Origin of the sequence: Streptomyces sichuanensis (assembly GCF_020328095.1) — a bacterium.
Lineage (GTDB): Bacteria > Actinomycetota > Actinomycetes > Streptomycetales > Streptomycetaceae > Streptomyces > Streptomyces cinnamoneus.
The window spans coordinates 57,313-112,489 of record NZ_JAIXMK010000032.1 but is presented as its reverse complement, the minus strand read 5'-3'; the positions used below and the strand labels follow the sequence as shown (position 1 = coordinate 112,489).

Annotated in this window: 48 protein-coding genes, 3 pseudogenes and 1 riboswitch; of the genes and pseudogenes, 24 read left to right on the top strand and 27 right to left on the bottom strand. The window is 72.9% G+C overall.

Annotated features, from left to right (window positions below; all coding sequences use genetic code 11):
* The coding region (locus tag LE181_RS13555) for an acyl-CoA dehydrogenase family protein (protein ID WP_225661503.1) at nucleotides 1–1,042 on the bottom strand (1,042 nt) is incomplete at its 3' end.
* A gap of 318 nt (nucleotides 1,043–1,360) precedes the next feature.
* Between LE181_RS13555 and LE181_RS13550 the strand changes: the two genes are divergently transcribed.
* The 4 genes and pseudogenes from LE181_RS13550 (at nucleotide 1,361) to LE181_RS13535 (ending at nucleotide 5,151) form a co-directional block, all read left to right on the top strand.
* Complete coding sequence (locus tag LE181_RS13550; protein ID WP_225661502.1) at nucleotides 1,361–2,590, top strand: glycoside hydrolase family 18 protein; 1,230 nt, start codon at nucleotides 1,361–1,363, stop codon at nucleotides 2,588–2,590.
* A gap of 153 nt (nucleotides 2,591–2,743) precedes the next feature.
* Nucleotides 2,744–3,367, top strand: a pseudogene (gene dhaL, locus LE181_RS13545) (dihydroxyacetone kinase subunit DhaL); the annotation flags it as partial.
* A gap of 57 nt (nucleotides 3,368–3,424) precedes the next feature.
* Nucleotides 3,425–3,838: a dihydroxyacetone kinase phosphoryl donor subunit DhaM gene (dhaM, locus tag LE181_RS13540; protein ID WP_225661509.1), complete on the top strand. Its 414-nt coding sequence runs from the start codon at nucleotides 3,425–3,427 to the stop codon at nucleotides 3,836–3,838.
* 164 nt (nucleotides 3,839–4,002) lie between these two features.
* A complete protein-coding gene (locus LE181_RS13535) occupies nucleotides 4,003–5,151 on the top strand; it encodes a PP2C family protein-serine/threonine phosphatase (RefSeq protein WP_225661501.1) in 1,149 nt (382 codons plus the stop codon).
* Here LE181_RS13535 and LE181_RS13530 read toward each other — a convergent pair.
* Entirely contained in the window at nucleotides 5,141–5,881 is a 741-nt protein-coding gene (locus tag LE181_RS13530; RefSeq protein WP_225661500.1) for a PIG-L deacetylase family protein, read from the bottom strand. The two genes, LE181_RS13535 and LE181_RS13530, sit on opposite strands and share 11 nt — an antisense overlap.
* Before the next feature lie 236 nt (nucleotides 5,882–6,117).
* On the opposite strand from LE181_RS13530, the gene LE181_RS13525 reads away from it, so the two are divergent.
* The 3 genes from LE181_RS13525 to LE181_RS13515 are packed head-to-tail and all read left to right on the top strand — an operon-like array spanning nucleotide 6,118 to nucleotide 9,059.
* Nucleotides 6,118–7,185, top strand: a complete 1,068-nt coding sequence (locus LE181_RS13525) for an ABC transporter substrate-binding protein (RefSeq protein ID WP_225661499.1) — start codon at nucleotides 6,118–6,120, stop codon at nucleotides 7,183–7,185.
* Nucleotides 7,186–8,262, top strand: a complete 1,077-nt coding sequence (locus LE181_RS13520; protein ID WP_225661498.1) for a FecCD family ABC transporter permease — start codon at nucleotides 7,186–7,188, stop codon at nucleotides 8,260–8,262.
* Nucleotides 8,259–9,059 (top strand): ABC transporter ATP-binding protein, encoded by an 801-nt coding sequence (locus LE181_RS13515; protein WP_225661497.1) that lies wholly within the window; start codon nucleotides 8,259–8,261, stop codon nucleotides 9,057–9,059. Before LE181_RS13520 ends, LE181_RS13515 begins: the two co-directional genes overlap by 4 nt.
* Here the strand turns inward: LE181_RS13515 and LE181_RS13510 are convergent.
* Together LE181_RS13510 and LE181_RS13505 are read right to left on the bottom strand one after the other, a co-directional pair.
* The gene (locus tag LE181_RS13510) at nucleotides 9,052–10,032 is read right to left on the bottom strand and encodes an L-tyrosine/L-tryptophan isonitrile synthase family protein (RefSeq protein WP_372458341.1); all 981 of its coding nucleotides are present in this window, start codon (nucleotides 10,030–10,032) and stop codon (nucleotides 9,052–9,054) included. The genes LE181_RS13515 and LE181_RS13510 overlap by 8 nt on opposite strands.
* Complete coding sequence (locus tag LE181_RS13505) at nucleotides 10,032–11,288, bottom strand: cytochrome P450 family protein (RefSeq protein WP_225661495.1); 1,257 nt, start codon at nucleotides 11,286–11,288, stop codon at nucleotides 10,032–10,034. Before LE181_RS13505 ends, LE181_RS13510 begins: the two co-directional genes overlap by 1 nt.
* 297 nt (nucleotides 11,289–11,585) lie before the next feature.
* Here LE181_RS13505 and LE181_RS13500 point away from each other — a divergent pair, with 297 nt between their 5' ends.
* The 3 genes from LE181_RS13500 to LE181_RS13490 all read left to right on the top strand — a co-directional run bounded on the left by LE181_RS13500 (nucleotide 11,586) and on the right by LE181_RS13490 (nucleotide 14,892).
* Nucleotides 11,586–11,804 carry a hypothetical protein gene (locus tag LE181_RS13500; RefSeq protein WP_225661494.1) on the top strand — a complete coding sequence of 73 codons (219 nt, stop codon included), beginning with the start codon at nucleotides 11,586–11,588 and terminating at the stop codon, nucleotides 11,802–11,804.
* Between the two features lie 92 nt (nucleotides 11,805–11,896).
* Entirely contained in the window at nucleotides 11,897–14,401 is a 2,505-nt protein-coding gene (locus tag LE181_RS13495) for a heavy metal translocating P-type ATPase (RefSeq protein ID WP_225661508.1), read from the top strand.
* Nucleotides 14,398–14,892 carry a copper chaperone PCu(A)C gene (locus LE181_RS13490; protein WP_225661493.1) on the top strand — a complete coding sequence of 165 codons (495 nt, stop codon included), beginning with the start codon at nucleotides 14,398–14,400 and terminating at the stop codon, nucleotides 14,890–14,892. The genes LE181_RS13495 and LE181_RS13490 overlap by 4 nt, the downstream gene beginning before the upstream one ends.
* 322 nt (nucleotides 14,893–15,214) lie before the next feature.
* Here LE181_RS13490 and LE181_RS13485 read toward each other — a convergent pair.
* Nucleotides 15,215–15,760: pseudogene (locus LE181_RS13485) on the bottom strand (sigma-70 family RNA polymerase sigma factor); the annotation flags it as partial.
* A 61-nt stretch (nucleotides 15,761–15,821) separates the two neighbouring features.
* Between LE181_RS13485 and LE181_RS32455 the strand changes: the two are divergent.
* Nucleotides 15,822–16,016, top strand: a complete 195-nt coding sequence (locus LE181_RS32455; RefSeq protein ID WP_225661491.1) for a zf-HC2 domain-containing protein — start codon at nucleotides 15,822–15,824, stop codon at nucleotides 16,014–16,016.
* Nucleotides 16,017–16,181: 165 nt separating this feature from the next.
* Here LE181_RS32455 and LE181_RS13475 read toward each other — a convergent pair whose 3' ends face one another.
* Together LE181_RS13475 and LE181_RS13470 are read right to left on the bottom strand one after the other, a co-directional pair.
* Entirely contained in the window at nucleotides 16,182–16,976 is a 795-nt protein-coding gene (locus tag LE181_RS13475; protein WP_225661490.1) for a hypothetical protein, read from the bottom strand.
* 396 nt (nucleotides 16,977–17,372) lie between these two features.
* Nucleotides 17,373–17,636: a holin gene (locus LE181_RS13470; RefSeq protein ID WP_225661489.1), complete on the bottom strand. Its 264-nt coding sequence runs from the start codon at nucleotides 17,634–17,636 to the stop codon at nucleotides 17,373–17,375.
* Between the two features lie 321 nt (nucleotides 17,637–17,957).
* On the opposite strand from LE181_RS13470, the gene LE181_RS13465 reads away from it, so the two are divergent.
* The 4 genes from LE181_RS13465 (at nucleotide 17,958) to LE181_RS13450 (ending at nucleotide 21,915) form a co-directional block, all read left to right on the top strand.
* Nucleotides 17,958–19,205, top strand: a complete 1,248-nt coding sequence (locus LE181_RS13465; protein WP_225661507.1) for a sigma-54-dependent transcriptional regulator family protein — start codon at nucleotides 17,958–17,960, stop codon at nucleotides 19,203–19,205.
* Nucleotides 19,206–19,308: 103 nt separating this feature from the next.
* Nucleotides 19,309–20,832: an acetaldehyde dehydrogenase ExaC gene (exaC, locus tag LE181_RS13460; protein WP_225661488.1), complete on the top strand. Its 1,524-nt coding sequence runs from the start codon at nucleotides 19,309–19,311 to the stop codon at nucleotides 20,830–20,832.
* Nucleotides 20,833–20,962: 130 nt separating this feature from the next.
* Nucleotides 20,963–21,376: an FKBP-type peptidyl-prolyl cis-trans isomerase gene (locus LE181_RS13455; RefSeq protein WP_225661487.1), complete on the top strand. Its 414-nt coding sequence runs from the start codon at nucleotides 20,963–20,965 to the stop codon at nucleotides 21,374–21,376.
* A gap of 137 nt (nucleotides 21,377–21,513) precedes the next feature.
* On the top strand, nucleotides 21,514–21,915 hold the full coding sequence (locus LE181_RS13450; protein WP_225661486.1) for a hypothetical protein: 402 nt from the start codon (nucleotides 21,514–21,516) through the stop codon (nucleotides 21,913–21,915).
* A 109-nt stretch (nucleotides 21,916–22,024) separates the two neighbouring features.
* Here the strand turns inward: LE181_RS13450 and LE181_RS13445 are convergent, their stop codons facing one another.
* The 3 genes from LE181_RS13445 to LE181_RS13435 all read right to left on the bottom strand — a co-directional run bounded on the left by LE181_RS13445 (nucleotide 22,025) and on the right by LE181_RS13435 (nucleotide 24,857).
* Entirely contained in the window at nucleotides 22,025–22,657 is a 633-nt protein-coding gene (locus LE181_RS13445) for a pyridoxamine 5'-phosphate oxidase family protein (RefSeq protein ID WP_225661485.1), read from the bottom strand.
* Between the two features lie 38 nt (nucleotides 22,658–22,695).
* Complete coding sequence (locus LE181_RS13440; RefSeq protein WP_225661484.1) at nucleotides 22,696–23,937, bottom strand: globin domain-containing protein; 1,242 nt, start codon at nucleotides 23,935–23,937, stop codon at nucleotides 22,696–22,698.
* 335 nt (nucleotides 23,938–24,272) lie between these two features.
* Nucleotides 24,273–24,857, bottom strand: a complete 585-nt coding sequence (locus tag LE181_RS13435; protein WP_225661483.1) for a 50S ribosomal protein L25/general stress protein Ctc — start codon at nucleotides 24,855–24,857, stop codon at nucleotides 24,273–24,275.
* Nucleotides 24,858–25,243: 386 nt separating this feature from the next.
* On the opposite strand from LE181_RS13435, the gene LE181_RS13430 reads away from it, so the two are divergent.
* Both LE181_RS13430 and LE181_RS13425 read left to right on the top strand, forming a co-directional pair.
* Nucleotides 25,244–26,095 carry a hypothetical protein gene (locus LE181_RS13430; protein ID WP_225661482.1) on the top strand — a complete coding sequence of 284 codons (852 nt, stop codon included), beginning with the start codon at nucleotides 25,244–25,246 and terminating at the stop codon, nucleotides 26,093–26,095.
* 19 nt (nucleotides 26,096–26,114) lie between these two features.
* Nucleotides 26,115–26,771, top strand: a pseudogene (locus LE181_RS13425) (class F sortase); the annotation flags it as partial.
* A gap of 154 nt (nucleotides 26,772–26,925) precedes the next feature.
* Here LE181_RS13425 and LE181_RS13420 read toward each other — a convergent pair.
* Both LE181_RS13420 and LE181_RS13415 read right to left on the bottom strand, forming a co-directional pair.
* The gene (locus LE181_RS13420) at nucleotides 26,926–27,516 is read right to left on the bottom strand and encodes a DUF4291 domain-containing protein (protein WP_225661481.1); all 591 of its coding nucleotides are present in this window, start codon (nucleotides 27,514–27,516) and stop codon (nucleotides 26,926–26,928) included.
* A 75-nt stretch (nucleotides 27,517–27,591) separates the two neighbouring features.
* Nucleotides 27,592–28,272 (bottom strand): nucleotidyltransferase domain-containing protein, encoded by a 681-nt coding sequence (locus LE181_RS13415; protein ID WP_225661480.1) that lies wholly within the window; start codon nucleotides 28,270–28,272, stop codon nucleotides 27,592–27,594.
* A 116-nt stretch (nucleotides 28,273–28,388) separates the two neighbouring features.
* On the opposite strand from LE181_RS13415, the gene LE181_RS13410 reads away from it, so the two are divergent.
* Nucleotides 28,389–28,775, top strand: coding sequence for a DUF779 domain-containing protein (locus tag LE181_RS13410; protein WP_225661479.1), 387 nt, complete (start codon nucleotides 28,389–28,391; stop codon nucleotides 28,773–28,775).
* A gap of 16 nt (nucleotides 28,776–28,791) precedes the next feature.
* Here LE181_RS13410 and LE181_RS13405 read toward each other — a convergent pair whose 3' ends face one another.
* A complete protein-coding gene (locus LE181_RS13405; protein ID WP_225661506.1) occupies nucleotides 28,792–30,972 on the bottom strand; it encodes a putative bifunctional diguanylate cyclase/phosphodiesterase in 2,181 nt (726 codons plus the stop codon).
* Nucleotides 30,973–31,479: 507 nt separating this feature from the next.
* Nucleotides 31,480–32,850, bottom strand: coding sequence for a C39 family peptidase (locus LE181_RS13400; protein ID WP_225661478.1), 1,371 nt, complete (start codon nucleotides 32,848–32,850; stop codon nucleotides 31,480–31,482).
* Nucleotides 32,851–33,005: 155 nt separating this feature from the next.
* On the opposite strand from LE181_RS13400, the gene LE181_RS13395 reads away from it, so the two are divergent.
* On the top strand, nucleotides 33,006–33,632 hold the full coding sequence (locus tag LE181_RS13395) for a uridine kinase family protein (RefSeq protein WP_372458338.1): 627 nt from the start codon (nucleotides 33,006–33,008) through the stop codon (nucleotides 33,630–33,632).
* A gap of 532 nt (nucleotides 33,633–34,164) precedes the next feature.
* Nucleotides 34,165–36,102 carry an AAA family ATPase gene (locus LE181_RS13390; RefSeq protein WP_225661477.1) on the top strand — a complete coding sequence of 646 codons (1,938 nt, stop codon included), beginning with the start codon at nucleotides 34,165–34,167 and terminating at the stop codon, nucleotides 36,100–36,102.
* Nucleotides 36,103–36,136: 34 nt separating this feature from the next.
* On the opposite strand, the gene LE181_RS13385 is transcribed toward LE181_RS13390, so the two are convergent.
* From LE181_RS13385 to ribD, 10 genes are all read right to left on the bottom strand, one after another.
* Nucleotides 36,137–37,216, bottom strand: a complete 1,080-nt coding sequence (locus LE181_RS13385; RefSeq protein ID WP_225661476.1) for a hemolysin family protein — start codon at nucleotides 37,214–37,216, stop codon at nucleotides 36,137–36,139.
* Nucleotides 37,213–38,550: a hemolysin family protein gene (locus tag LE181_RS13380; RefSeq protein ID WP_225661475.1), complete on the bottom strand. Its 1,338-nt coding sequence runs from the start codon at nucleotides 38,548–38,550 to the stop codon at nucleotides 37,213–37,215. The genes LE181_RS13385 and LE181_RS13380 overlap by 4 nt, the downstream gene beginning before the upstream one ends.
* Nucleotides 38,551–38,707: 157 nt before the next feature.
* Nucleotides 38,708–39,172: a PH domain-containing protein gene (locus LE181_RS13375; protein WP_225661474.1), complete on the bottom strand. Its 465-nt coding sequence runs from the start codon at nucleotides 39,170–39,172 to the stop codon at nucleotides 38,708–38,710.
* Between the two features lie 26 nt (nucleotides 39,173–39,198).
* The gene (gene hisG / locus LE181_RS13370; RefSeq protein ID WP_225661473.1) at nucleotides 39,199–40,047 is read right to left on the bottom strand and encodes an ATP phosphoribosyltransferase; all 849 of its coding nucleotides are present in this window, start codon (nucleotides 40,045–40,047) and stop codon (nucleotides 39,199–39,201) included.
* A 64-nt stretch (nucleotides 40,048–40,111) separates the two neighbouring features.
* A complete protein-coding gene (locus LE181_RS13365; protein WP_190109061.1) occupies nucleotides 40,112–40,381 on the bottom strand; it encodes a phosphoribosyl-ATP diphosphatase in 270 nt (89 codons plus the stop codon).
* Between the two features lie 33 nt (nucleotides 40,382–40,414).
* Nucleotides 40,415–40,900: a 6,7-dimethyl-8-ribityllumazine synthase gene (gene ribH / locus LE181_RS13360; RefSeq protein ID WP_225661472.1), complete on the bottom strand. Its 486-nt coding sequence runs from the start codon at nucleotides 40,898–40,900 to the stop codon at nucleotides 40,415–40,417.
* Between the two features lie 74 nt (nucleotides 40,901–40,974).
* Nucleotides 40,975–42,270, bottom strand: coding sequence for a bifunctional 3,4-dihydroxy-2-butanone-4-phosphate synthase/GTP cyclohydrolase II (locus LE181_RS13355; RefSeq protein ID WP_225661471.1), 1,296 nt, complete (start codon nucleotides 42,268–42,270; stop codon nucleotides 40,975–40,977).
* Nucleotides 42,267–42,926 (bottom strand): nicotinamide mononucleotide transporter family protein, encoded by a 660-nt coding sequence (locus tag LE181_RS13350; RefSeq protein WP_225661470.1) that lies wholly within the window; start codon nucleotides 42,924–42,926, stop codon nucleotides 42,267–42,269. Before LE181_RS13350 ends, LE181_RS13355 begins: the two co-directional genes overlap by 4 nt.
* Nucleotides 42,923–43,534: a riboflavin synthase gene (locus tag LE181_RS13345; protein WP_225661469.1), complete on the bottom strand. Its 612-nt coding sequence runs from the start codon at nucleotides 43,532–43,534 to the stop codon at nucleotides 42,923–42,925. Before LE181_RS13345 ends, LE181_RS13350 begins: the two co-directional genes overlap by 4 nt.
* A 1-nt stretch (nucleotide 43,535) precedes the next feature.
* Nucleotides 43,536–44,669 carry a bifunctional diaminohydroxyphosphoribosylaminopyrimidine deaminase/5-amino-6-(5-phosphoribosylamino)uracil reductase RibD gene (gene ribD / locus LE181_RS13340; RefSeq protein ID WP_225661468.1) on the bottom strand — a complete coding sequence of 378 codons (1,134 nt, stop codon included), beginning with the start codon at nucleotides 44,667–44,669 and terminating at the stop codon, nucleotides 43,536–43,538.
* 190 nt (nucleotides 44,670–44,859) lie between these two features.
* Nucleotides 44,860–44,990, bottom strand: a riboswitch (FMN riboswitch).
* A gap of 396 nt (nucleotides 44,991–45,386) precedes the next feature.
* On the opposite strand from ribD, the gene LE181_RS13335 reads away from it, so the two are divergent.
* Both LE181_RS13335 and LE181_RS13330 read left to right on the top strand, forming a co-directional pair.
* The gene (locus LE181_RS13335; RefSeq protein WP_225661504.1) at nucleotides 45,387–47,729 is read left to right on the top strand and encodes a chitinase C-terminal domain-containing protein; all 2,343 of its coding nucleotides are present in this window, start codon (nucleotides 45,387–45,389) and stop codon (nucleotides 47,727–47,729) included.
* A 44-nt stretch (nucleotides 47,730–47,773) separates the two neighbouring features.
* Nucleotides 47,774–48,976 carry an MFS transporter gene (locus tag LE181_RS13330; protein ID WP_225661467.1) on the top strand — a complete coding sequence of 401 codons (1,203 nt, stop codon included), beginning with the start codon at nucleotides 47,774–47,776 and terminating at the stop codon, nucleotides 48,974–48,976.
* Between the two features lie 104 nt (nucleotides 48,977–49,080).
* On the opposite strand, the gene LE181_RS13325 is transcribed toward LE181_RS13330, so the two are convergent.
* On the bottom strand, nucleotides 49,081–49,860 hold the full coding sequence (locus LE181_RS13325) for a hypothetical protein (protein ID WP_225661466.1): 780 nt from the start codon (nucleotides 49,858–49,860) through the stop codon (nucleotides 49,081–49,083).
* A 209-nt stretch (nucleotides 49,861–50,069) separates the two neighbouring features.
* Between LE181_RS13325 and LE181_RS13320 the strand changes: the two genes are divergently transcribed.
* Complete coding sequence (locus LE181_RS13320) at nucleotides 50,070–51,446, top strand: uracil-xanthine permease family protein (protein ID WP_225661465.1); 1,377 nt, start codon at nucleotides 50,070–50,072, stop codon at nucleotides 51,444–51,446.
* A gap of 94 nt (nucleotides 51,447–51,540) precedes the next feature.
* A complete protein-coding gene (locus LE181_RS13315) occupies nucleotides 51,541–52,233 on the top strand; it encodes a DUF5995 family protein (protein ID WP_225661464.1) in 693 nt (230 codons plus the stop codon).
* 69 nt (nucleotides 52,234–52,302) lie between these two features.
* Here LE181_RS13315 and LE181_RS13310 read toward each other — a convergent pair whose 3' ends face one another.
* Both LE181_RS13310 and LE181_RS13305 read right to left on the bottom strand, forming a co-directional pair.
* Complete coding sequence (locus LE181_RS13310) at nucleotides 52,303–54,009, bottom strand: flavin monoamine oxidase family protein (protein ID WP_225661463.1); 1,707 nt, start codon at nucleotides 54,007–54,009, stop codon at nucleotides 52,303–52,305.
* A 57-nt stretch (nucleotides 54,010–54,066) separates the two neighbouring features.
* Nucleotides 54,067–54,867, bottom strand: coding sequence for a carbon-nitrogen hydrolase family protein (locus LE181_RS13305; RefSeq protein WP_225661462.1), 801 nt, complete (start codon nucleotides 54,865–54,867; stop codon nucleotides 54,067–54,069).
* Between the last annotated feature and the right edge of the window lie 310 nt (nucleotides 54,868–55,177).

Genomic DNA, 55,177 nt, shown 5'->3' with positions numbered 1-55,177 from the left:
ACCCGCCCATCAGCTGGACGGCGTCGGTGGTCACGCGCATCGCGGCGTCGGTGCAGAAGAGCTTGGCCATGGCCGCCTGGCGCGCGAAGGGCTTGCCCTCGTCGCGGAGCCGGGCGGCGGCGAGGTAGAGCGCCCGGCCCGCCTCGATCTGGGTGGCCATGTCCGCGAGCATGAACCGCAGTCCCTGGAAGTCGGCCAGCGGCCGGCCGAACTGCCGCCGCTCGGCGACGAACGCCAGGGCCTGGTCGAGGGCGGCCTGGGCGACGCCGACGGCGCAGGCGGCGATGCCGAGGCGGCCGGAGTCGAGGGCGGCGAGGGCGATGGAGAAGCCCTGGCCCTCGGCGCCGAGGCGCCGGGCGTCGGAGACGACGACCCCGTCGAAGTGCAGCTGCGCGGTGGGCGAGCCCTTCATGCCCATCTTGCGCTCGGGGGGCGCGGCGCTGAGTCCGGGAGCGTCGCCGGGCACCAGGAACGCCGTGATGCCGTGCGGGCCTTCGCCGCCCGTGCGCGCCAGCACGGTGTAGAAGTCGGCGATCCCGCCGTGGGTGATCCACGCCTTGGTGCCGTCGATGGTCCAGGTGTCGCCGCTGCGCACGGCACGGGTGCGCAGGGAGGCGGCATCGGAGCCGGCGGACGGCTCGGAGAGGCAGTAGGCGCCCAGGAGGCCGCCGCCGAGCATGGCGGGCAGGTGCTCCTGCCGCTGCTCCTTGGTGCCGTAGCCGGCGAGGGCGTGGCAGGCGAGGGTGTGCACGCTGACGCCGAGGCCCACGGTGAGCCGGGCCGCGGCGAGCTCCTCCAGCACCTGCAGGTAGACCTCGTAGGGCTGGTCACCGCCGCCGTACTCCTCGGCGTAGGGGAGGCCCAGCAGGCCCGATTCGGAGAGCAGTCCGAAGACCCGGCGCGGGAAGTGCCCGGCGTCCTCCTCCTCGGCCGCGTGCGGCGCGATCTCCCGCTGGATCAGCTCGCGGACGAGCGAGATCAGGTCGCGGGCCTCTTCGGTGGGCAGCTGACGCTCCACCGGCTGCGGGCCGTGATCGGTCATGACGGCGGCTCTCCTCCCTGTCGGGCGCGGCGGCGGCGGGCGCGCAAGGGTGTCGGCGGCGCCGCCGTGGATGCCCCGCCGATGGTCGCGCGCCGGGTCGCGGAACGGCGTGACCTGCGGCGGTGGCGCTTGGAGTATGCCCGATCGGGGGCCCGGCGTCACGGGTTCGTTGATCTTGAGGGAGTTCTTCCGGTGGTTCGGTCCGAACCATTGACCGTATTGGTCTAGTCCTTCTACGGTTTCCCCACTGTTCAGCGCGTCCCTGTCAACAGCCGGACGCCGGTCACCCCTGCTCTCCCCACCCCACCGAGGAGAACCATGCCCGGACCGCACGGACACCGCCCCCGCGCCCTGCTCGCCTCCGCAGCGGCCGCCGCCACGCTGCTGGCCACCGCACTGGCCGCCGCCCCCGCCACGGCCGACACCCCCGACGACACCGCCGCGGGCCGCCGCGTCGTCGGCTACTTCACCAACTGGGGCGTCTACCAGCGCAATTACCACGTCAAGAACATCGAGACGTCCGGCTCCGCCGCCAAGCTCACGCACATCAACTACGCCTTCGGCAACGTCAGCGGCGGCAAGTGCACGATCGGCGACGCCTACGCCGACTACGACAAGGCGTACGACGCGGCGGGCAGCGTCGACGGCAAGGCCGACACCTGGGACAACGGCGCCCTGCGCGGCAACTTCAACCAGCTGCGCAAGCTCAAGAAGCTGCACCCGAACCTCAAGGTGGTCTGGTCCTTCGGCGGCTGGACCTGGTCGGGCGGCTTCGGCGAGGCCGCGAAGAACCCCGCCGCGTTCGCCGAGTCCTGTTACGGCCTGGTCAAGGACCCCCGCTGGGCCGACGTCTTCGACGGCATCGACATCGACTGGGAGTACCCCAACGCCTGCGGCCTGACCTGTGACACCAGCGGCCGCACCGCCTTCCGCGACGTCATGGCGGCGCTGCGGGCGAAGTTCGGCACGAAGAACCTCGTCACGGCCGCCATCACCGCCGACGCCTCGGCCGGCGGCAAGATCGACGCGGTGGACTACGCGGGAGCGGCCCGGTACGTCGACTGGTACAACCCCATGACGTACGACTACTTCGGCGCCTGGGAGGCCAAGGGCCCCACCGCCCCGCACTCGCCCCTGACGTCCTACACCGGCATCCCCAAGGCCGGGTTCAACACGGACGCCACCCTCACCAAGCTCCAGTCGCTGGGCATCCCGTCGTCCAAGCTCCTGCTGGGTCTCGGCTTCTACGGCCGCGGCTGGACGGGCGTGACGCAGTCCGCCCCCGGCGGCACGGCCACCGGGCCGGCGAAGGGCACCTACGAGGCCGGCTTCGAGGACTACAGGGTGCTCAAGTCCACCTGCCCGGCCAACGGGACGGTCGGCGGCACGGCCTACGCCAAGTGCGGCAACGACTGGTGGAGCTACGACACCCCGGCCACGATCGCCGGCAAGTCGGCCTACAAGAACCGCAAGGGGCTGGGCGGCACGTTCTTCTGGGAGCTCAGCGGCGACACCGCCGACGGCGAGCTCATCAAGGCGATCGGCTGACCGGCCCTCAACCACCGGGACCGGGGCGGGAGCCGGAGCCGCCGCCCCTGTCCCGGTCAGCGGTCCGCGGTCCGCGGTCACGCCGGCGCGACGAACCGCCGCGGCCTCATGGTTACGCTGGGCCGACCCGAGCCCGATGAGGAGCCGCCGCCCATGCCTGTCACGCTCGACCTGGACTTCTTCCGCCGCTTCCTGGACCGTACGACGCGCGTCGTGGCCGAGGAGGCCGCGCACCTCACCGAGCTCGACGCAGCCATCGGCGACGCCGACCACGGCGCCAACCTCAAGCGGGGCTTCACCACCGTCGCCGAGGCCGTCGCCGCCGAGCCCCCCGCCACCCCGGGGGCGCTGCTCACCGCCGTCGGCGTCCACCTGACCAACACCGTCGGCGGCGCGGCCGGGCCCCTGTACGGGACGGTGCTGCGCCGCATGGGCAAGGTGCTCGGCGAGGAGCCGGTGGTGGAGCCGGAGGCCCTCGGCCGCGCCCTGGCCGCGGCGGTGGCGAGCGTACGACGGCTCGGGGACTCCGCGCCCGGCGACAAGACGATGGTCGACGCGCTCCAACCGGCCGCCGACGCCTACGCCGAGGCCCTGGCGGACGGGGACGTGACCGCGGCCCTCGACGCCGCCGCCCGGGCCGCCCGCGCGGGGGCCGCGGCCACGGTCCCGCTGCAGGCGCGGCGCGGCCGCGCCAGCTACCTGGGCGAGCGCAGCATCGGCCACCAGGACCCGGGCGCCACCTCCTCCGCGCTGCTGATCACGGCGTTGTACGAGGCGACCGACCCCGCCCTGTGCGCCGCCGCACCGCCGGAGCGGGTCCGGGAAGAACCCGAGGTGCGGGCCGAGGCGCCGGCGGGACGGGTGGGGGTCGTGCTCGTCTCGCACAGCCGCGCGGTGGCGGAGTCGGCGGCCGCGCTCGCCGGAGCCCTGGTCGGCACGGGCGACCCGGCGCCGGTCGCCCCGGCCGGCGGGCTGCCGGACGGCTCGATCGGCACCAGTGCCGAGCTGGTCCGCGGGGCGGTGGCGACGGCCGACGAGGGGGCGGGCGTGGTCGTGCTGTGCGACATGGGCAGCGCGGTCCTCACCGTCAAGGCCCTGCTCGCCGAGAAGGAGTTCGCGACCGTGCGCATCGCGGACGCCCCCTTCGTCGAGGGCGCGGTGGCGGCCGTGGTGACGGCCTCGGCGGGCGGCGACATGGCGGCCGTCCTGGCGGCCGCGGACGACGCGCGGACGTACCGCAAGCTCTGACACGCCGGCCTCCGGGGCCGCAGCGGAAAGCCGGGAGCCGGTGCGCCGGGAAGCAACCGAACAGATGTGGCCGACACGAGACCAGCTGCAGGGCATTCCCCGGGAAAGTCTGGAAATGTCTACGTGTCCCCATCCCCCTTTCCCGGCGCGGAGGTCCTGCCACGGTGTCGCGCACCCTGCCCCTGTCGCGGCCGAAGGCCGGCACACTGCCGTTCGCGCTGGTCCTGGCCTACCTCGTGGTCGTCGTGGCCGTCGACCTGGTGACCCCCGCCAACCTGCGCCTGGACATGTACGCCGCGCTCGCCCCCATCAGCGCCGCCGCCCTGTGCACCTACCCCCAGACGGTGTTCGTCGGGGCCCTGGACTTCTGCCTGATGGCGGCGCACCACGGGGTGCTGCCCCAGCACATGCCGGTCGTCAACCGCATCGGATCCGTCGTGGGCAACGCGCTGATGACCGGCGCGAGCATCGCCCTGGCCCGGCTGCGGCGCGACGAGGTCTCCCTGCTGGAACGGGTGCGCGTCACGAGCGAGGCCGCCCAGCGGGCACTGCTGCGGCCCCTGCCGCTGCGCACCCGCGGCGTGCTCGTGAACGGCTTCTACGTGTCCTCGCAGCGGGAGTCGCTGATCGGCGGTGACATCTACGAGGTCGTCGACACCCCCTACGGGACGCGGGTGCTCATCGGCGACGTGCGGGGCAAGGGCCCCGGCACGCTGGGCGCGGGGGCGGCGGTGCTGACGGCGTTCCGGGAGGCCGCCTACCACCGGCGGGACCTGGAGGGCGGGGTGGTGGCCATGGAGCAGGGGCTGTACCGCTACCACCGGTCGGTGGAGTACCAGGCGAGCTCGGGGGGCGCACAGGCGTCCGAGGAGTTCGTGACCGCGCTCGTCTTCGGGACGGAGGAGGACCCGGCCGCGCCGGCGGCGTCGCCCACCGCGGTGTCGGTGGTCTTCCTCGACTGCGGGCACGTGGCGCCGTTCCTGCTCGGCCCGGACGGCGGCGTGCACGAACTGGAGCAGGAGGCGGGCCTGCCGCTGGGGCTGGGGGACCTGGTGCCCCAGCAGCGCTCGGCCCGGCGGGTCGCGCTGGACCCGGGCTGCCGGGTGCTGGCCTGCACGGACGGGGTGACGGAGGCGCGTGCCCCGGGCGGTGCGTTCTATCCGCTGGCCGAGCGGCTGCGCGCCTGGGCCGCCCTGCCCACGTCCGAGCTGCTGCGGCGGCTGCGCGCGGACCTCGACGCGCACACCGGGGGCCGGCTGCAGGACGACGTCGCGGTGCTGGTGATGGAGCGCGTGCCCGCGGTCAGCGGGTGAACAGCTCGAAGGCCACGCCCGGCCGGCCGCCGAACCGCCGGGCGACGGCCGCCATGCTGCCCTCCAGGAGGTTGTGGCAGTAGGTCTGCGGGTCCTCGTCGGTGAGCGCCTCGATGTAGGTGCGGTGGCAGAGCAGGGAGGCGACGGCCCGTTCGAGGCCGGCGGCCGCGGCCACGGCGTGGGTGGCGTGCGGGGAGCCGGCGACGGCCACGTACCGCACGCCGTCCCAGGGCAGCAGGCCGTCCTCGGCGAGGTCCGGGAAGATCCAGCGGTTGCCGGCGTCGGCGACCGCGTCGAGGGCGGCCCGGCCGACGTTGCGGTGGTCGGGGGTGTTCCAGAAGACGGTGCCGCCCCAGGACCAGGTGTCGTGGTGGTTGAGCGTCAGGACGAGGTCGGGACGGTGGCGGCGGATGGCGGCGGCGAACCCGCGGCGCAGCGCGATGCCGTACTCGACGGTGCCGTCGTCGTGGCCGAGGAACTCCACGCTCTCCACTCCGACGGCCGCGGCGCTCGCCCGCTGCTCGGCCTCGCGCAGGGGTGCGGCCTCGGTGGGGGTGAGGGTGTCGATGCCGGCCTCGCCGAAGGTGGCCAGCAGGTAGGCGCAGGTGCGGCCCTCGTCGGTCCAGGTGGCGACCGCGGCGGAAGCGCCGTATTCGAGGTCGTCGGGGTGGGCGACGATGGCGAGGGCGCGCCGCCAGTCGGTGGGCATCTCGGCGAGCTGGTCGGTCATGGCGTCTCCTTCGCAGCGCGGTCCTCACGGCTCCGGCAGCCCCCGGCGGCCCCGGTCGTCCGGGTGGCCCGGCGGTCTTCACCACTGGTGGACCTCGGGGCAGCGTATGCGTGCCGACGGCGGAGCTTTTCACTCTTCTTCGCGACACGCGGGAACCAGGTGGACGTGCGGTCCGACTATCTGGTCCCGGACCCGTACGGTCGGGCCCGGGTATGTCGACTTCTGGAGAGTTTCTGATGCGCCCTCGTGCGTGGTGCGGTGTGCTGGCCGCTGTGGCCCTGTCGGCGACGGCTTGCGGCGGCGGTGGCGGTGAGGCGAAGAAGGCCGACGACGCGGGCGCGGCCGCCGGCGCGAAGGCCGGGTTCCCGGTGAGCGTCAGCGACTGCACGGGCGCGAAGACGACGTTCGACGCGGCGCCGCAGCGCATCGTCACCAGCAACGCGGCCGGTCTGGAGCTGCTGATGTGGCTGGGCGCCGGCGACAAGGTCGTCGGGACGGGCTTCCCGCCCGGCAAGGGCGCCCTGCCCGGGGAGTACGCGGAGGCGGGCGCCAAGGTGCCGGTGCTGGGCAAGACCGTGATCCCGAAGGAGAAGCTGCTCGGCTCGGGCGCGCAGGTGTACATCGACTCCTTCTCCTCGATGAAGAACATGGGCAAGATGGGCGACGCCCCGACGGCCGAGGAGTTCAAGGCCGCCGGCATCCGGCACGTCTTCCTGAAGTCCACGGCCTGCGCCGCGATGAGCAAGTCCGCCCGTACCGACCTGTCGGGCGTCGAGGCCGACATCGAGGAGCTGGGCAAGGTGACGGGGACGTCCCGGCGGGCGACCGAGCTCGTCGAGGGCATGCGCAAGAAGACCGGTGAGGTCCGCGAGGCGCTCAAGGACGTGCCCGAGGACAAGCGGCCGACGTACTTCCTCTTCGACTTCGACGCCGGCACCAAGCAGCCGATGGCCGTGTGCAACCGCCAGGTCGCCAACGCCGTGATCACGCAGGCGGGCGCCCGGAACGTCTTCGCCGACTGCGAGGGCGACTTCAAGCCCGTCGGCTGGGAGGACGTCGTCGCCAAGAACCCGCAGTGGATCCAGCTCGCCGTCCGTAACCGCGGCAGCCAGGAGGCCAACGACAAGGCGTTCGACGAGGCCGCCGCGTTCCTCAAGTCCTTCCCCGCCACGGCCGGGCTCGACGCCGTCAAGGAGGGCCGTTTCCTGCGCATCGGCTCCGAGCGCACCACCATCGGCGGAGTGCGCAGCGCCGACACCGTGCGCGAGATCGCGCACACGCTGCACCCGGACCGGGTCAAGTAGATGGCGACGCTCACCGAGGCCGGTGCGGCCGAGGAGGAGCGGGAGCCGGGCGCCCGCACGGTGCGGGCCGGCTGGGCCTGCGCCGTGCTCGGCGCCGGCCTGCTGGTCGCGCTGACCGCGTCGGTGTGCCTGGGGTCCACCTCGGTGCCGCTGGGCGAGGTGTGGTCGGCGGTGGTCCGGGGCATCGGCGGGCAGGAGCCCGTGCCGGGCACCCGGGACCTGATCGTGTGGCAGCTGAGGGTGCCGCGCGCCCTGCTGGCCGCGGTGGTGGGGGCGGGCCTGGGCCTGGTCGGCACGGCCGTCCAGGCCCTGGTCCGCAACCCGCTCGCCGACCCCTACCTGCTGGGCATCTCCAGCGGGGCGTCGCTGGGTGCGGTCTCGGCGATCGTGCTGGGGGCGAGCGCGGGCGGTGCGCTGGGGCTGGGGCTGTCCTCGGCCGCGTTCGCAGGGGCGCTGGCCTCCTTCGCGCTGGTGTGGACCTTCGCCCGGCGCGGGGGCGGCTTCCGGCCGTTGCGGCTGGTGCTCGCGGGCGTGGGCATCGGGCAGTTCCTGTCCGGCTTCACCCACTACCTGGTGCTGCAGGCGGGGGACGAACAACAGACGCACGGCGCGCTGTTCTGGCTGATGGGTTCGCTGGGCGGCGCCCAGTGGTCCACGCTCGCGCTGCCCACGGCGGCGGTGGTGCTGGCCTCGGCGGCGCTGCTGGCCCGGGCCCGGGGGCTCAACGCGATGCTGATGGGCGACGAGACCGCCGCCAGCCTGGGCGTGGACGTCACCCGGCTGCGCCGCGAGCTGTTCGTGGTGACGAGCCTGCTGACCGGCGTGCTGGTGTCGGTGTCGGGGGCGATCGGCTTCGTGGGGCTGATGGTGCCGCACGCGTGCCGGATGGTGGTGGGCGGCGATCACCGCCGGCTGCTGCCGGTGGCCGGGCTGTTCGGCGCCCTGCTGCTGGTCGTCGTCGACCTGGTGGCCCGCACCGCGCTGCCCGACCAGGAGTTGCCGGTGGGTGTGGTCACCGCGCTGATCGGTGCTCCGGCACTGCTGTATCTGCTGGACCGACGCATGGAGCGGCTGTGAGGATCGCCATCGAGGACCTCGAAGTGAGGCTGTCCGGGCGGACGGTGGTCTCCGGGGTCGATCTGTTCGCCGAGGACGGCGAGATCGCCGCGCTGGTGGGCCCCAACGGCAGTGGGAAGTCGACGGTGCTGCGGACGGTCTACCGGCATCTGGCGCCGCACGCCGGGCGGGTGCTCGTCGGCGGCACGGACATCCGGCAGCTGACACCGGTCGCGTCCGCACGGCAGATCGCGGCGCTGCCGCAGGAGCGGGGCACGGACTTCGAGCTGAGCGTCCGCGAGGTCGTGGCCATGGGCCGTACGCCCTACAAGCGGGCCTTCGCGGGCGAGGACGCGGCCGACCGGGACGCCGTGACGGAGGCGCTGGCCCACGTGGGCATGGCGGGCGCGGCGCGCCGGCGGTTCTCCGCCCTCTCCGGCGGCGAGCGCCAGCGCGTGCTGCTGGCCCGGGCGCTGGCCCAGGACCCGAAGGTGCTGGTGCTGGACGAGCCGACCAACCACCTGGACGTGCGGCACCAGGTGGAGCTGCTGGCCCTGTTGCGCCGGCACCGCCGTACGACGCTGCTGGCGCTGCACGACCTGAACGCGGCGGCCTCGGTCTGCGACCGGCTGCACGTCCTGCACGAGGGGGCGGTGGTGGCGTCGGGGGCGCCGCGCGAGGTGCTCACCCCGGAGCTGCTGGCCGAGGTGTTCGGGGTGCGGGCCGCCGTGGTCGAGCATCCGCTGACCGGCGACCCGCTGATCGCCTTCGATCACCGGGCGCCGGCCCCCGTCGTGGTGCCGGCGACGGTCAGCTGACCGCTGCGTGGCCGACCGCTTCGTAGTGGCTGGGGCGCCCGCCGCGCAGGACGAGGCGCCCCAGCTTTTCGGCGTCCGCGCGGCGCATCAGCCGGGCCTGGCCGCCCGGTTGCCGGAGCACGGCCGTGTGCCAGGGCGTGGCCCAGGCGTCGGCCGCCTCCAGCAGCCTGATCCCGAACTTGGCGGCGCCGGACGGCTGCGGGTGGATGGACAGCCGTACCGACCGCGGGTGGCAGTGCGCGATGAGGTCGCCCCACGCGCGGCTGCGGGCGATGACCCCGTACGCCCGTTCCCGGCACGCGCGCTGCAGGGCGGAGCGGGTGCCGGTGAACTCCGCGGTGTCCTCGGCCAGGAAGCGGGTGATGCCGCGGTAGAGCCGGGCGGTCTCCTCGTCGCTGCGGACCTGGGCGCGCAGCGCGGCGAGGGAGGGGGCGTAGGCGTCGGTCACCAGGGCGCGCTTGGTGTCGTAGTCGGCGTCGCCGTGGACGTGGCGCATGTCGAACGTGTCGAGGTGGTGCAGCCCCTCGCTGCGGATGAGGGTGCGCAGCGCGTCCCCGTAGGCGTCGATGTGCGCGTCGGGCACGTCGATGAGGTCTCCGAAGATGTGGCCGTCGGAGCAGATCAGCATCCGGGCCCCGGGCTCGTATATCTCTCCGATGCGGGCGCAGAGCCGGTCGAGGAAGGCGAGGGAGAGGCGCTCGCCCTCGTCGGGGAGGTGGCCGAGGACCTTGGCGGGGTTGGGCGATTTGCAGGGGAAGCCGGGGAGGGTGAACAGCACCGGCTCGCCCGCGTCCGTGAACTGCCGTATCTGCCGCAGTTGCTCGGGGTGGGAGCCGGGGCCGGTGGTGGTGGCGGGCCCGGTGGTGCGGTGGTAGGGCAGGAGGAGGCCGAGGATGCGGTCCTCGACGGGGGTACGGTCGTCCGCGGGGGCGTCGGCGGGCCGGGGCCGGGTGAGGGTGTCGGCGAGGGGCATCATGCGGTCGTCCCACGGGAGTAGGGGCATACGGGCCGGTCGAAGGTGACGGGGAGTTCGGCGGTGCCCCTGCCGAGGACGGCGGGGATCCAGCGGAGCTCCTCGTCGGGGACGGCCAGGCGCAGGCCGGGCAGCCGGGTGACGAGCGTGGTGAGGGCGACCTGGAGCTCGATGCGGGCGAGGGCGGCGCCCGGGCAGAAGTGGATGCCGTGCCCGAAGGCCAGGTGCGGGCCCTGGGACCGGTCGAGGTCGAGGGTGTCGGGGTCGGGGAAGCGCTCGGGGTCCCGGTTGGCGGCGCACAGCGAGACGATCACGGAGTCGCCGGCGGGCACGCGGGTGCCGTGCAGGTCGGCGTCCTCGGCGAGGAAGCGCCAGGTGGTGAGCTCGAAGGCGCTGTCGAGGCGCATCAGTTCCTCGACGGCCCGCGGCATCAGCTCCGGCTCCTCGCGCAGCCGGGCGAGGGCCTCGGGCTGCCGCACGAGGGAGACCAGGGCGGTGGTGATCTGGTTGGTGACGGGCTCCTGGCCGGCCACCAGCAGCTGGAAGATCATGGAGTCCAGTTCCTCCGGGGTGAGCTCGCCCTCGTCGCGGGCGGCCACCAGCCGGCCGAGGAGCCCGTCGCCGCCGTGCTCGCGCCGGTCGGCGACGACCTCGGCGATGTACGCCTGGAGTTCGCGCAGCAGCGCCTCGTAGGCGGGGCGGCCGGGGTCGGTGGGGCCGACGGGGGCCACGACCTTGCCCCACTCGCGCCGGAAGCGGGCGGCCAGGTGCGGGGGCAGCCCGATGACCTCGGCGAGGACCTGGAAGGGGAAGCGGGCGGCGAAGCACTGCACGAGGTCGGCGGTCCGCGCGTCTTCGGGCAGGGCGTCGACGAGGGCGTCGGCCATCTCCTGGAAGCGCGGCCGCAGCGCCTCGACGCGGCGCGGGGCGAAGGCGTCGGTGACGAACCGGCGCATGGCGGTGTGCTTCGGCGGGTCCTGGTGGAGGAGGTGGACCTGGAGCTGGGAGTGCTGCGGCTCCGGCATGATCGAGGCGCGTTCGCGCCAGCGGTCGTTGCCGCGCGCGTGGTTCTTGCCGAGCCGGGGGTCGGCCAAGGTCTGCTGTGCGGCGGCGTGGCCGGTGACCAGCCAGGCGGTGACCCCGCTGGGGAAGAGGACCCGGTGGATGGGCCCGGCCTCGCGCATCCGCGCGTACAGCGGATACGGGTCGCGCTTGTACGCGGAGCCGTAGAGGGGTACGGGGTCGGGCAGCGGCACGGTGGGGGTCTCCCTCGTGAAGTCGTGTGACGTCGTCGGTGGTGCTGGACCCCTGAGAAGTCGTACGGAGGGCCCGGTGGGTTCCCGGGGTGCCGACGGGGTTTCGCACAGCCCTTCGACGGACGCTGCGGTGGGCGCTGTCCGGGGCGTTGTTCCGGCGCTGTCCGGGGCGCCGCAATCTCTGGGTAGTCGGCTGGACGACGCCCCTGGTTCCCGGGCGCGAAAGGGATAATCCTCACGCGCCGGAAAGTGGGCGAAGCAGCCGGGCGCCGGCGCCTGCCGTGCCACGATGCGGCGATGACCGCACGTCGAGCACGTCCCCCGCTCACCCCCTACACGACCCTGGCCGGCTTCGTCCTCCTGCTGGCCGCCGTCTTCGGCGTCTCCTACCTGGCCGGCTCGGCGGCCGGTCCCGTCGCACCCGGTATGCACCGCAGCGACGGTGGCACACCGCCGGGCTCCGGCGGCGGGGGAACGGGCGGAAACACGGGCGGCATGCCCGGGATGGGCCACTGATGAGTACGACCACGAGCGCGGGCACGCCCGCCGCGGACATCCCGCCGGCGGGCTCCGGTGCCGTCACCGTCACCGAACTGATCGTCGGGGGGATGACGTGCGGTGCGTGCGTGGCACGCATCGAGAAGAAGCTCGGCCGGCTGGACGGGGTGAGCGCGACGGTCAATCTGGCGACCGGCCGGGCCCACGTCAGCCACCCCGCCACGGTGACGGCCGACGAGCTGATGGCGGTCGTGGTGGCCGCGGGCTTCACGGCCGCCCTGCCGGAACCGCAGCCCACGCAGGACCGGGACGATCCGGCCGGGGCGGAGGAGCCCGCCGCCGGACGGCTGCTGATCACCGCTGCTTTGGCCGTGCCGGTGCTGGTCCTGTCGATGGTGCCGGCCCTGCAGTTCCGCAACTGGCAGTGGCTGTGCTTCACCCTGGCCACACCGGTCGCGGTGTGGGGGTCGTGGCCGTTCCACCAGCGCGCCCTGCGCGGCCTGCGGCACTCGGCCGCGACCATGGACACCCTGGTCTCGCTGGGGGTGCTGGCCTCCTACCTGTGGTCGGCGTACGCGCTGTTCTTCGGCGGCGCCGGGGAGCCTGGCATGACGATGCCGTTCACGCTGGTGCCGTCGGTGACGGGCGACCGGGCGGACGTGTACCTGGAGGCGGTGGTCGGCGTACCGCTGTTCGTGCTGGCCGGCCGGATGCTGGAGGCGCGGGCGCGCCGCGGCACGGGCTCCGCGCTGCGGGCGCTCGCCTCGCTCGCGGCGAAGGACGTGGTCGTCCGCGCGGCGGACGGGGCGGAACGCAAGGTGCCGATCGGCGAGTTGCGGGTCGGTGACCACTTCGTCGTCCGGCCCGGTGAACGGGTGGCCACCGACGGCGTGGTCGTCGCGGGCAGCTCGGCGCTGGACCTGTCGCTGGTGACGGGCGAGAGCGCACCGGTGGAGGCCGGCCCGGGCACCGCCGTGGTCGGCGGGGCGGTCAACTCCGGCGGTCTGCTGGAGGTGCGGGCCGAGGCGGTCGGGGCGGACACCCAACTGGCCCGGATCGCCCGGCTGGTCGAGGACGCCCAGGCGGGCAAGGCCCGCGTGCAGCGGGTGGCGGACGCGGTCGCCGGGGTGTTCGTCCCCGCGGTCCTGACGGTGGCGGTCACCGTCCTCGGCTTCTGGCTGGGCGCGGGCGCCTCCGCACAGGCCGCCGTCACGGCGGCGGTGGCCGTGCTGGTCGTCGCGTGCCCGTGCGCCCTGGGCCTGGCCACCCCCACGGCCCTCCTGGCCGCCACGGGCCGCGGCGCGGGCCTCGGCATCCTGGTCAGCGGCCCGCAGGCACTGGAGGGCCTGCGCCGCGTGGACACGGTCGTGCTGGACAAGACGGGCACCCTGACGACGGGTTCGATGACGGTCACGGAGGTCACCGGCGACGAGACGACCCTGCGCCTGGCAGCAGCCGCAGAAGCCGGCTCGGAACACCCGGTGGGCCGCGCGATCCACGCCCACGCCCAGGCCCGCTTTCTGGCCCTGGAACCGGCTTCCACGCCTCTGCCGCCGGCAACGGACTTCATGGCAACGCCGGGCGTGGGCGTACGGGCGACGGTGGAAACCCACCTGGTGGAGGTAACGCGCCCGGGGGGCGGGAACGGGTACTCGGCGCCCGGCGGGGCGCGGGCCGGGGCCGCAGGCCCGGGACCCCACGGCCCGGAAAGCAGGCACACGACACCCGACGGACCGGGAGCCGCAGGCTCGGCACCCGACGGGGCGGGGGCCGGGGCCGCAGGCCCGGGGGCTCACGGCCCGCGAAGCGGGCAGGCGGTGCCCGACGGGGCCGCAGGCCCGCCTTCTGTCGGGGTCCGGGGCGGAGCCCCGGTTTCGGGAAGGGGCGGGGTGGGGAAAAATCCCGCCCCCCTCCCCCGCCCCCTTGCCGAAGCCCTCCGCAGGGCGGAGGACAACGGCCACACCCCCGTCGTCGTCCACGTGGACGGCACGCCCCAAGCCGTCATCGCCCTCGGCGACACCGTCCGCGCCGGCAGCTACCGCGCCGTCGACCACCTCCGGCGCCTCGGCCTGCGCCCGGTGCTGGCCACCGGCGACAGCGAGGCCGCGGCGAAGGCCGTCGCCGCCGAGCTCGGCATCACCGAGGTGCACGCCCGGGCCACGCCCGAGGACAAGGCGGAGCTGGTGCGCACGCTGCGCGAACGCGGCCACCGCGTCGCGGTCATCGGCGACGGGGTCAACGACACCGCCGCCCTCGCCGGAGCCGACCTCGGCATCGCGATGGGCAGCGGCACCGACGCGGCCATCGGCGCGGCGGACGTGACGCTCGTCCGCGAGGACATGAGCGCGCTGGCCGACGCGGTACGGCTGGCCCGGCGTACCTCCGTGACGGTGCGCTCCAACCTGGTCTGGGCCTTCGGCTACAACCTGGTCACCGTCCCGCTCGCCGCGGTCGGACTGCTCAACCCGATGGTCGCCGCGGCCGCGATGTCCGCCAGCTCGCTGCTGGTGGTGGGCAACAGCCTGCGCCTGCGCGGCTGGCAGCCGCGACCCGCCGGGGCAGCCCGCACCCGGCCTTCCCGTAGCCGTAGCCGAAGCCGAGGTGGCCTCCGATGAAGGCATCCGCATCCACAACCGCACCTCTGATCCGCACCGCACGCGCGGCCCTGGTCCCGGTCACGGCCTGTGCGGTGGCCCTCGGCGGCCTCACCGCCTGGACGGCCTCCGGCGCGGCCGGCCGCCCGGCCGGCGTCACGGTCGAGGACGCGCGCGTCCTCGTGCCGTTCGGCATCGAGAGCACGGCGGCGATGGTCCGGCTGCGCAACACCGGTGACGAGGACGACGAGCTCGTCGGCGTCGACGTGCCCTCGGCGGGCGGCGCGATGCTCAGCCGCACGGTGGTGAAGAACGGCGCGGGCACCATGCGCATGGTCGCCTCGGTGCCCGTGCCCGCGCGGGGCACGCTGGAGATGTCGCCGCACGGCCTGGACATCATGGTCTACCGGCCGCCCGCCGTACGCGTGGGCGAACGCCTCCCCCTCGTCCTGCGCTTCCGCAAGAGCGGCACCGTGCGGGCCGAGGCGGCGGTCGTACGGCCGGGGAGCTGAGAACCGGCCCTTCCGCCAGGGCGCCGGGGACAGGCCAGGGGGCCACGGTGTTCCGCACACCGTGGCCCCCTGGCCTTGCTCCTGCTGCCACTACTGCGGCGGCGGCGCCGCGCTACCCGGCAAGCGCGGGCACACGCATCGGCGTACGCGCCGGAGCGCGCACCGGCAGACGCTCCGGCAGATGGACGGCAGCCGCCGCCCGCCCGGGCACCCCCCGCCCGGGGGGCGCCATTCTCTTGGGAGCAGGCCGCGCCGAGGCCGCCCGAACGGTCACCGCCCGAACCGCCGCCTCACGAACCGTCGCCTCCCGAACGGTCGCCTCCCGCTCCGCCGTCTCCAGCTGAACGATCAGCGCCTCACGCGCCCGCGCCACCCGCGACCGCACGGTCCCCACGGGGCAGCCGGCGACGACCGCGGCCTCCGCGTACGGCAGCCCCAGCATCTGGGTGAGCACGAACGCCTCGCGACGCTCGTACGGCAGCCGGTCCAGCAGCTGCGACAGCGCGACGCCCTCGTCGAAGCCGGGCAGCTCCGCGGACTGGGTGCGCTCCGCCGCCGACTGCCAGTCGTCCGTGTCCGACAGACGCGGCCGGGCCGCCTGGAAGCGGAGCCGGTCCACGACCGTGCGGCGCGCGATGGACAGCAGCCAGGTGCGGGCCGACGCGCGGCCCTCGAAGCGCGGCAGGGAGCGCAGCGCCCGCAGGAACGTCTCCTGTACGAGGTCGTCGGCACCCTGCGGGTCGTTGCTGAGCCGGGCGACGTACCGCCGCACGTCGCTCTGGGTGGCGCGGATGAACCGTTCCACCGCGTCGGCGTCGCCGCCGCGCGCGGCGAGGGCCCACGCCGTCACCGTCTCGTCGTCACGCACGGCGGCCTCCCGCCCGGGGGGTGGTGCGCCGGGCGCCGGGGGCGCCGGGGACGATGGCGGGGTGCATTGCAGTGAGGTTCGTACCGCTATATCCGCACGCGTCGACGGCGAGGAACTGCCGCCGGGCGTGTCCGACGCGGTGCTCGACGCGCATCTGCAGGTCTGCGCCGAGTGCCGTGCGTGGGGCGAGCGGGCGCGCAGGCTGAAGGCGCTCGCCGCCGGTCTGGGCCTGGGAACGGGTTCGGGTCCGGTGTGAACAGACCGGCGTGATGAGGGCAGGGGTCATCGCCCTGGGTCCTTCCTGGAATCCGGGCACGCCCTGCCCCGACTGCGGGACGGGCGGGCCCGGGTGACGTGATCCGACCTGGTCGGGCGCCGTGGGCGGACCCGGCGCGGCAGGCGGATGAGCCAGGAGGCCGGGTCAGCGAACGGCGAGGAGAGCCGGCGGACCGCGGGTGTCGAGGACGTGGGCGTACAGCAGCCGGCGCAGCCGCTGGGCGGCACGCCCGCGACCGGCCCGGACACGGGGCGGGCCGGGGCGCACCGGTACGTCGTGGAAGAGGAGGATCAGGGGGGCGCGGAGGCGGGCGCCGATGGTCCGGCCGAGCCGGAAGGCCGCCTGTTCGCCGCCGGAGAGCCAGACGCCGCAGAGGGCGGCGACGAGGACGTGGGCGGACCACATGCCGAGGGCGCCGTGGCCGGCGTGCATGGCCATGCCGGCCATGTCCGGGCCGTGGCTCATGCCCGTGCTCATGCCCGTGCTCATGTCCATGTTCATGCCCATGTCCATGCCGCCCATGTGGTCCATGGGCGGGGGCGCACCGGCCCCGGGGCCGGTCAGGGCACGGCCGCTGCCGTCGCAGATGTCGGAGAAGGCCGTACCGCCGCCCGTGGCGCCCACGCCGAGGTCCACCACGACGGTGGCGGCCGCGTGGGCGGCGTTGCGGGCGACGTTCTGCGCGAGCGTGAAGAAGGAGTGCAGTCCGGTCTGCGCGCCCACGGTGGCGAGCGTGATCAGCAGCGGACCACGTTCGCGGCCCGCGAGGAACCAGGCGCAGGCGCCCGTCGTCGACAGGGCGACGGCGATGGCCCACCAGGGGACGGTGACGCCGGACATGACGGCGTGCCCCAGGGCGGCGAGCAGCACGCAGACCACCGCGAACACGCCGGCTCGCAGCGCACGCGGTACCTGCCCGGTCTCCTGCCCTGTTCTCATGACGGAGACATCGTTGCACCCGCTCCGCACGGGCCGACGCCGGGGGGCGCATTGGCACCCCGCACGCCCCCCGCTCGGACGCATGGCTTCCGCCCGATGCGGAGCCCACGGGCCCCGCACGACCTCGCGCCGGCGGACATGGCTCCGCCCCGTACCGTCCGCCCGGCGGTACGGGGCGGCGGGCCACCCGGCTCGGGGGGATTGACCGGGAGCCCGGTCCCGTCGCGCCAGTGGGACTCGCGTCATCGAGTCAACCGCGTACGGGTCCTCGGCGGCAGCGTGTGCACGGGGGTGGGCGCGGGTGCACCGCGCACACCCCGTGTGGACCCTCGGCTTCCGCTACGAGCGGGCCGGCCGGCGAGGCGACCCTCCGCCCCGGCCCGTGCAGCCCGGGCCCTAGCGCCGGCCCTGCCCCTGGCTCCGCCCCTCCCCCCGGCCCTCGCGCCGGGCGGGCAGCCAGGCGGCGGTGCCCTTGTCACCGAAGCGGCTGCCGATCGCGCCCTTGATGACGGAGAGCGCGGCGGGCAGGGCCGCGATGGCGGCGGCCTTGATGGCCGAGACGCTGGTGAGGTCGAATCCGTCGGCTATGAGCAGACCGAGGAAGGTGGTCACATAGGCGGCGATGGTGCGTTCCGCGATGTCGAGGAGGACTTTGCGCATCAACGTGCTTCCGTTTCAAGGAGTTTCGGGAGTTGTTACCGGTGGTGGAAGAGTCGCCGCAGTGACGTGTGCACTGCAAATTCCCCCGGGTCCGGGGGTGTACCCGCCCTGTTCGCCGTCGACACTCCCGGCGCGGTGCCCGCGGCGGTATGGTCACGGCGGCGGAGCGAAGGCGGCCGGTGGCTGCTCCGACGCCAACACCGGCCTCCGGCAAGCGCACTGCAGCGGGAGGAGCTGATGGCCGAGGCGGTCGGCCCGGGCAGAACGAGCGACCCGGCCAACCCGAGCGAACCGGGCAACCCGAGCAACCCCTGGCTGGCGATGGCCTCGGGCACCGATGCCGCCGAGCGTTCCCGCCGGGTACGCGACGCGCATGCCGTGTTCGTGACGGGCGGCCCGCTGGACCCGCGGGTACGCCCGGTGGTCGCCGCCTCCTGGCGGCGTTCCGCGGCAGCGCTGCCCACGGCGGAGTTCACGGCTCCGGTCGAACTGAGCGACGCTGTGCTGGAGAGCCACCGCCGCGCGCATCCGCTCGCGCGGGTGATGCCGCTGTTCCGGGAGTTGCTGGGTTCCATCGCCGAGGACGGGGCCCATCTGCTCGCCGTCTGCGACACGGCGGGCCGCATGCTGTGGGTGGAGGGGCATCGGGGCGTGCGCCGGCGCGCGGAGAGCATGAACTTCGTGCCGGGCGCCCGCTGGGACGAGCGTCACGCCGGCACCAACGCGCCGGGCACGGCGCTCGCCGTGGACAACGCCGTGCAGATCTTCGCCACCGAGCACTACAACCGCCTCGTCCAGCCCTGGACCTGCGCCGCGGCGCCCGTTCACGACCCGCGCACAGGGTGGCTGCTGGGGGCCGTGGACATCACGGGCGGCGACCACCTGGCCGGACCGCACAGCCTCGCCCTGGTCCGGGCGACCGCCCGGGCGGCGGAGGCGCAGCTGGCGGCGGATGCGACCGGCCCGCGGCACACACTCGCTCTCCTGGGCCGGAACGAGGCACTGCTGGTGGTGGACGGCCGGCGACGGCGGCTGAGCGGACGGCACAGCGAGATCCTGGCCCTGCTCGCGGGCCACCCGGACGGACTGACGGGCGATCAGCTGATGTCGGCGCTGTACGGCGAGCGGCCGGTGCCGATGGTCACCTTGCGGGCGGAGCTGTGCCGGCTGCGCAGAGCGGTGGGGGAGGCAGGGGACCTGGTGGCGTCACGCCCGTACCGCCTGCAGGTGGCGCTGGCGACGGATGCGGCGGACGTGGAAGGGAAGCTGGCGGCCGGCGACCTGCGGGCCGCGCTGCGCGCCTACCACGGCCCGCTCCTCCCCCGCTCCGAAGCGCCGGGGGTGCGCCGGATGCGCGCGCTGCTGGAGGACCGGCTGCGGCGGGCGGTGCTGAGCAGCGGTGACGCGGCGGCGCTGCAGCTCTGGGCGGAGAGCCCGTGGGGCGAGGCGGACCTAGAGGCGTGGGAACGGCTGCTGGCGGCGCTCCCGGAGAGCGCGGCGCACCGCGGCACGGTGGCGGCGAGGGCGCGGAGGCTGCGGAATTCGTACGCGCACGACGACGGGAACTGACACCGGAACCGAGGCAACGTCCGTGCAACGCGCGCCGGTCTAGCGTGCGGGCGGCGCCGCAGCCGCGCGGCGCCCTCACGCACGGCAGACGGAGGCTCCGCCCATGACCCGTTACGCCAGCCCCGGCTCCCCCGAGGCGATCGTCACGTACCGGCCGCGGTACGACCACTGGATCGGCGGCACGTACGTGCCGCCCAAGCAGGGCCGCTACTTCGAGAACCCGACGCCCGTCACCGGCCGCCCCTTCACGGAGATCGCGCGCGGCACGGCCGAGGACGTCGAACGCGCCCTGGACGCCGCGCACGCCGCCGCGCCGGCCTGGGGCCGCACCCCGGTGGCCGACCGCGCGGCGGTGCTGAACGCCATCGCCGACCGCATGGAACGCAACCTGGAGATCCTCGCGGTCGCCGAGTCCTGGGACAACGGCAAGCCGGTCCGCGAGACGCTCGCCGCCGACATCCCGCTCGCCATCGACCACTTCCGCTACTTCGCGGGCGCGATCCGCGCCCAGGAGGGAAGCCTCTCGGAGCTCGACGAGGACACGGTCGCCTACCACTTCCACGAGCCGCTGGGCGTGGTGGCCCAGATCATCCCGTGGAACTTCCCCCTGCTCATGGCCGCGTGGAAGCTGGCCCCGGCCCTGGCGGCGGGCAACACGGCGGTCCTCAAGCCGGCCGAGCAGACCCCCGCCTCCCTCCACGTGTGGCTGGACCTGGTGGCGGACCTGATCCCGCCCGGCGTGGTGAACGTCGTCAACGGCTTCGGCGTGGAGGCGGGCAAGCCCCTGGCGTCGAGCCCCCGGGTGGCGAAGATCGCCTTCACGGGCGAGACGACGACGGGCCGCCTGATCATGCAGTACGCCTCGGAGAACCTCAAGCCGGTCACTCTGGAACTGGGCGGCAAGAGCCCGAACATCTTCTTCGACGACGTCTCGGCGGCCGACGACGACTTCCTGGACAAGGCGCTGGAGGGCTTCACCATGTTCGCCCTCAACCAGGGCGAGGTCTGCACCTGCCCCTCCCGCGCCCTGATCCAGCGCGGCCACTACACACCCTTCCTGGAGGCAGCGGTGGCCCGCACCGAACGCATCCGCCCCGGGCACCCCCTGGACACGGACACCATGATCGGCGCGCAGGCGTCCAACGACCAACTGGAGAAGATCCTCGCCTACATGGACATAGCCCACCAGGAAGGCGCCCGCCTCCTGACGGGCGGCACCCGCGTACACCTGCCCGGCGAACTGGCCGACGGCTACTACGTACAGCCCACCGTCTTCGAGGGCCGCAACAGCATGCGGATCTTCCAGGAGGAGATCTTCGGCCCGGTGGTCGCGGTCACCCCGTTCACGGACCTGGACGACGCGATCACCCTGGCGAACGACACCCTCTACGGCCTGGGCGCCGGCGTCTGGACCCGCAACGGCACCACCGCCTACCGCACGGCCCGGGCCATCCAGGCCGGCCGCGTCTGGACCAACTGCTACCACACGTACCCGGCCCACGCCGCCTTCGGAGGCTACAAGCAATCCGGCATCGGCCGCGAGGGTCACAAGATGATGCTGGACCACTACCAGCAGACCAAGAATCTGCTGGTGAGCTACTCGGCCAAGAAGCTGGGGTTCTTCTAGGCGGGATGGAAAGGGCCTCGACCCGCTCCGGGAATCGGCGTTCTCGGTAACGTGACCATCTGCTGCATGGGGTGCCCACGTGTCCGGCCGGCCGGTGCGGGGGCTTTCGACGGAGAGTGATGAGGCTGCCATGAGTGAACGGACGAAGCCCGAGGTCGTCGTTCCGGAGGGTGACGCTCCTACCGAGCTCACCATCCGGGACCTGGTCGTCGGGGACGGGGCCGAGGTGGAGCCGGGCATGGTGGTCAGGGTCCACTACGTCGGGGTGACCTTCGAGTCCGGGAAGGAGTTCGATGCCTCCTGGGACCGGGGCCAGCCGTTCAAGTTCGCCCTGGGCAGTGGCAGGGTCATCAAGGGCTGGGACCGGGGGGTGAGGGGGATGAGGGTCGGCGGCCGGCGCGAGATCATCGTTCCCCCGCGTCTCGGCTACGGCAAGCAGTCGCCCTCGCCGTTGATCCCGCCGGGCTCGACCCTGGTCTTCGTGGTGGACCTGCTCGACTCGTATTCCAGCACAGCCGGGTGGAGCAACGCGCATCACGAATGAAAAATCGACTGTTCGGCTCTCGCGATAAACGGCGACACCCACGCGAACACAGCGGACACCCCTTATCTGAATTGGCGTCAACTCTCCTTGCTGCACTAGACTTTGACCCGTACCGACGCAAAGGAGAGGCGCCGTCCATGGGCACCAAATTCATTGAGGTAGACGAATCCCACAAGGGTCAGCCCGGTGTGGAAGAAGGAGTGAAGACGATCGAGGTCGGTGGTCAGACGATCACTACGCCGATTTTCGTTCAGCGGATCGACTTCGACGACCTCGCCCCCGAGGTGACCGACAGCCTCACCACGGTCAAGTTCGCCGTGACGGTGACCGAGGAGATGGAGGACTTCACGGGGGAGGTGGACGAGGACGGTTCCCCGATGACGGAGATCAAGGAGATCCAGGTGCCCAAGTGGCTCGAAGTCGACCTGGGGCCCGAGTCCCTGAAGCAGTACGAGGAAGTCATGGCGCCCTTCTTCGCCGCCGCCCGTGAGACCGAGGCGCCGACCGTGCCCGCGCCCCGCAAGCGTCGCAAGAAGTGATCTCGTGCCCCTCTCCTGTCGTCAGGAGAGGGGCTTCGTTGTGTGCGGCCATGCAGGCGGCGCGCCTGGACCGCCGCACGGGGCAGCCCCTTCGGGGGCTGCCCCGTTGTCATCGGGCGGTGTACGCCTCGGCGGTCTCGTGGCGCCGGGCGGTGAAGTAGTCCGCGTCCTTGGGGCGGGCCGTGTCGCGGCCGGTGGGGCGGGGGGCCGGTTCCAGGTGGGGTATGTACTTGGAGCAGTGGATGTACGCCTCCTCGACGGTGAGGTGGACCCACATTTCCGGGCCGCGTCCGGGGGCGACGTCCGTGGGCAGGCCGGGACGCATGCGGCGCAGGTCCGCGTCGTGGTAGAGGTGGGCCGTGCCGTTGACGTGGAGACCCACGTGATGGTGGGTGAAGTCCACGAAGAGCATGCCGAGGTGCGGATTCTCGACCATGTTGCCGGCGCTGGCCAGCACGCCGTTCCCGCGGAACTCCGGGTAGGCCAGTGTGTGGGCGTCGATCACGTGGACGAATCCCGGGGGGCCGGCCCGGAAGCTGGCGTCGCATTCCCCGTGGGAGTCGGCGGTGGCCAGGAAGACCATGGTCTGGCGGCCGATGAAGTCCTGCATCTCGGGGGTGAGGTGGCGGCGCACCTGCTGGTCGTAGAACCGGGCGGCGCGGTCGGCGGTGCCGAGGTGCTGCTGCAGCTGGCGTTCCCCTGCTGAGCCGAATGACGGCGGCGGGGGCGGAGGCACGGTCACGAGGGCTTCTCCTGGCGGGGCGGATGAGCGGGTGCGGCTCAGGGAGCGGAGAGGACGGGGGTCTCGAACGGGTCGTGATGGATGCGGTCGGGCCGGGTGCCGTGGAGGGTGAGCGTCTCCCTGGCGGAGGCCACCATCTGCGCCGGGCCGCTGAGGAAGACGTCGTGCTCGTACCACGGCCCGTACTCGGCCAGGACCTGCGGCAGGGATCCGCGGATTCCGGGGATGTACTCGTCGGAGACCGCTGCCTTCATGGTCAGCCAGTGGTGCCGCTGGGCCATGCGGAGCATGTCGTCGACTGCGTACAGCTCGGCCCCGGTGCGGGCGCCGAGGAACAGCGCCACTTGGTGCCGTCCTCCTCTGCGGGCGACCTCCTCGATGAGTGCGCGGATCGGGGCGAGTCCGGTGCCGCCGGCCACGAAGAGCAGGTCGCCGTACTCGGCCGCGTCCAGGACCATGTCGCCCATCGGGGGGCCCAGCCGCAGCACGTCGCCCACCGCCGCCCGCTGCACCAGCGCACCGCTGACCGTGCCGCCGGGCACCGCGCGCACGTGAAAGGTGAGCGTGCCGTCCTCGCGGGGCGCGTTGGCGACGGAGTAGTAGCGCCACCGCTTCGGCCACCAGGGGGTCTCGATGCTCACGTACTGGCCGGCGGCGTAGTCGTAGGCCATGTGGGGCCGTACGGTGATCTCGGCGATGCCGTGACCGCGCGAGACGCGGTGCACCACCGTGGCCGGCCACGAGGCGGGCCGTACCGCCTCGTCCTCCTCGGCCGCACTGATCATGACCTGGGCGACCGTGCCGTACGCCTTCGTCCAGGCGGCGGCGATCTCCGGGGTCCACGCGGAGCCGGCGAACCGGGCCAGCGTGGCGAGGAGGCACTCGCCCACGGCCGGGAAGTGCGCGGCGAGGGTGCCGAACTTGCGGTGGTCGCGGCCGAGGTCTCCGCAGAAGCGGACGAGGTTCTCGGGGTCGTCGGCCAGGTCCACGATGCGCAGCAGTGAGCGCAGGAGGCGATCGCGCTGGGCGTCCATCCCGTGCGGGAACATCGGGCGGACCTCGGGGTACCGGGCGAAGAGAATGGCGTAGAAGTAGACCGTTATCTCCCCCGCGAAGGGCTCGACCACCGCCAGGGAAGCCCTGATGAGGGCTATCTCGTGGTCCGACAGGGGCGCTTCGCCGGTCTCCGGCTCTTCGGTGCGTACGGCCTGGGCCGCTGCCGGGTCCTCCGGAGACCGGTGCGCCGGTGTGCTGCTGGAACGACCGATCCGGAATCTCAAGGGGTCAGCGCTCTTCCATCCGCCGTTCGGCGCGGCTTTCGCCGGACGTGACACGAAGCGCCCCGTCCAGAAGGAGCGGCATGGGAGTCGAGCGGAGCCAACATGAGTCCTCACCGGCGTGCGGGGCGAAGAAGCGGACGGAGCGCTTCCGGATGCCCCCCGATCCTCAAGGAGGCGCACGAAGGGGGGAAGGGACGCACCCGCCAGAACTCGGGCCGCGTTCTTGTGGGAATCTCGCTGGCCCGCCCCGACCGGTGTGACGATTTGAGGCATATAAGGGGACGCGCGACGGCCGTCGCCCCCGCTCCGGGAGGGGACGACGGCCGGGGCCGGAGCTACGCTTCCGCGGCGTCGTCGGCGTCGGGGTCGTCGGTGGCCTCCGCCTGGGCCGCGACGATCTGCAGCACCGCCGCCTCTCCGTCGATCGCCAGCGACACGCCGGGCGGCAGCGCGATGTCCGCCGCGCGCACCGTGTGACCCGTGTCCAGGTCCTGCACGGAGACGGTGACCGATTCGGGTATGTGGGTGGCTTCGGCCTCCACCGGCAGGGCGTTCAGGATGTGCTCCAGGATGTTGCCGCCCGGGGCCAGGGCCCCCTCGGTGTGGATCGGCAGCTCGACGGTGACCCTTTCGCCCTTCGCCACGGCCAGCAGGTCGACGTGGATGAGGAAGCCCTTGAGCGGGTCGCGCTGCACGGCCTTGGGGATGACCAGTTCGCTTGCGTCGTCCATGGTCAGATCGATCAGGGCGTTCGGGGTCTTCAGGGCCATCATCAGCGCGTGGCCGTCGACCGCCACGTGTTTCGGCTCGGCGCCGTGCCCGTAGACGACGCCTGGCACTTTGTGCTCGCGCCGCATACGACGGGCAGCACCCTTGCCGAACTCGGTCCGCAGCTCGGCGGCGAGCTTCACCTCAGCCATTCCTGCACTCCTCGCACAACTCGTGGATCGATGCCGGACATTCGCCGCCCGGCCCACGACGGGCCTCCCGCGAACAGCACGAGGAGCGCGCCGATCACGGAGCCGCCCCACCTCGTGACGGCGGCGCGGCTCCCTCGCCGAGCAACCCGGTCAGCGTAGCCACAGCCCCTGCCCCGCCATCAAGGCCCCCGCACGGAAAAACACAGCCGGAGCGAGGCGGGCCGCGGCGACGGCTCCCACCCGCCCGGAACGCCCGGGAAAGGCCGGACACCGCGGCCCCGCCACCCGTCCGGCCGGAATCCATTACCGAATGGAGCAATACGACTACCCTGCGGATGCTCCCCCCGGATTGCGGGGTGAACCTCGGAGGCAAGGAGGTACACCCCGTGAAATCAATCCGCACCGCACTCTGCGGCACCCTGACGGCCGTTGCCGTCTGCGCGGCCCCGGCCGCCTACGCCCTCAACGACCCGGCCGCCAAGGCCGGGACCGTCGAACTGTCCACCCCGAAGGCCGCCGACAGCCGTCTCGCCACCACGCATGACGACGACGACTGCGACGACGACGACCACGGCCGCAAGGGCCACGGCCGGGACCACAACCGTCACGACGATGACGACTGTGACGACGACGACCACGGCCGCGACCACCACAAGGGCCGTGACCACAACCGTCACGACGACGACTGTGACGACGACGACCACGGCCGCGACCACCACAAGGGCCGTGACCACAACCGTCACGACGACGACTGTGACGACGACGACCACGGCCGCGACCACCACAAGGGCCGTGACCACAACCGTCACGACGACGACTGTGACGACGACGACCACGGCCGCGACGACCACGACGGTCGCAAGCACGAGGGCCGGGACGACGAAGACCACGGCCGTGACCACCACAAGGGTCGTGACGACGACCACGAAAAGGGCCACGACAAGGGCCACGACGAGGACCACGGTCGTGAGGACCACGGTCGCGAGCACCACAAGGGCCATGAGGGCCACCACGGCCGTGAGCACCACGACGGTGGCCGCGAACACCACGACGGTGGCCACGAGCACCACGGCCGGCCGAGTCACCACGCCCACGCGGGTGGTGGCGCCACGGCCGAGATGGCCGCAGCCGAGTCCTCGGCCATCGGCACCCCGGCCCTCGCCTTCGCCGGCGCCACCGCGGGTATCGCCGGTGGGCTGATCTGGTACCGCCGTCGCGCCAACGCGGCCAAGCAGTGACAGAAAGCGGACCGGCGATATGTCAGAGGTGCGCACAGGCGGTTCCGCCCGTCTGCTGACAAGGACGGCCTGGCTGACGTTGATCCTGGCCCTGTGGCTACTGGGCAACGGCGTCGCGAAGGAGCCGATAGCCACGGCTCCCCAGACCCACGGCGTGGCCACCGCAGGCCGTCCTCCCGCGCACAGCCTGCCCCCGGCACACGAACCGTTGCCGGGGGCAGGTCCCCAGCGTCTGGTCATCAAGGCGATGGGGGTCCGCGCACCGATCGAGGGGCACGGACTGGACTCCCTGGGCGGCGTCGAGCCGCCCCCCTACGAGCGGCCCAACTCCGTTGCCTGGTACCAGGACGGGCCCGAGCCCGGCAGCAGCGGTGCCGCCGTGCTCGTCGGCCACGTGGACACCAAGCAGTCCCCGGCCGTCTTCTACGAACTCAGCAACATCAAACGCGGCGAGAAGGTCGACGTCGTCCGTGCCGACGGGTCCGTCGCCGAGTTCACGGTGGAGAGCGTCACCACCGTCGCCAACAAGCACTTCGACGTCGACAAGGTCTACGGATCCCCCTACGGGAAGCGCGCCGAGCTGCGCCTGATCACCTGTGGCGGGGACTACGACCACGCTCAGCACACGTACACCGCCAACGTCGTGGTATCCGCCTATCTGACGGGTGTCAGTGGAGCGCCGCCCGGCAGCCGCATCGGCCCGGGCGGCGGTGGAAGCGGTGGCAACGGAAGGGGCGGTGGCGGCGGAAACGGGAGCAGTGGTGACGGCGACGGTCGTTCCTCCGACGAGTCCTCGCAATCGTCCGGCGCCGATGCCTGACCCTTCCCCCTCACAGACGGATGTGCGCCATCTCGTCCGCGAGGGGGTACGGGCGTTCCTGCGGCAGCAGGGCGGCGGCTTGGTCCGTCGCGCCCTCCGCCACCAGCCGGCGGATCCGTGCCGCGAGCGGTGTCACGTCCCTGATGGCGACCGTCCACTCGTCCGCGTAGCGCCGGGCCGCCTCGCCGGAGAGCCCCAGTTGCAGCGAGCGGTGGGGCAGCGGCCTCAGGTGCAGGTCGCGCTCGGGGTCCCACTGGACCCGGGCCGGGGCGGACTTGAGCTGCTCCTTCCAGGCGGCCGGGTCGGGGTGGACACCGCGCTCGTAGTGGGACAGGCAGGCGTTGCGCAGTGCCCACTCGAAGCCCTCGCGGCTGATCTCGACGGCCAGGACGGTCTCCTGGCCCTCCTTCGTGCCCCAGCCGCAGCGGTACATCATCCACAGGAACGAGGGCTTGATCCATGTCATGCGGTCGCGCTTCCAGGCGGCGGGGAAGCGGCCGTCGCGCGCCGCGGGCAGGCCGATCCGCGGGTCGTAAGCCTGGTAGACGGTCACGGTGGACGCGGTGTGGAGGGCCCGTATCCGGTGGTTCGGTTCGTTCACCACGACAGAATGGGCCGGGCGGGCGGGATGTGCCACTGGATATCCGTGCGCCCGGGGCGGCGGTCCCGCCGCACGTCACAGTGCCCTGCGGCGCACCGAGACCAGCCAGTCCTCCACCCGTTCCGCGTCCGGGCTCTCGGGCAGGGGGCTGCCGGCCACCGCTCTGTCGAGGCGTTCGGTGAGCCGGTCGCGCCAGGCACATATCTCCTCCCACGGCAGTTCGCCGCGGCGCACCGCCAGCAGGCGGTCGCGGTGCTCGCCGACACCGGTCTGCAGGACGCCGGTCTCCAGCAGGGCGGCACCGCTGGTCAGCAGGCGCAGCAGGTGCATCACCGGCTTCCAGCGGGGCTCGCCGTCGCGATCCCGGTGCGCCCGGGCCTTGGCGAACTGGGACTGGGCGTAGCGCCCGAAGGTCTGGTGGACGCGGCGGGAGAGGAAGGCCGGGGCGAGCTCGCGCAGTTCGGTGCCGAGCGGGGTGCAGTGTTCCACCAGGGGGCTGTGCAGCACCTCCAGGAGGTTGGGGTTGCCGTTCAGGGCGAGCTCGCAGAACCGCTCGGCCTCCCAGCTGAACTGCTCGGGCAGCGGGCCCTCCACGTGGGCCGGCGGTTTGGTCATGCGCCAGAACGCGGCGGTGGGTGCGACGTACACGCCCCGCCGGTCGGTGTCCGAGGCGGCGGTCGCCAGCCCGAAGGCCCGCGATCCGGCGACCACGGACAGGATGGTGTGCTGCTCGACCAGGTGTTCCCACTGCGACATGCGGCCATTCTCCCCCTGGTGATCAGCTCGGGACACGCGTCAGGCTGTCGTCCCCGGTACATCCAGCACATCGAGGAGGAATATTCCATGATCCCGCACTTATCCGGACAGCCCTCATGAACGAGCACGTCTCCCGCATCGCTCTGACGCCCGCCGCCGCCCGGCTGGTCCGCGACCTCCACGCGAAGCACGGGCCGCTGATGTTCCACCAGTCGGGCGGCTGCTGCGACGGAAGCTCGCCCATGTGTTATCCGCGCGGTGAGTTCCGCACGGGCGGCTCCGACGTCCTGCTGGCCGAGCTGACCGTCGAAGGAGTGGCCGAGCCGGTCGGTTTCTGGATGTCGGCCGATCAGTTCGAGCGGTGGCGCCACACCCACCTGACGGTGGACGTGGTGCCGGGCCGCGGCAGCGGCTTCTCGCTCGAAGCACCCGAGGGGGTGCGCTTCCTGATCCGCTCACGGTTGCTGACCGACCACGAGGCACGCCTGCTCGACGCGTACTGACCGGGCACGCCCTCCCCTAGGACGCCGCGTCCACCAACGAGAGGGTGTGCAGGCGCTCCGGCGGGCCGGGCCGGGCGTAGTACCAGCCCTGTGCCGTGTCGCAGCCCAGTAAACGCAGGTGATCGGCCTGCGTACCCGTCTCCACGCCCTCGACCGTGACCGACAGGTCGAGGGTGTGGGCCAGGGAGACGATGCCCTCGACGATCTTGACGTCGACGGGGTCGGCGGGTGCGCACTGCATGCCGCGGGTGAAGGACCGGTCGAGCTTGAGGGTGCTGACCGGCAGCCGGCGCAGGTACGACAGGTTCGAGTAGCCCGTGCCGAAGTCGTCGAGGGCGATGTCCACGCCCAGGTCGGCGAGTTGGCGCAGCGGGCGCAGCTCCTCCTCGTCGGCGCCGATGAGGGCGTTCTCGGTGACCTCCAGGCACAGGGCGGAGGGGTCGAGGCCCACGTCGCGCAGGACGGAGACGGTGTCGGCGACCAGGGCGGGGTGGCGCAGCTGGGAGGGCGAGAGGTTGACGTTGACGCGCAGGGGCGCGGCGGCGTCGCCCTCGCTGTGCCAGGAGCGGGCCTGCCGGGCGGCCTCCTCAAGGACCCACCGGCCGAGCGGCACGATCAGTCCGGTGCTCTCGGCGAGCGGGATGAACTGGTCCGGCCCCAGCACCCCGTGGACCGGGTGCAGCCAGCGGACGAGGGCCTCCGCTCCGCGGACCGTGCCGTCGCCCAGCCGGACGAGGGGCTGGTACTCGATGAAGAACTCGCCCTTGTCGAAGGCGCCGGGCAGGCAGTTGGTGAGGCTGTGCCGGGCGATGACGCGGGCGTCGGAGTCGGCGTCGGCGAGCTCGTAGCGGTTGCCGCCGGCGGCCTTGGCCCGGTACATGGTGATGTCGGCGCTGCGCAGCACCTCCTCCGGGCCGAGCTCGCCGGACGGCCCGTCGACGACGCCGATGCTGGCGCGTACGGACAGGTCCCGGCCGTCGAGGCGTACGGGCTCGGCGAGGGCAGCCAGCATGCGGCGGGCGAGGGCGGTCACGTCGCCCGTGGCCGAGGGGCCGGTGGTCAGGGCCACGAACTCGTCGCCGCCGAGGCGGGCGACCAGTTCGTGGGGGCCGCTCGCGCAGGCGCGCAGCCGTTCGGCGACGGCGACGAGGAGCCGGTCGCCGACGGCGTGGCCGAGGCTGTCGTTGACGGCCTTGAAGCCGTCGAGGTCGAGGTAGCACAGGGCGAAGCGGGCACCGCCGTCATGGGCCTGCCCCTCGGCCCGGGCGAGTGCGCCGTCGAGGCGTTCGAAGAAGAGGGTGCGGTTGGGCAGGCCGGTGAGGGCGTCGTGGGTGGCCTCGTAGCGGATGCGCTCGTGCAGCAGCCGGCGTTCGGTGATGTCCTCCAGGACGGCCAGCTGGTACTGGGGTGCGCCGGTCGCGTCCCGCAGGAGGGAGACCGTCAGGTCCGTCCACAGGACGCTGCCGTCGCTGCGGTAGAAGGGCTTCTCGACGCGGTAGTGCTCGCGGTCGCCGCGGGCCAGCTCGCGGTAGAGGCCCCAGAAGTCGGGCGGGTCCTCGGGGTGGACGAACTCGCCGACGTTGCGGCCGTGGACCTTGCGGCCGGGGCTGCGGAACATGCGCATCAGCGCGTCGTTGACGTCCACGATGCGGCCGTCGACGTCGGCGATGCCGACGCCGACGGCGGCGCCCTCGAAGACCGCGCGGAAGCGGGCCTCGCTGCTGTGCAGGGCCGCTTCCGTCGCGGCCTGCGCCACGGAGGCGGCCCGGGAGGCGGTCTCCTGCTCGGCGCGGGTGCGTTCGCCCAGGGCGCGGGCGAAGCCGGCGGCCACCGCGTGCTGCACGCGGGAGCAGCGGGCCCGGCTCTCCTCGGCGGGCATCGGGTGGTCGGGCGGCAGGTAGAGGACGAGGTAGGCGTCGATGACGCCGAGGATCAGCGGCAGGGCCTCGGGGTCGGTGATGTGGGCGCGCACCAGTGCGGCCCCGACGTCGGCGGCCGGGCGGGGGTCGAACGGGCGCGAGTAGAGCACGTCGCGGAGCCTGGCGGCGAGCGGCACGAGGCAGCGCTCGAACCGGGCGCGCGTCATGGGGCGCACCATGACGCCCGACGTGGCCGGGTAGATGGCGCGGCACCAGATCGCGGCGAAGCGGCGCAGCCGGTCGTCCCGGAAGTCGGATGCGGCGTGCGGGACGGCCATGGGGGTACCCACGGCCGTGTCCACGGCGGCATACGAAACCGGGGTGACGGTTTGATCCACGGACAACATTCTGCCACTGGACATTCCGGTCACGGCCGCCACCCCACCCCCGTGAGCCCGGCAAATGCCGGTTCGCCGCCCGCGGCACCGGGATGCACGGCGTTCTCGCGCGGGCTCGGCGGCCCCTGATAACCGACCGCGCGGTCGCCGTCCACGGACAGGTCGACGCCCCGGGGGGCCGGGGTGGGACGCTCCATCAGACTGTGTCTCCAGCTCGTCGCAAGGGTGTTGGGCGGGATGGGGGGGCGGGGAGGTGCCGTGGGGTGTTGACCAGAGGCTACTGATCGTTCGTTCGAATGGAAGCAACAAGCGGACATGGGTCATCCGCATTCAGCCACGCACCGCCCCCGTCTCCTGCGGGGTCCCCTCCCCCGCCGCCCGAAACACGCCCGCGGCGTGAGATGCATCTCCTTCCTTCCCGCGCCCCCCTTTCCGGGCGTGCGCCCCTCAGCGCACCCCCACCGACGCCAGGGCGCGTGCCTGACGTGTCGTCGGACGGAGGGGGAAGTAGAGGTAGCAGATGCCTCCGGTGCCGCTTCTGACCTGCCCCTGGGCGTTGTACCGCTTGGTCCTGAGCCAGATGTTCTCGAACTGCCTCCGCCTGTAGACCCGTTCGACCGCCGCGTTCGACGGGCTGGCCGGGTCGTTGGCGATCACGTCGCCGTCGCCGGTGAAGCCGACGACGCACATCAGGTGGCCCGCGGTGCCGTAGCCGGCGCCGTCGAGCTCGGTGGCGAGGAAGGACTGGGAGGTGATGAGCGGGATGCCGGCGCGCACCAGCCGCTCGGCGTCGTTCAGGGAGCGCAGCCGGGTGACCACGCCCTGCAGGTCCTGGTAGGTGGCCGCGTAGGCCGCGTTGAAGGGCCAGTTGCCACACCCCTTGTACTGGTAGTCGTAGGTGTGGCGGGCGGCGTGGCAGACCTGTGGGTCGGCGTACGTGGGATCGACCCAGGCGAGGTCCTCGCGGCCGGGGCCGCGCCCCCAGTACTCGATGACCATCGTCGAGGAGGTGGGGCTGCACCACGCCTCGCCGCCGTTGTCGTACTCGGGGTACTGGCCCCGGTGGATCTCCTGCGAGTAGCGCGGCACCCGCAGCCTGTGGCCCGCGCCCTCCCCCGGCCTTGACGCGGGCACCGTGAAGCGGTCGGGGATGTCGGAGGCCATTGCGCCCACGCGCCAGACGGTGGGGGTGCGGGAGGTGCCGGGCCTGCGGTGGAGGGTGAGCCGCAGCTCGTAGGAGGCCAGGCGGAGTCCGCCGGACGCATCGTCGACGGCCAGCGTGTCGGTGGAGACGCTGCTCTTCTTGTCGCCCTGCCCGTCGACGCACGTGCGGCGGATGTCACCGGCCCCGTCGCCGGACGTCCAGCGGCCCATCACGTACCAGGGGCTCTGCGTGCGGTCGGTGTAGGCGGCGCGCAGCTCCACCTGCAGCCAGGTTCCGGCGGGGGTGCGGGCGTTCCAGGAGACGACGATCTCGCTCGCGGGCTCCGGCAGGACGTGGACCGGGGAGTGCCAGGTGGCGTACTCCCAGGGGGCCGTGGTGCCGGTGTGCGGGTCGGTGTACTCGACGGTGCCGAGGGGGCGGTCGAGCACCAGCCCGGGACGGGCGCCGCCGAGGACCCGGGTGCCGGCGCCCCTGCCGCCGGCCCACTGGGGGAAGGTGGTCCAGGCCCGGTGGTCGACGCTGCCGTCCGGGCGGCCGGGACCGCCGCGCGGGGCCGCGGCCGCGGAGGCCACCGACGACAGGGGCACGGCGGCCGCCGTGACGGCGAGGGCTGCGGCGAGCACGGCGCGCCGGGGTGTGGATCTGCTGGACATGACGGTGGTCCCCCAGTCGTGGGTGTGGGGCTGCGGGTGCGCTCCGGCCGGTCCGGGCCGGACCACTATCGCCGCTCGGACGGTCCAGACCGGTGATTCCCGCGCGGCGCGCCCTCAATGCCGGGCGGGGCACGGGCCGGTCCTAGGGTGGTCCGGTGAACGATCAATTCGGCCATGACCCGGGGGAGACGGCCGCCTCCCCCGGCGGCCTGGACGCCCTCGCCCGCCGGCTGCGGGCGCTGCCCCCCTCCATCGGACCGGTCCGGCTCGTGGCCGTGGACGGCCACGCGGGTTCCGGGAAGACCACGTTCGCCGGGCGGCTGGCGGCGGCGCTGGGCGGCGCGCCGGTCCTGCACCTGGACGACCTGGCGACGCACGAGGAGCTCTTCGAGTGGACCGGACGGCTGCGGGAGTGGGTGCTCGGCCCGTTCTCCCGCGGAGAGGCCGCGCGATACCGGGCGTACGACTGGGTGGCGAGGCGGTTCTCGGCGGAACGGGCGCTGGAGGCCGCGCCCGTGGTGCTGGTGGAGGGCGTGGGCGCGGGACGGCGCGCACTACGCCCGTATCTCGCCTGCCTGTTGTGGATGGAGTTGACGGATGAGGGCTCCTGGGAAAGGGGTCAACTCCGCGACGGCCCCGAACTGACCGAATTCTGGGACGGCTGGAAGCGAGCGGAGCGCGCGCATTTCACAACCGACCCCTCGCGCCCGTACGCGGAACTCCTGGTGCTGCAGGGGAAAGAGGGATATTTGTTGCTGCCGGGGCAGCAGAAAACCAACTGATTCCAGGGCGCCGTCACGCTCCGTGCCCACCCCCGGCCGGCCCGGTCCCCGGCTGCGCACGTTCCCCGCCGACTGCCCCAACTCGGCTTGACCCGGGGGGCGTACAGGACTTACGTTCTCAATGTGCGGCTGAGGCAAGCCGCTTGCAGACGCGAAGCCCCCGGTTGTTCCCCCGTGATCGGGGGCTTCGTACTGCGCCGGGTGCTGCGATTCGCACCCTTTGTTCCGCCCCACCACCCCACCGCGTCACGCTCGGTGACCACTCTCCGGATCGCTTTCGCGACCGCCCCCGGCTCACGGCGGCGCCGTGATCTGCGCCCCCGCACCCTTCGGCCGACCCCGACCGCGCAGGTACGATGCGAGACGGCGCACCCCATCGGCGGGCAGCTCCCGGGGCCTCCCCGGGCACCTCGGCGGGAGGCGTCGGCACGGCCGGCAACTCCCGTCCAGAGCACAGCAGTTCGGAAAGGCGCGGCCAAGGCACTCGCCCGGCGGCACGGCACGCTACGGGGGCAGGTTTGTGGGGGACGTGATGGATCTCGGCATGCAGGGCCCGCCCGCCCCGGCCGATCTCGCCTGGCTGCGCGCCGTCGACGCCTACACCATGGGCGCGTACACCGAGGCGGAGAAGGAGTTCCGGACCGCGGTCCGCGTCGACCCCGGGATGGCCGATGCCTGGCTCGGCCTGCACGCGCTGCGCGCCGAGACCACGACCGCGCTGCTGCGCATGTACCGGCACCGCGACCGCTTCGGGGAGCAGCGCCGCCGCCACCGCCGCCCGCTCAACTCCTGGTACTGGCTCGGCTGGTGGGTGCAGCCGGTGCTGGAGAGCGGCCGGGACCTGCTGCTCGCCCACGCCTCGCACTGGCTCGACGGCCGGCACGTCCCGGAGCTGGACCGGGCCCTCGCCGGCTGCCCGCCCGTCGAGACGGACCCGCAGGTGCGCTTCCTGCACGCCTGCCGCGCCTACCTGGTCAAGGACTGGGAGCAGCTCGTCGGCCACACCGAGCCGCTCCTGGATGACCCGTTGCTCGGCATCGAGGCGGGCCTCTTCGGCGGCATGGCCCGGGTCCGGCTGGAGATGTACGGGCACGCCGAGCCGCTGCTCGCCGCCGCGCTGATGCGCTGCCGCAGCGAACAGCCGCAGCGCAAGGAGCTGCGCTACTGGCTCGCCCGGGCGCACGAGGGCACGGGCCGCAGCGCCGCCGCGCTCCCCCTGTACCGCGCCGTGCACCGCGTCGACCCCTCGTTCATGGACACCTCGGCGCGGCTCACCGCCATCGCGGACGGGGACGGTCTGGACGACGACCCCGTGGACCTGGCCCCGGCGCCGCTGGGCGGTGCGCTCTTCCCCGAGTCCCCCGAGCCGGGCGGCGAGCAGGACGTCCAGGCCGCGTCCGACCCGCTCGACAGCCGCGACGTCCTCACCGGCACCGACCCCGGCGCGGCCCCCGGGGCCGCGTCCCCGGGCAACGCCCCCGTCGAGGCCGACGGCGTGCGCGAGAAGTTCCGCGTGCCCGCCCAGGCCGGTCCCCCGCCGCTGCCCGGCCGCTCCGACCCCGTGCTGCTGGCCGAGGCCCTCGCCGAGCTGGAGCGGATGGTCGGTCTGGAGCCGGTCAAGCGGCAGGTGCGGGCGCTCTCCGCCCAGCTGCACATGGCCCGGCTGCGGGCCGGGCAGGGCCTGCCCGTCCAGCCCCCCAAGCGGCACTTCGTCTTCTCCGGCCCCTCCGGGACGGGCAAGACCACCGTCGCCCGCATCCTCGGCCGGGTCTTCTACGCCCTCGGCCTGCTCGGCGGCGACCACCTGGTCGAGGCCCAGCGGGCCGATCTGGTCGGCGAGTTCCTCGGGCAGACGGCCGTCAAGGCCAACGAGCTGATCGACTCGGCGCTGGGCGGGGTGCTCTTCGTCGACGAGGCGTACAGCCTCTCCAACTCCGGCTACAGCAAGGGCGACGCCTACGGGGACGAGGCACTGCAGGTGCTGCTCAAGCGGGCCGAGGACAACCGCGACCGCCTGGTGGTGATCCTCGCCGGCTACCCCGAGGGCATGGACCGCCTGCTGGCCGCCAACCCCGGCCTGCACTCCCGCTTCACCACGCGCGTGGACTTCCCCAGCTACCGCCCCCTGGAGCTCACCAGCATCGGCGAGGTGCTGGCCGGGGAGAACGGCGACGCCTGGGACGAGGAGGCGCTGGAGGAGCTGCGCAGCATCAGCGGCCACGTCGTCGAGCAGGGCTGGATCGACGAGCTCGGCAACGGCCGCTTCCTGCGCACCCTGTACGAGAAGAGCTGCGCGTACCGGGACCTGCGGCTGTCCGGCTACCCCGGCACGCCGACCCGCGAGGACCTCGCGACGCTGCGCCTGCCGGACCTGATGCAGGCGTACGGCGAGGTGCTGTCGGGCCCCGGCTGGGGCTCGCCCCGCGGCCGCCGCGGCGACGCGCGGGATCCACAGGATCCCGCGCCGTGACGCCGGGCGGGGGGCCGGCGGTGCCGGGGCCGGCTCAGCCGGCCATCGCCTCCTGCACCTCCGGCGTGCGCGCCTCGGGCACCTCCCGGTGCGCGGGGTCGCGGACCTCGCCGACGAGCATCTCCAGGACGTCCTCCAGGGCGACGAGCCCCAGCACGCGCCCCGAGGCGTCCGTGACCGCCGCCAGATGCGCGGCCGCGCGGCGCATCACCGTCAGCGCGTCGTCCAGCGGCAGCTCGGCCCGCAGCGTCTCGACGCGGCGCCACACGCGCTGCGGAACGGCCCGGTCGCGGTCCTCCAGGTCCAGGACGTCCTTGACGTGCAGGTAGCCCATGAACGCCCCGCCGGGGGAGGCGCATATGGGGAAGCGGGAGTAGCCGGTGCGTACGGTCAGCTCCTCGACCTGCCGGGGCGTGACCGACGGATCGACCGTCACCAGCGTGGCCGGGTCCAGCAGCACGTCGGTGACCGGGCGGCTGCCCAGCCCCAGTGCGTCCTCCAGCCGCTCCTGCTCCTCCGGCTCCAGCAGACCGGCCTGCCGCGAGTCCTCGACGAGGTGGGTCAGCTGCTCACTGGTGAAGACCGCCTCCACCTCGTCCTTGGGCTCGACCCGGAAGAGCCGCAGGACGCCGTGCGCGCACGCGCCGAGCAGCCGGGTGACCGGCCGGCACAGCCGGGCGAACGTCACCAGCCCGGGACCCAGCCACAGCGCCGCCCGGTCGGGCGCGGACATGGCCAGGTTCTTGGGCACCATCTCGCCGATGACCAGGTGCAGGAAGACCACCAGGGCCAGGGCGATGACGTAGCCCAACGGGTGGATCAGCTGCCCGGGCAGGCCCACCGCGTGGAAGAGGGGTTCCAGCAGCCGCGCCACGGTCGGCTCGGCCACCGCTCCCAGCGTCAGGGAGCAGACGGTGATGCCGAACTGGGCCGCCGCCATCATCTGCGGCAGGTTCTCCAGCCCGGTCAGGACCGTGCGGGCCCGGGACGAGCCCTCGGCCGCCTTCGGCTCGATCTGACTGCGCCGCACGGAGACGAGCGCGAACTCGGCCCCCACGAAGAAGCCGTTGGCGAGCACCAGCACGAGGGCGAAGAGGAGTTGCAGCACGTTCATCGCTGCGCCCCCGCCGTGACGTCCGTCCGGACGAACCGCACGCGCTCGGCACGGTGGTGACCGACCCGGCGCACCGAGAGCCGCCAGCCGGGCAGCTCGGCGACGTCCCCGGCCGCGGGGATGCGCCCCAGCAGACCGGCGACGAGACCGGCGACGGTCTCGTACGGGCCGTCGGGCGCCTCCAGGCCGATGCGCCGCAGCGCGTCGACACGGCAGCCGCCGTCGGCGTCCCAGGCCGGGCGGCCGTCCTCGCAGGCCACCGGGGCGAGCTCCGGGCGGGCCGCGTCGGCGGCGTCGTGCTCGTCGCGCACCTCGCCGACGAGTTCCTCGACGATGTCCTCCAGGGTGACGACACCGGCCGTGCCGCCGTACTCGTCGACGACCACGGCTATCGGCTGCTCGCTGCGCAGCCGCTCCAGCAGCGGCTGCACGGGCAGGGTGCCGGGGACGAGCAGGGGGGCGACCGCGATCCGGCCGACGGGCGTGCGCAGCCGGTCGTGGCCGGGGACGGCGAGCGCGTCCTTGAGGTGGACCATGCCGATGACCTCGTCGAGCCGGTCCCGGTAGACGGGGAAGCGGGAGAGGCCAGTGGCACGGGTGAGGTTGAGGACGTCCTCCGCGGTGGCGGTGGACTGCAGGGCGCTGACCTTCACCCGGGGGGTCATCACGTGCTGGGCGGTGAGGCCGCCGAGGGAGAGGGTGCGCACGAAGAGGTCGGCGGTGTCCTGTTCCAGGGCGCCGGCCCGGGCCGAGTGACGGGCGAGGGAGACGAGTTCGCCGGGGGTGCGGGCGGAGGCCAGCTCCTCGGCGGGCTCGACGCCCAGGGCCCGTACGAGCCGGTTGGCGACGGTGTTGAGGAGCGTGATCACGGGCCGGAAGAAGTGGGCGAAGAGGCTCTGCGGGCCGGCGACGAACCGCGCGACCTGCAGCGGCCGGGAGACGGCCCAGTTCTTGGGGACCAGCTCGCCGACGACCATCTGGACGGCGGAGGCCAGCAGCATGCCGGCCACGACGGCGACGCCCGGGGCGGCGCCGTCCGGGAGCCCGGCCATGCTGACCGGGCCGGTGAGCAGCCGGCCCAGGGCGGGCTCGGCGAGCATGCCGACCACCAAGGAGGTGATGGTGATGCCCAGTTGGGTGCCGGAGAGCTGGAAGGAGAGCTCGCGCAGCGACGCCACCACGGTGCGTGCCCGGGGGTCGCCGTCGGCAGCGGCCCGCTCGGCCTCCGGCTTCTCCACGGTCACCAGGCCGAATTCGGCGGCGACGAAGAAGCCGTTCGCGAGGATGAGGAGCAGGGCTGCCGCGAGCAGCAGAAGAGACACGGTGACACTCATGACGCCGCCTCGCTGTGGGGGGCGGCGCAGGTACTACAGGACGGTCCGTCCATTGCCGGAGTACGTCACTCCTCGGTTCGCAGGTGCCCGGTGTGGGGGCGGGGCACGAACGTGCCCCTGACACCAGAGTAATCATGGAACCGGGAGCAGCACCGATTCAGGTGGACGAGCTTCCCGTGCCGTGCGTCTCGGCGAGCGCGCGCAGGGCGCGGGCGTCGGCGATGGCCTGCTGTTTGGCGATGCCGGTCTGGATGCCCATGGCGGGCAGGCTCGTGCCGTCGGAGAGGTCGAGGTGGACCCAGGGGTCGCCGGCACGGAGGTTGACCCGGACGACCTGCGCCCAGGCCAGCCGCCGGGTCGTCGTCAGGTTGGTGACGGTGACGCCGTCCTCGGTGGCGACGACCTTGGGGCGGCTGAGCAGGGCGAGGACGCCGAGGCCGAACAGGCCGGTGCAGATGAAGGTGATCCGGTCCCCCGTGGTGAACGTCTCCAGCATCAGCGAGAGCGCCGTCAGCACGCAGAGCAGGGCGGTGCCGGTGCTCAGCAGCACGATCCGGGTGCGGGTCGGGCGGAAGGTGACGGGCAGCTCGGGCAGGCCGGGCGGCGGCACGGGGGTGGACACGGTGTGCGTTCTTCCTCGTGGAGCTGTCAGAGGCGGCAGGCGTGGATGCCGGTGGTGAGGATGGCGCGGGCGCCCAGCTCGTAGAGCTCGTCCATCACGCGCTGGGCGTCCTGGGCGGGGACCATCGAGCGGACGGCGACCCAGCCCTCGTGGTGCAGCGGGGAGACGGTCGGCGACTCCAGGCCGGGGGTCAGGGCGACCGCCCGGTCGACCTGCTCGACCCGGATGTCGTAGTCCATCATCACGTAGCGGCGGGCCACCAGGACGCCCTGCATGCGGCGGAGGAACTGCTGCACCTTGGGGTCGTCGGCGGGGGCGCCGTGGCGGCGGATGACGACGGCCTCGGACTTGAGGATCGGCTCGCCGATGATCTCCAGGCCGGCGTTGCGCAGGGTCGTGCCGGTCTCGACGACGTCGGCGATGACCTCGGCCACGCCGAGCTGGATGGCGGTCTCGACGGCGCCGTCGAGGTGGACGACGGAGGCGTTGACGCCGTTGTCGGCGAGGTGCTTGGTGACCAGGCCGGAGAAGGACGTGGCGATGGTCATGCCGCCGAACTCGCTGACGTCCTTCGCCGTGCCGGGGCGGGTGGCGTAGCGGAACGTCGACCCGGCGAAGCCGAGCTGCATGATCTCCTCGGCCCGGGAGCCGGAGTCGAGCAGCAGGTCGCGGCCGGTGATGCCGATGTCGAGCTTGCCGGAGCCGACGTAGACCGCGATGTCGCGGGGCCGCAGGAAGAAGAACTCGACGTCGTTGTCGGCGTCGACGAGGACGAGCTCCCTGCGGTCCTTGCGCTGGCGGTAGCCGGCCTCATGCAGCATCGCCGACGCAGGCTCGGAGAGAGAACCCTTGTTGGGAACGGCGATGCGCAGCATGAGGTCGTTTTCCTTCGTGCGGAGGTGTGTTGTGCCGGAGGGGCGGGTCGGGGAAGTCGTGCGGTCAGAGATGAGCGTATACGTCGTCCAGGGAGATCCCCCGGGCCACCATCATCACCTGAAGGTGGTAGAGCAGCTGGGAGATCTCCTCGGCCGTGGCCTCGGCGCCCTCGTACTCGGCGGCCATCCAGACCTCGGCGGCCTCCTCGACGACCTTCTTGCCGATGGCATGGACGCCCTTGCCCACCAGCTCTGCGGTGCGCGAGGTGGCGGGGTCGCCGGTGGCCTTCTGCTGGAGCTCGGCGAAGAGCTCCTCGAACGTCTTCCTGTACATGGTGGTCCTACCCTACGGGGTCCGGCCCGCGAGTCAGTGCCAGGGCTCGGACACCGAGCGCAGGATGACGGCCGTGGCGACCGCGGCGGTGACCGCCTCGTGGCCCTTGTCCTCGGCGGAGCCCTCCAGTCCGGCACGGTCCAGGGCCTGCTCCTCCGTGTCGCAGGTGAGCACGCCGAAGCCGACGGGGACGCCCGTGTCGACGGAGACCTGGGCGAGGCCCTGGGTGACGCCCTCGCACACGTAGTCGAAGTGCGGGGTGCCGCCGCGGATGACGACGCCCAGGGCGACGACGGCGTCGTAGCCGCGGCCGGCGAGGACCTTGGCCACGACGGGCAGCTCCCAGCTGCCGGGCACGCGCAGCAGGGTGGGCTCGTCGATGCCGAGGTCGTGCAGGGCCCGCAGGGCGCCGTCGACGAGGCCGTCCATCACCTTCTCGTGCCACTGCGCGGCGATGACGGCCACCCGCAGGTCCTGGCAGTTCTTCACACTCAGCTCGGGTGCACCCTTGCCGCTCACGTGTCGCTCTCCTCGGTCGCTTCGGTCGGTTCGGTCGGTTCGTCGGTGTTCTTCGGCGGTCGTCGGTGTTCCGGTCACTGGTTGCCGCAGGCGGAGACCTGGTCGGCCTCCAGCCAGGGCAGGTCGTGCCCCATGCGGTCCCGCTTGGTGCGCAGGTACCGCAGATTGTGCTCCCCGGCCTGGACGGGCATGGGCTCGCGGCCGGTGACCTTGAGACCGTGCCGGACGAGGGCCGCGGTCTTGTCGGGGTTGTTCGTCAGCAGCCGCAGCGACCGCACACCGAGGTCGGTGAGGATCTGCGCGCCGGCGGCGTAGTCGCGGGCGTCGGCGGGCAGGCCCAGTTCGAGGTTGGCGTCCAGCGTGTCGCGGCCGTCCTCCTGCAGCTCGTAGGCGCGCAGCTTGGGCAGCAGGCCGATGCCGCGTCCCTCGTGGCCGCGGAGGTAGAGGACGACTCCGCGCCCCTCGCTGCTGATGCGCTCCAGGGAGGCGTGCAGCTGGGGGCCGCAGTCGCAGCGCAGGGAGCCGAAGACGTCGCCCGTCAGGCACTCGGAGTGGACGCGCACCAGCACGTCCTGGCCGTCGCCGAGGTCGCCCGCGACGAGGGCGATGTGCTCGACGCCGTCGACGGTGGAGCGGTAGCCGTGGGCCCGGAACTCGCCGAAGGCGGTGGGCAGCCGCGTCGTGGCCTCGCGCCGGACGGTGGGCTCGTTGGACTTGCGGTAGGCGATCAGGTCCTCGATGGAGATGATCGACAGGCCGTGCTTGCGGGCGAAGGGGACCAGCTCGGGCAGGCGCAGCATGGCGCCGTCCTCTCCGGCGATCTCCACGATCGCGGCGGCCGGGCGCAGCCCGGCGAGGCGCGCGAGGTCCACTCCGGCCTCGGTGTGGCCGTTGCGGGCGAGGACGCCGCCGCGGCGGGCGCGCAGCGGGAAGACGTGGCCGGGGCGGACGAAGTCGCCGGGGACGGCCGCGGGGTCGGCCAGCAGCCGGATGGTGGTGGCGCGGTCGGCGGCGGAGATGCCGGTGTCGGTGCCGTGCGCGCGGCTCGCGTCGACGGAGACGGTGAACGCGGTGCGCATCGACTCGGTGTTCTGGCCGACCATCTGCGGCAGGTCGAGCCGGTCGGTGTCCGGCTCCTCCATGGGCACGCAGATCAGGCCGCGGCACTCGCTCATCATGAAGGCCACGATCTCGGTGGTGATCTTCTCGGCGGCCACGATGAGGTCGCCCTCGTTCTCGCGGTCGGCGTCGTCCACGACGACGACGGGCCGGCCGGCGGCGATGTCGGCGACGGCCCGCTCGACGGCGTCGAGGGCCAGCACGTCGGCGTCACCGTTGTCGGTGGCGTACCAGCTCTGTACGGCGGTCATGCCGTTACTCCTTCCGGAACGGTGGCGGTCCGGGCGCTCGCGCGGGAACGCAGCCACCAGTCGCGCAGGCCCCACAGGACGAGGACGAGGTAGACGATGTAGACGAGGCCGGAGAAGGCGAGCCCGCTGTCGAAGGCGAGCGGGACGCCGACCACGTCGACCAGCAGCCAGGCGAACCAGAACTCCACGAGGCCACGGGCCTGGGCGACCATCGCGGCGAGGGTGCCGACGAAGATGTACGCGTCGGGCCAGGGGTTCCAGGACAGTTCGGGCACGGCGGTGAACAGGGAGCCGACGGCGAGGGTACCGACGGCGGTGCCGCCGAGCAGCAGGGCGCGCTCGCGCCAGCCGGCGAAGCGGACCGCTATGGAGCCGTCCTGGGCGTCCCGCCGGCCGCCGGACCACTGGCGCCAGCCCCACAGGGCGACGGTGATGACCAGGAGCTGCTTGCCGATGCCGCCGCTGAGGTGGGCGGAGGCGTAGGCGGCGACGAGGATGAGGCCGGAGAGCAGCTGGGTGGGCCAGGTCAGCACCGAGCGACGCCAGCCGAGGGCGAGGGCGGCCAGGCCGATGGAGTTGCCGATCATGTCGGACCAGATCACGTGCTGGCCGAAGGCCGCGAAGGCTTCTCCGTTGAGCCAGTCGAGGGCGCTCATGCGGCGGTCTCCTTCGCGCCGCGCTGCCCCAGGAGGCGCTCGACGTACTTGGCGAGGACGTCGACCTCAAGGTTGACCGGGTCGCCGGCCTGCTTGATGCCGAGGGTGGTCAGGTCGAGGGTGGTGGGGATGAGGCTGACGGTGAAGTGCTCGTCGCCGGCCTCGACGACGGTCAGGCTGACGCCGTCGACGGTGATGGAGCCCTTCTCGACGACGTAGCGGGCAAGGGTTCCGGGGAGGGCGATCCTGACGATCTCCCAGTGCTCGCCGGGCACGCGCTCGACGATGGTGCCGGTGCCGTCGACGTGGCCCTGGACGAGGTGGCCGCCGAGGCGCCCGCCGAGCGCCATGGGGCGCTCCAGGTTGACGCGGGAGCCGGGGGCGAGGGCGCCCAGGCTGGAGCGGCCGAGGGTCTCGGCCATCACGTCGGCCGTGAACTCGCCGTCCTCCGTCTCCACGACGGTGAGGCAGACGCCGTTGACGGCGATCGAGTCGCCGTGCTTGGCGCCTTCGGTGACGAGGGGGCCGCGCAGCCTGAACCGGCTGGAGTCGCCGAGTTCCTCGACGGCGACGACCTCACCCAGCTCTTCGACGATTCCGGTGAACACTTCAGCTCTCCTCGGTGGCGGAGACGGGGGCAGGGACGGGAGCGAGGGGGGTGGCCGTGATCCGCAGATCGGGGCCGATGCGGGTGACGTCGGTGACGTCCAGGCGCAGTGCGTGGGCGATCGTGCCGATTCCGGCGTCGCCGAGGGCGGAGGGGCCGGCGCCCAGCAGGGCGGGGGCCAGGTAGCCGACGACCCGGTCGACGGCGCCGGCGGCCAGGAAGGCCCCGGCGAGGGTGGAGCCGCCCTCCAGCAGCACGGAGCAGACGCCGCGTTCGTACAGCTCGGTGAGCAGGGCGTGGACGTCGATGCCGGTGGGGCCGGCCGGCAGCCGGACGGTCTCGACACCGGTCAGGTGGCCGGTGTCGGCGTCCTCGCCGACGACGATCAGGGTGGGGGCGGCGTCGTCGAGGACCCGGGCGCCGGGCTTGACCGTCGCGCGGGTGTCGACGACGACGCGCAGCGGCTGGGTGACGGCGTCCCGCCCGGGGACCGGGCCGCGGACGGCAAGGTGGGGGTCGTCGGCACGCAGCGTGCCGGAGCCGACGACGACGGCGTCGGCCTCGGCGCGCAGGCGGTGCACGTCGGCCCGGGAGTCGGCGGAGGAGATCCAGCGGCTGGTGCCGTCGGCGGCGGCGCTGCGGCCGTCGAGGGTGGCGGCGTACTTCCAGACCACGAAGGGGCGCCGGTGCAGCACGGAGGTGAGCCACGCGGCGTTGCCGGCGGCGGCCTCGTCGGCCAGCAGCCCGCCCTCGGTGTCGACGCCGGCGGCGGCGAGGGTGTCCGCGCCGCCGGTGGCGGTGGGGTTGGGGTCGGCGACGGCGTAGACGACGCGGGCGATGCCGGCGTCCAGGAGGGCCTGGGCGCAGGGGCCGGTGCGGCCGGTGTGGTTGCAGGGCTCCAGGGTGACGACGGCGGTGCCGCCCCGGACGTCGTGGCCGGCCTCGGCGGCGGCGCGCAGGGCGTCGACCTCGGCGTGCGGCTCACCGGCGCGCCGGTGCCAGCCCTCGCCGAGGATGCGGCCGTCCGCGTCCAGGAGGACGCAGCCGACGACGGGGTTGGGGCTGGTCGAGCCGAGGGCGCGGGCGGCGAGCGCGATGGCGCGTCGCATCGCGTCTGCTTCGGTCGCGGTGGCCACCGGGTCCTCCTGCCTCTTCGGGCACGGACTCCGGGGCCGTCGTACGGGACGACGATGAGCGGGTACGCCACAACGGGGGCCACGACGGGGACGGAGGGAGAGGGGACGGCCGTGTGCCGACGCCGGTGCTCCCGGCGACGGGGCCGCCACCCATCCGCGTCACCGGTGACGGTGTGCCGATGCGGGCCCGCCGCGCACTGCCTCCCATCCGGACTTTAACCGTCGGTCCAGGAATTTCACCTGGTCAACCGGCCGCTGGCTGCGGACGGGTCGCGGACTGTAACCGCCGGTTCGGACTTTCACCGACCCCGGAGTGCGCTGCGTACTGAATGAATTCGTCAATGGTACAGCTGCCTGACCTGCGGCTTCTTGCAGTCCGCAGCTCGGGCGACTCCGAGCGTACGCCGCCCGGCGCCACGGTGTCCACGGGGACTTGACAAAGTGCGCCGCCTCACAACCACCTCGCCACCGCCTCGTCACCGGTCCGTCAGTGCTCCGGAGAGCGGCCGCCGCGGGTTTGGTCCGGACCTATTGACGCACTGGTCTAGTCCTCTTAACCTCTGCCACACCTCCGCGGAGTACGGCCCGCCGGTCGGCGCACACCACGGGCCACAGCACGTCGCAAGCCCCCCACGTACCGCTCTCGTCCGAGCCCCCCACTGGAGGAACCCGATCGTGTTGTCCCGCCAGAGATCCAGCGGCTCCCACCGCCGCGGCATCCGCTCCCGCATCCGCAGAGGCGCCGTCCTCGCCCCGGCCGGCACCGCCCTCGCCGGGCTGCTCGTGGGCACCCTCTCCGTGACCGCCTCGCACGCCGAGGACCAGTCCGCGTGCCGCCCCGACGGCCTCTACGCCACGCCCGGCGTCGACGTCCCCTACTGTTCGGTCTACGACTCCGCCGGCCGCGAGAAGATGGGCGCCGATCACCAGCGCCGCGTCATCGGCTACTTCACCGGCTGGCGCACCGGCAAGGACGGCACCCCCGCCTATCTCGCCCCCGACATCCCGTGGGAGAAGGTCACCCACCTCAATTACGCCTTCGCGCACGTGGGCGCCGACGACAGGATCTCGGTCGGTGCCGACGGCGCGGACAATCCGGCGACCGGAATGACCTGGCCCGGCACGGCCGGCGCCGACATGGACCCGGCCCTTCCGTACAAGGGCCATTTCAACCTGCTGAACAAGTTCAAGAAACAGCACCCGCAGGTGAAGACGCTCATTTCCGTCGGCGGCTGGGCGGAGACCGGCGGCTACATCGACGAGAACGGCAAGCGCGTCGATTCCGGGGGCTTCTACAAGACGGCGACGAACGCCGACGGCTCGGTGAACCAGGCCGGGATCGACACCTTCGCCGATTCCGCGGTCGCCTTCGTCAAGAAATACGGGTTCAACGGCGTCGACATCGACTACGAGTACCCGACCTCGATGAAGGACGCCGGCAACCCCAAGGACTGGGCCCTCGCCAACGCCCGGCGCGGCGGCCTCAACAAGGGCTACGCGGCCCTGATGAAGACGCTGCGGGAAAAGCTGGACCGGGCCGGTGCCGCCGACGGCAAGCACTATCTCCTCTCCGTCGCCGCCCCCTCCTCCGGCTATCTGCTGCGCGGCATGGAGACGTACCAGACCACGCGGTACCTGGATTACATCAACGTCATGTCGTACGACCTGCACGGCGCCTGGAACGAATTCGTCGGCCCGAACGCCGCGCTGTACGACGACGGAAAGGACGCCGAGCTCGCCAAGTGGGGCGTCTACGGCGCCGCCCAGTACGGCGGCATCGGTTATCTCAACGGCGACTGGGCCTACCACTACTTCCGCGGCGCACTGCCCGCCGGGCGCATCAATCTGGGCCTGCCGTACTACACGCGCGGCTGGAAGAACGTCACCGGCGGCACCGACGGCCTCTGGGGCACGGCGAGGACCACGTCCTGTCCCGCCGGCTCGGGCCTGACCAGCTGCGGCGACGGCGCCGTCGGCATCGACAACCTCTGGCACGACAAGGACGACGACGGCAAGGAGTCCCCGGCCGGCTCCAATCCGATGTGGCACGCGAAGAACCTGGAGAAGGGCGTCGTCGGCGACTACGTCACCCGCTACGGCTTCCCCGCCGGCACCAGGCTCACCGGCTCGTACGCCCGCCGCTACAACGCCACGCTGACCGCCCCCTGGCTGTGGAACGCGGACAAGAAGGTCTTCCTCTCCACCGAGGACGAACAGTCGGTGAAGGCCAAGGCCCAGTACGTCGTCGACAAGGGGCTCGGCGGCACCATGGTCTGGGAACTCGCCGGCGACTACGGCTGGAACGCCGCCAAGGGCCAGTACGAGCCCGGCTCGACGCTCACCGGCGCGATGTACGACGCGTTCAAGTCCGCCCCGGCGTACGGCGCGCAGCGCGCGACGACCCCGCTTCCGGACCGGGCCCTGGACGTCGGCGTGAGCGTCACCGGCTTCCCCCTCGGCGACTCCAACTACCCGATCAACCCGAAGATCCACATCACCAACAACACCCGAACCACGCTCCCCGGCGGCGCCGAGTTCCAGTTCGACTACGCCACGTCGGCCCCCGGCAACGCCAAGGACCAGTCGGGCTGGGGCCTGAAGGTCGTCCGCAGCGACCACACGGCACCGAACAACATCGGCGGGCTCAAGGGCGACTACCACCGGGTCTCGGTGAAGCTGCCGGCCTCGCAGCCGCTCGCGCCGGGCGCCTCCGCGGACCTCGACTTCGTCTACTACCTGCCCACCTCCACCCCCTCCAACTGGACCGTCGCCTTCGGCGGCAGGACGTACGCCCTGGCCGGCGACCTGGCCCGCGGCACGACCGTCGTCGACCCCACCGGCCCCACCCCGACGCCGACCGGCACGCCCACGGGCACCCCGACGGGCACGCCCACCGGCGGCGCCTGCACCGCACCGGCCTGGGACCGGGCGGCGGCCTACGGCGGCGGCACCACCGTCTCGTGGAAGTCCCGCTCCTGGAAGGCGAAGTGGTGGACGCAGGGCGAGGAGCCCGGCACCACCGGCGAGTGGGGGGTCTGGCAGGACCTGGGGGCCTGCTGATGCACTGAGGGCAGCCGACCGGGCCGTCGGCGGTGAGGAGTGGCATGGACAGCAGCACGGACCCCACGGAGGCCCGCGTGCGCCGGGCCCGGTTCGCGATCGCCGCGGTCTTCGCGGTGCACGGCGCGGTCAGCGGCAACCTCGCCACCCGCATCCCCTGGATCCAGGAGCACACCGGCATCGGCCCCGGCGGCCTCGGCATCGCCCTGGCCTGCCCCGCGATCGGCGCGGCACTGACGATGCCGCTCGCGGGGCGGGTGACCCACCGCTTCGGTTCGCGGACGGCGCTGCGGCTGCTGATCTCGCTGCTCGCCGCGTCGCTCGCGCTGCCCGCCCTGTGCCCCGGCCCGGCCGCCCTGTGCGGGGCGATGGGCCTGTACGGCGCCGCGTCCGGCATGGCGGACGTGGCCATGAACGCGCTGGGGGTGCAGACCGAGGAGCGACTGGACCGCTCGATCATGTCGGGACTGCACGGCATGTGGAGCGTCGGCACGCTCGTCGGCTCGGCGGTGGGCACGCTCGCCGCACACGCCGGCACCGACGCCCGGATCCACCTGGGGCTCGCGGCGGCGGCGCTGGTCCCGGCGGGGGTGCTCGTCTGCCGGTGGGTCCTCGACCTGCGGCCCGAGGCCGGCGCGGACGCGCCCGCCCGGTTCGCCCTGCCGCCGCGGACGGTGCTGGCCATCGGGGCGGTGGGGTTCTGCGCGGTCTTCGCCGAGGGGGCGAGCCTGGACTGGTCGGCGGTCTACCTCCGCGACGTCATCGGCTCCGATCCGGGGGTGGCCGCGGCGTGCACCACCGCCTTCTCCTGCACGATGGCCGCGGCCCGGCTGACGGGCGACGCGGTGGTGCGGCGGTTCGGCCCGGTACGGACGGTACGGACGGGGGGCGTGCTGGCGGCCGGCGGCGGGCTGCTGCTGGTCTCGGCCCAGGGGGCCGTGCAGGCCATCGGCGGGTTCGCGCTCATGGGGCTCGGCATCGCCGTCGTCGTCCCGCTGACCTTCGCCGCGGCGGGCCGCAGCGACCGGGACCCCAGCCGGGCGATCGCGGGCGTGGCGACCATCACCTACACCTCGTGGCTGGTGGCGCCGGCCCTCCTCGGGCAGATCGCGGACGCCACCTCGCTCGTGGTGTCCTTCGGGGTGGTGACCGTGCTGGCGGCGGGGCTCACGGCGGGGGCGGGAATGCTGCGGGCCCCCGCCCGGAAGGCGGCCGTCGCCGACACCGCCTCCACGGCCGACCGCTGACGGCGCGCCGGCCTCCGCACCACGCCGCCGCGGGCCGTGGGCCGGACCCGGAGGGTTCGGCCACGGCCCGCGGTGGAGGGGAACCGTAGGTCAGGCGCAGCAGGTCAGATCACAATGGCCCAGCCGTGACCGCCACCGTGGTGGTTGTTGTGGTCGCAGTCGCGGTCGTGGTCCTTGCGGTCCCACTTGTCGTCGCAGTCCCTCTTGTGGTGCCCGCCGCCCCAGCGGTCGTGGTCGTCGTGGCCGCCCCAGCTGTCGTGGCCGCCCCACCAGTCGTTGCCCCAGCCGCCGTGGCCGCCGTGACCGCCCCAGCCGCCGTGACCGCCGTGGCCGCCGTGGCCGCCCCAGCCGCCCCACCAGTCGTTGTTCTTCCACTTGCCGATCCAGATGTTGCCCCAGCCGCCCCAGCCGCCGTGGCCGCCCCAGCTGTTGTGGTGGCGGTAGGTGCTGTGACGGTAGTAGCTGTGGTGGTCGCAGTCGCGGTCCCGGTCGCGGTCCTTGCGGCCGTGGTCGCAGTCACGGTCGCGGTCCCGGTCGCGGCGGCCGTGGTCGCAGTCACGGTCCCGGTCGCGGTCCTTGCGGCCGTGGTCGCAGTCACGGTCCTTGTCCCGGTCGCGGTCCTTGCGGCCGTGGTCGCAGTCACGGTCCTTGTCCCGGTCGCGGTCCTTGTCGCGGTCCTTGCGGTTGTGGTCGCGGCCCTTGTCGCGGCCCTTGTCCTTGTCACGGTGACCCTTGTCCCGGTCGCCGTCGTGGTCGTCGTCCCAGGTCCACGCCTGGTTGCCGGACGCGACCTGCGGGGCGGCCTGGGCCACTCCGGCGACCGGAACAATGGTGGCGCCGGCGAGGATCGCGGCGGCCGCGGTGCGGCCGACGAGCTTGCGCATGTGTGTCTCCTGAATTGCAGGAAATCGGACACCGGAGGCATACCTCGCATCAACCGATAAACATCTGACGATCACAGCCATACAGCCCTACGAGCTGTTTATTGCGCCGATCGCACCAACGACCCCCGGGCACCGCTCGATGGCCGGAGGCCGCTGCGGACCCGCTTAGCATGGTCCGGATCACCACTCCCCCGAACGTTTGGAGCACCATGGGCCTCGGCGTGCGCTGGACCCTGCACGGCGACGGGCGCACCCCCGCCCCCGGTGCCGTCGTCAGACCGGACGAACGGCTCTCGTGGCCACGGACCGCGGGCCTGGGCGCCCAGCACGTGGTGGCCATGTTCGGCGCCTCGTTCGTGGCGCCGGTCCTCATGGGGCTGGACCCCAATCTCGCGATCATGATGTCGGGCGTCGCGACGGCCGTCTTCCTGCTGGCCACGCGCGGCCGCGTGCCCAGCTACCTGGGCTGCAGCCTCTCCTTCGTCGGCGTCGCCGCGATCATCCGGGGGCAGGGCGGCGACAGTGCGGCCGTCACGGGGGCGATCCTCGTGGTCGGCGTGGCGCTCTTCCTCAGCGGCCTGGCCGTACGGAAGTTCGGTGCGCGGATCATCCACGCGGCGATGCCGCCGGTGGTGACCGGTGCGGTCGTCATGCTGATCGGCTTCAACCTGGCGCCGGTGACGGCGCGCACCTACTGGCCGCAGGACCAGTGGACGGCGCTGCTGACGATGCTGTTCACCGGGCTCGCGGTGGTGTGCCTGCGCGGCTTCTGGTCCCGCGTGGCGATCTTCCTCGGCCTCGTCTTCGGCTACGCCCTCTCGTGGATCCTCGACCGGGTCTTCGGGAAGATCCACTCCGTGCACGGCGGCACCGAGGCCGTCGACCACTGGCGCCTGGACCTCTCCGCGGTGGGCAAGGCGGACTGGATCGGCCTGCCCTCGCTGCACGCCCCGAGCTTCGGCTGGTCGGCGGCGCTGGTGGCGCTGCCGGTGGTGATCGCGCTGATCGCGGAGAACGCCGGGCACGTCAAGGCGGTCGGCGAGATGACCGGCGACCCTCTGGACGACCAGCTGGGCACCGCGATCGCGGCGGACGGCGCGGCCACGGTCCTCTCCACCGCGGTCGGTGGCCCCGCCAACACCACGTACTCCGAGAACATCGGCGTCATGGCGGCCACCCGGGTGTACTCCACCGCCGCCTACTGGGCCGCCGCCGCCTTCGCCCTGCTCTTCGGCCTGTGCCCGAAGTTCGGCGCGGTCGTGGCCGCCATCCCGGGCGGCGTCCTGGGCGGCATCACCGTGATCCTCTACGGCATGATCGGCCTGCTCGGTGCGCAGATCTGGGTGCACAACAAGGTCGACCTGCGCAATCCGCTGAACCTCGTGCCGGTCGCGGCGGGCATCATCATCGGCATCGGCGGCGTGAGCCTGCGGATCAGCGACACCTTCGAGCTGAGCGGCATCGCCCTGGGCACGATCGTGGTGATCACCGGCTACCACGCGCTGCGCGCCCTGGCCCCGGCCCATCTCAAGGAGCAGGAGCCCCTGCTGGACGCCGGCACCAGCGGCTACGACGACAGAGCGTGACGCTCCCACGGAGAGCGCGGCCTTCGTTCACCCGTCCTGGTTAACTATCCGGCACTTTCGCCTACGCTCCGTATTCACCTGTCACTCTGTGCGTATGACGATGACGCGGGCGCAGCCGGCGATGCCTGCCGGTATCGACTGGGTCCTGGCGCGGATGCGGGGCCTGGAGGCCGCCCTGCCCCCGCGGGACGGAGTGGCCGTCTTCAACCGGGTGTACCTCACGGTCACGGAGGAGGTCGGCCACCGGGTGTCCGCCGGCGCCTTCCGGAGCCGGCGGGCGGCGGCCGAGCTCGACGTGCGCTTCGCCAAGCGCTATCTGCACGCCGTCGACCAGGCGTCCAAGGGCCGTCGGCCGCCGGCCTGCTGGCGCCCGCTGTTCCAGCTGCGGGGCCACCCGGCCGTGCAGCCCCTGCAGTTCGCGCTGGCGGGGATCAACGCCCACATCGGGCACGACCTGGCCCTGGCCCTGACCGACACCTGCCGGGCGCTGGGCACCGAGCCGCGCGCCCTGGAAGGCGACTTCCACCGGATCGGCGAGGTCCTCGTCACCATGGAGGAGCGGATCCGCGAGGAGCTGATGCCCGGGCCGGATCTGCTCGATGTCGCCGACCCGCTGACGCACCTCGTCGGCTCCTGGACGCTGGAGGCCGCGCGGAACGCCGCCTGGGCCTCGTTCCGCGCGCTGTGGGCCATACGGGAGCTGCCCGATCTGACGGAGGAGCTCGTCGACCGCGTGGACGCCAGCGTCGGGATGATCGGGCGCTGCCTGCTCACACCGCTGGGCTGACGCGCACCCCTGTACGCGTCAGCCCAGCAGTCCTGTTCACCGCGGTCCCGTCACCGCGGTCCCGCTGCCTCAGTCCTCCGGCAGCTCGACGGGCGCGATCTCGTCGTAGACGTCGCCCGGGCCGGGGTTGGTGGCGTCGGTGGAGCCACCGAACTGGTGCATCACGCCCCACACCGCGTTGAGCGCGGTCTGCACCGCACCCTCGGCCCAGCCGGCCGTCCAGGAGATGTCGTCACCGGCGAGGAAGATGCCGCGCTTGTCCTCGGGCAGGCGGTCCTGCATGAAGTGGGTGAACAGCCGCCGCTGGTAGCGGTAGTGACCCGGCAGGTTGGCCTTGAACGCGCCCATGAAGTAGGGCTCGTTCTCCCAGGAGACCGTCACCGGGTTGCCGATGATGTGCTTGCGGATGTCGACCTTGGGGTAGATCTCGCCGAGCGACTTGAGCATGACCTCCAGGCGCTCGTTCGCCGACAGCGGCAGCCACTTGAGGCTGTCGTCGCACCAGGTGTAGGAGAGGCAGATGACGGCGGGCTTGTCCGGACCGTCGTCCAGCAGGTAGGTGCCGCGCGTCATCCGGTCGGTGAGCGTCATCGACATGACGTCCCGGCCCGTCTCCTCGTCCTTGTCCAGCCAGAACGGCCGGTCCACGGGAACGAAGAGCTTCGACGACTCCATGTAGTGCGTGCGCTCCATCGCCGTCCAGTGGTCGATGGGGAACAGCGTGTCGTCGCAGGCGATCTTCGACAGCAGCATCCAGGACTGCGCGGTGAAGATGGCCGCCTTGAACGTCCGGATGTCGCCGGAGGCGTCGGTGACGGTGATGCGGTTGCCGGCCGTGCGGTGCAGGCGGGTCACGGCCGGGCGGGGCGTGCCGTCGTGCAGCGAGGACAGCGAGGTGCCCTGCGCCCAGTGCACGATCTTCTCCGGCTCGCGCTCCCACAGGCGCAGCGGCAGCTGCTGGCTGCCGCCGACGATGCCGCGGTGGTGGTCGTCGGCCTCGGTGTAGACGACGCGGAGGATCTCCAGGATGGAGTTGGGGAAGTCGGTGTCCCAGCCGCCGGTGCCGAAGCCGACCTGGCCGAAGATCTCGCGGTGCCGGAAGGACTTGAACGCCTCCGACTCGCAGAGGAAGCCGTAGAAGGTCTGGTTGTCGAGCTTCTCGACCAGCTTCGCCCAGATCTCACGGATGCGCGGCACGTCGCGCTCGCGCATGGCGCGGTTCATGTCGGAGAAGTCCGCGCCCTCCTCCAGGCAGGCGTTCCACGCCTGGGCGACGTCGCGGTAGACCTGCGGCAGGTCGTCGATCGTCTCGGCGTAGTGGGACTCGCCCTTGAGGTCGACGACCGTGGAGGGGGTGTCGGGCGCGAGCGGGTTGGGGAACGGCTTGGTCTCCAGGCCGACCAGGTCGATGTAGTGCTGGAAGGCGGTGGAGGACGGCGGGAAGCGCATCGCGCCCATCTCGGCCGTGAGGTCGCCCTCGCAGCCCTCGAAGCCGACGGTGCGCAGCCGGCCGCCGATCTGGTCGGCCTCGTAGACGACGGGCTTGAGGCCCATCTTCATCAGCTCGTAGGCGGCGATGATGCCCGACAGGCCACCGCCGATGACGGCGACCTCGGTGCCGTGCTCGGTGGCCGGTATCTGGCCGAGGCCCGCCGGGTGGGCGAGGAAGTCGTCGTAGGCGAAGGGGAAGTCCGGGCCGAACATCGTGATGGGCGGCTCGACGGGCTGGACCTGCTCGCGCTCGTCGTGGACGGCGGTGGGCACCGTGGACGTCATCGGCTGGACTCTCCTACTGGCAGGGGGGTGGGGCAGGGGGCGGGCGGGGGCCCGTGGTCAGGTGAGCGAGGCGTAGAGCGCGGGGCGGCGGTCGCTCAGGTAGGTGTTCTCGGCGCGGGAGGCCGCGAGCAGCCCGGGGTCGACGTCGGCGACGATCAGGTCCTCGGCGGCACCGGCCCGGGCCCGTACCGTCCCGTCGGGGGCGGCCAGGCAGGACAGGCCGGCGAAGGCGAAGTCCCCCTCGTCGCCGCAGCGGTTGGTGTACGCGATGTAGAGCTGGCTCTCCCAGGCGCGCGCGGGGACGATCGTCTGCGGGACGATCTCGTAGGGCCGCATCAGCGCGGTCGGCGCGAGCAGCAGCTGGGTGCCGGCCAGCGCGTGGGCCCGGACCGTCTCGGGGAACTCGACGTCGTAGCAGATCAGCAGGCCGAGGCGGATACCGTCGAGGTCCGCCTGGACGAGGAGCTCGGACCCGGGCGTGAAGTGCGTCGTCTCGTACTCGCCGAAGAGGTGCGTCTTGCGGTAGTTGGCGAGGCGGGTGCCGTCCGGGCCGATGAGCTGGAGCGAGTTGAAGATCGCTTCGCCGTCGCGCTCGGGGTAGCCGTAGCCGATGACCAGGCCGTGCTCGGCGGCGATCCGGGCGACGGCGTCCGCGGACGGGCCCGCGACGGGCTCGGCGAGGTCGCGGACGGCGGCGCCGAGGGCGTACCCCGTCAGGTACAGCTCGTTGGTGAGCAGCAGCCGGGCGCCGGCGGCGGAGGCGCGGCAGGCGGCGGCGGCCAAGGCGTCCAGGGTGACCGCGGTCGAGGAGGGAACGCCGCTGGGGCCTTGGTACAGCGCGATGCGCAGCGGCGTCATACGTCCTCTTCGGCTGGTGGGCGGGGGTGTCAGACACGCGTTCGTGTAAACGAGTCGACGGTACGGGCCGGGCTCCGGGCGGGACAAGGCGCCGACGTTGCGTGCAGGCGGGCGATTCGTTGCGCCTTTCCCCGCCTTCGCGGTGATTCGTTGCGCGGCGATACTGCCGGGTAGGGAACGACTCCCCTACGTGGCGCCCCGGCCCCCGCCGCACCCCGGGCGCGCCCTCCGCAGGGCGGGGTCGAGCGGGTCTCCGCGGGGCCGGGCGGGCGGCGCGGAATCAGCGGATCCGCCGCCCCCGGCCGCCCCC

Bases quoted from the DNA above. Each gene is read 5' to 3' on its own strand.
- LE181_RS13550 (WP_225661502.1), top strand. From the start codon at position 1,361: ATGCCCGGACCGCACGGACACCGCCCCCGCGCCCTGCTCGCCTCCGCA.
- LE181_RS13530 (WP_225661500.1), bottom strand. From the start codon at position 5,881: ATGACCGACCAGCTCGCCGAGATGCCCACCGACTGGCGGCGCGCCCTC.
- LE181_RS13525 (WP_225661499.1), top strand. From the start codon at position 6,118: ATGCGCCCTCGTGCGTGGTGCGGTGTGCTGGCCGCTGTGGCCCTGTCG.
- LE181_RS13520 (WP_225661498.1), top strand. From the start codon at position 7,186: ATGGCGACGCTCACCGAGGCCGGTGCGGCCGAGGAGGAGCGGGAGCCG.
- LE181_RS13510 (WP_372458341.1), bottom strand. From the start codon at position 10,032: ATGCCCCTCGCCGACACCCTCACCCGGCCCCGGCCCGCCGACGCCCCC.
- LE181_RS13500 (WP_225661494.1), top strand. From the start codon at position 11,586: ATGACCGCACGTCGAGCACGTCCCCCGCTCACCCCCTACACGACCCTG.
- LE181_RS13495 (WP_225661508.1), top strand. From the start codon at position 11,897: ATGACGTGCGGTGCGTGCGTGGCACGCATCGAGAAGAAGCTCGGCCGG.
- LE181_RS13490 (WP_225661493.1), top strand. From the start codon at position 14,398: ATGAAGGCATCCGCATCCACAACCGCACCTCTGATCCGCACCGCACGC.
- LE181_RS13475 (WP_225661490.1), bottom strand. From the start codon at position 16,976: ATGAGAACAGGGCAGGAGACCGGGCAGGTACCGCGTGCGCTGCGAGCC.
- LE181_RS13470 (WP_225661489.1), bottom strand. From the start codon at position 17,636: ATGCGCAAAGTCCTCCTCGACATCGCGGAACGCACCATCGCCGCCTAT.
- LE181_RS13465 (WP_225661507.1), top strand. From the start codon at position 17,958: ATGGCCTCGGGCACCGATGCCGCCGAGCGTTCCCGCCGGGTACGCGAC.
- exaC (WP_225661488.1), top strand. From the start codon at position 19,309: ATGACCCGTTACGCCAGCCCCGGCTCCCCCGAGGCGATCGTCACGTAC.
- LE181_RS13455 (WP_225661487.1), top strand. From the start codon at position 20,963: ATGAGTGAACGGACGAAGCCCGAGGTCGTCGTTCCGGAGGGTGACGCT.
- LE181_RS13450 (WP_225661486.1), top strand. From the start codon at position 21,514: ATGGGCACCAAATTCATTGAGGTAGACGAATCCCACAAGGGTCAGCCC.
- LE181_RS13435 (WP_225661483.1), bottom strand. From the start codon at position 24,857: ATGGCTGAGGTGAAGCTCGCCGCCGAGCTGCGGACCGAGTTCGGCAAG.
- LE181_RS13415 (WP_225661480.1), bottom strand. From the start codon at position 28,272: ATGTCGCAGTGGGAACACCTGGTCGAGCAGCACACCATCCTGTCCGTG.
- LE181_RS13410 (WP_225661479.1), top strand. From the start codon at position 28,389: ATGAACGAGCACGTCTCCCGCATCGCTCTGACGCCCGCCGCCGCCCGG.
- LE181_RS13405 (WP_225661506.1), bottom strand. From the start codon at position 30,972: ATGGCCGTCCCGCACGCCGCATCCGACTTCCGGGACGACCGGCTGCGC.
- LE181_RS13400 (WP_225661478.1), bottom strand. From the start codon at position 32,850: ATGTCCAGCAGATCCACACCCCGGCGCGCCGTGCTCGCCGCAGCCCTC.
- LE181_RS13390 (WP_225661477.1), top strand. From the start codon at position 34,165: ATGGATCTCGGCATGCAGGGCCCGCCCGCCCCGGCCGATCTCGCCTGG.
- LE181_RS13385 (WP_225661476.1), bottom strand. From the start codon at position 37,216: ATGAACGTGCTGCAACTCCTCTTCGCCCTCGTGCTGGTGCTCGCCAAC.
- LE181_RS13380 (WP_225661475.1), bottom strand. From the start codon at position 38,550: ATGAGTGTCACCGTGTCTCTTCTGCTGCTCGCGGCAGCCCTGCTCCTC.
- hisG (WP_225661473.1), bottom strand. From the start codon at position 40,047: ATGCTGCGCATCGCCGTTCCCAACAAGGGTTCTCTCTCCGAGCCTGCG.
- LE181_RS13365 (WP_190109061.1), bottom strand. From the start codon at position 40,381: ATGTACAGGAAGACGTTCGAGGAGCTCTTCGCCGAGCTCCAGCAGAAG.
- LE181_RS13355 (WP_225661471.1), bottom strand. From the start codon at position 42,270: ATGACCGCCGTACAGAGCTGGTACGCCACCGACAACGGTGACGCCGAC.
- LE181_RS13350 (WP_225661470.1), bottom strand. From the start codon at position 42,926: ATGAGCGCCCTCGACTGGCTCAACGGAGAAGCCTTCGCGGCCTTCGGC.
- LE181_RS13330 (WP_225661467.1), top strand. From the start codon at position 47,774: ATGGACAGCAGCACGGACCCCACGGAGGCCCGCGTGCGCCGGGCCCGG.
- LE181_RS13325 (WP_225661466.1), bottom strand. From the start codon at position 49,860: ATGCGCAAGCTCGTCGGCCGCACCGCGGCCGCCGCGATCCTCGCCGGC.
- LE181_RS13320 (WP_225661465.1), top strand. From the start codon at position 50,070: ATGGGCCTCGGCGTGCGCTGGACCCTGCACGGCGACGGGCGCACCCCC.
- LE181_RS13315 (WP_225661464.1), top strand. From the start codon at position 51,541: ATGACGATGACGCGGGCGCAGCCGGCGATGCCTGCCGGTATCGACTGG.
- LE181_RS13310 (WP_225661463.1), bottom strand. From the start codon at position 54,009: ATGACGTCCACGGTGCCCACCGCCGTCCACGACGAGCGCGAGCAGGTC.
- LE181_RS13305 (WP_225661462.1), bottom strand. From the start codon at position 54,867: ATGACGCCGCTGCGCATCGCGCTGTACCAAGGCCCCAGCGGCGTTCCC.